This window comes from Streptomyces thermospinosisporus (genome assembly GCF_039526425.1).
Lineage (GTDB): Bacteria > Actinomycetota > Actinomycetes > Streptomycetales > Streptomycetaceae > Streptomyces > Streptomyces thermocarboxydovorans.
Genome location: NZ_BAAAIZ010000002.1, coordinates 18,931 through 75,986 on the forward strand (window position 1 = coordinate 18,931; position 57,056 = coordinate 75,986).

Genomic DNA, 57,056 nt, shown 5'->3' on the forward strand with positions numbered 1-57,056 from the left:
CCTGCGTCGTATCGCTCAGGCGGCCGAGGTCACGCCTTGGTGAGGTCCTCGACCTCCTCCTCGGGCTCGCGGCCCGGGGTGGGGAGGTTGAACTTGGCGATGGCGAAGCGGAAGACCGTGTAGTAGATCGCCGCGAAGACCAGGCCGATCGGGATGATCAGCCAGGGCTTGGTCGCCAGGTTCCAGTTGAGGGCGTAGTCGATGAAGCCCGCCGAGAAGGTGAAGCCGGCGTGCACCCCGAGCGCCCAGGTGACCGCCATGGACAGCGCGGTCAGCACCGCGTGGATCACGTACAGCATCGGCGCGATGAACATGAACGCGAACTCGATCGGCTCGGTCACACCGGTGACGAACGACGTCAGGGCCAGGGAGATCATCATGCCCATCACGGCCTTGCGGCGCTCGGGACGGGCGGCGTGCGCGATGGCGACGGCGGCGGCCGGAAGACCGAACATCATGATCGGGAAGAAGCCCGACATGAACATTCCGGCGCTCGGGTCACCCGCGAAGAAGCGGTTCAGGTCACCGTGGACGACCTCACCGGCGGCGTCCTCGAAGTCGCCGATCTGGAACCAGGAGACCGTGTTGACGAACTGGTGCATGCCGACCGGGATCAGCGCGCGGTTGACCAGACCGAACAGACCCGCACCGAACGCACCGAGGCCGGTGATCCACTCGCCGGCGGCGGAGATGCCCTCACCGATCGGCTCCCAGACCAGGCCGAAGAAGACACCCGTCGCGGTGCCGACGAAGGCCATGATGATCGGCACCAGCCGGCGGCCGTTGAAGAAGCCCAGCCAGTCCACCAGCTTCTTGCGGTGGTAGCGCTGCCACAGCACGGCCGAGAGCAGGCCCATGATGATGCCGCCGAGGACACCGGGGTTGTTGTAGGTCGCGGCTATGTCCTCGCCGGCCTTGATCTGGGCCTCGGTGACGGGGAACGCCTTCAGCACGTTGCTGTAGACCAGGAAGCCGACCAGGGCGGCCAGCGCCGTGGAGCCGTCGGCCTTCTTGGCGAAGCCGATGGCGACGCCGATGCAGAAGAGCATCGGCAGATTGTCGAAGATGGCGCCACCCGCGGTGGCGAACACGGCCGCGACCTTGTCCCAGCCGAGGCCGTCAGGTCCGAAGACGTCGTCCTGGCCGAGCCGCAGCAGGATGCCCGCCGCCGGCAGGACGGCAATGGGGAGCTGAAGGCTGCGGCCGACCTTCTGCAGACCCTGGAACAGGCCGGATCCCCGCTTCTTCGCGGGGGCCGCCGATGCGGTGGCGGTGCTCATGGTTCCTCCATCGTGGTGGTCTACACCACTCAGTGGTGTAGACCTGTTGTAGCACGATGAAGGGCGCGTAAGGAACCCGTGATTCCTGCAACGTCCGCACTACGCTCAGTGGCCGCCCGAAGGCCCGCCCGACATCCCGAAAGGCCTGCTCAGGCCTTGGTGGTGTCCTCGACCTCCGCCTCCGGCTCCCGGCCCGGGGTCTTCAGGTCGAACCTGGTGATGGCGAAACGGAAGATCACGTAATAGAGGACGGCGAAGCACAGGCCGATCGGGATGATGGCCCAGGGCCTGGTCGCCAGACCCCAGTTGATCACATAGTCGATCAGACCCGCGGAGAAGCTGAAGCCGTCGTGGACACCGAGGGCCCAGGTCACCGCCATCGACACGCCCGTCAGCACCGCGTGCACCGCGTACAGGAGCGGGGCGACGAACAGGAACGAGTACTCGATCGGCTCGGTGATGCCGGTGACGAAGGAGGTCAGCGCCACCGACAGCATCAGACCGCCGATCTCCTTGCGGCGGGCCGGGCGGGCACAGTGGGTGATCGCCAGGGCCGCCGCCGGCAGCGCGAACATCATGATGGGGAAGAAGCCCGAGGTGAACTGCCCCGCATCCGGATCACCGGCCAGGAACATGTTGATGTCGCCGTGCACCACCCTCCCGTCCGGCGCGGTGTAGGTGCCGAACTGGAACCAGATGGGCACGTTCAGGAACTGGTGCAGACCCACCACCAGCAGGGCCCGGTTCGCCACCCCGAACACACCCGCACCCCAGGCGCCGAGACCCGTCATCCAGTCGCTGAAGCTCTCCAGGGCCTCGCCGATCGGCGGCCAGATCCACAGACACACCGCCGCGAACGCGATCGCCACGAACGCCATGATGATCGGCACCAGCCGGCGGCCGTTGAAGAAGCCCAGCCAGTCCACCAGCCGCGTCCGGTGGAAACGCTGCCAGAAGAACGCCGCCAGCAGACCGATGACGATGCCGCCGAAGACCCCCGGATTCTGGTAGTCGTACGCCGTCACCGTGCCGTCCGCCAGCTGGCAGCCCAGGTTCGGCACCGCCTTCGAACCCTCCGGGCAGTCCTTGGGGAACTGCCGCAGCACATTGAAGTAGACGAGGAAACCGGCCACCGCCGCCAGCGCCGTCGAACCATCCGCCTTCTTCGCCATGCCGATCGCCACACCGACGCAGAACAGCAGCGGCAGCCCCAGCGAACCGTCCAGCAGCGCACCGCCCGCGCCGCTCATCACCTTGGAGACACTGGTCCAGCCGAGCCCGTCGTCGCCGAAGACGTCCGGCTGCCCCAGCCGGTTGAGGATGCCCGCCGCCGGCAGCACCGCAATCGGCAGCTGAAGGCTGCGGCCCATCTTCTGCAGGCCCTGGAACAGCCGGTTCCAGCGCTCTCGGACAGGGCTGACGGTCTCCTCGGCTCCGGCGGGGCGGTCGGTGCTCATCCGGTCCCCCTCACTGCGGGTTTGGCGACCGTCCGCCCGGTGGTGTAGACCAGTCGCACGGACGGTTCCGCTGTCGTGACGACATCATTCGGTACGCACGACATGACCGCTCGCGAAGATGGGCCAACTGTGGGTTACTGCGACAAAGCGGTTCGGATCAGGGAGAACGAACATGGCCACCAAGGCTGAGAAGATCGTTGCCGGGCTGGGCGGCATCGACAACATCGAAGAGGTCGAGGGCTGCATCACCCGCCTCCGCACCGAGGTCGTGGACCCCGCCAAGGTCGACGAGGCCGCCCTGAAGGCCGCCGGCGCCCACGGCGTGGTGAAGATGGGCAGCGCCATCCAGGTCGTCATCGGCACCGACGCCGACCCCATCGCGGCGGAGATCGAAGACATGATGTGAGGCGCCCGCCTCCGACGCAGGCAGCGTCCTCCACGAGGCAGCGCCCTCCACGGCGGCCATTCACGGCAATCCACCGCCACCCAAGGGTTCCCGAGGGGCCCGTCCCACCGCGGGACGGGCCCCTCGCGCCGGTACGGCTAGGCTCGAGGCCATGTCTCGAATCGACGGCCGCACCCCCGAACAGCTCCGCCCGATCACCATCGAACGCGGCTGGAGCAAGCACGCCGAAGGCTCCGTCCTCGTCGCCTTCGGCGACACCAAGGTCCTGTGCACCGCCTCCCTCACCGAGGGCGTCCCGCGGTGGCGCAAGGGCAGCGGCGAAGGCTGGGTCACCGCCGAATACGCGATGCTCCCGCGCGCCACCAACACCCGCGGAGACCGCGAGTCCGTCAAGGGCCGCATCGGTGGCCGCACCCACGAGATCAGCCGTCTGATCGGCCGGTCCCTGCGCGCCGTCATCGACTACAAGGCCCTCGGCGAGAACACCATCGTCCTGGACTGCGACGTCCTCCAGGCCGACGGCGGCACCCGCACCGCCGCGATCACCGGCTCCTACGTGGCCCTCGCCGACGCCGTCGGCTGGGCCCTGGACAAGAAGCTGATCCGCCCCGGCCGCCAGCCCCTCACCGGCACCGTCAGCGCCGTCTCCGTCGGCATCGTCGGCGGCGTCCCCATGCTGGACCTCTGCTACGAGGAGGACGTCAAGGCGGACACCGACATGAACGTCGTCTGCACCGGCGACGGCCGCTTCGTCGAGGTGCAGGGCACCGCCGAGGCCGAGCCCTTCGCCCGCGAGGAGCTCAACGCCCTGCTCGACCTGGCCGTGGCCGGCTGCACCGAACTCGCCGCCGCACAGCGCGCCGCGCTCGAGACCACCCTGGAGCGGTAAGAACCCAGGGCGAGACGGCAAGACAGGCAGACAGGCAGACAGGCAAGGAAGCCAAGGTAAAAGACACACCAAAACAGGTGGCCGCCGCGGGCAACCGCGCCGGTCACCGCCGCGTCTGAACAGGTACGGGCGCACCGGACCGAACCGATGCGCCCGGCCAGCCGCTAGGGCCGGCCCGGAGACCGGCCGGCGAGGGAGGGACCGTTCCATGGCCGCGAGCCGCCGACGCCGCACCGCAGCCGCCGCCGCCACCCTGGCGGCGGTCGCGCTGACCGCCGGACTGACCACCGGCTGCGACGCCGTCGACAAGGCGCTGGACTGCGTCCAGACCGCCGATGCCATCGCCGACAGCGTCACCGAGCTCCAGCAGGCGGTGGAGAACGCCTCCGACGACCCCACCCAGCTCGAGGAGTCGCTGGACTCCATCGACAAGAACCTCGGCGAGATCGGCGACAAGACCGACAACGCCGACGTCAACAAGGCCGTCAAGGACCTCGACAAGGCCGTCGACAATGTGCGCACGGCCGTCGAGAACGGCGACAACACCCCCGACATCAGCCCGGTCACCGACGCGGCCGGCGAGCTGACCAAGGTCTGCACACCGTAAGGACGCCCGGGCGACGAGGGCGGGCGCCCCCGGCCCACCCGGCGCGAAGGGAACGGGCGGGGGACCGGAATACTGGTCCCCATGACCCGCCTGATCCTCGCCACCCGCAACGCCGGAAAGATCACCGAACTCCGGGCGATCCTCGCCGAGGCCGGCCTGACCCACGAACTGGTCGGCGCCGACGCCTACCCGGAGATCCCCGACGTCAAGGAAACCGGCGTCACCTTCGCCGAGAACGCCCTGCTCAAGGCCCGCGCGCTGGCCCGGGCCACGGGCCTTCCGGCCGTCGCCGACGACTCCGGCCTGTGCGTGGATGTACTGGGCGGCGCCCCCGGTATCTTCTCGGCCCGCTGGGCCGGCCGCCACGGCGATGACAAGGCCAACCTGGACCTGCTGCTGGCCCAGCTCGCCGACGTCCCCGACGAGCACCGGGGCGCCCACTTCGCCTGCGCGGCCGCCCTGGTCCTGCCCGACGGCACGGAGCGGGTGGTCGAGGGTCAGCTGCGCGGCACCCTGCGCCGCGAGCCCGCCGGCAGCAACGGCTTCGGCTACGACCCGATCCTCCAGCCCGAGGGCGAGACCCGCACCTGCGCGGAGCTGACCCCCGAGGAGAAGAACGCGATCAGCCACCGCGGCAAGGCGTTCCGCGCACTGGCGCCGGTGGTACGGGAGCTGCTGGGATAAGAGACGCCAGGGGGGCCACCTGCCGGGTGGCCCCCTGCATGTGCGGCCGGTGGGATTCGAACCCACACGGGCTCCCGCCCACGGCGTTCTAAGCGCCGCATGTCTACCGTTCCATCACGGCCGCATGCCCGGCCATGCTACCGGTCAGCCTGTCCGCCCGAGGCGCCGTCCGCCTCCTCGGCACCAGGTGCTGGTGATCGCATGACAGTTGGGGCAGAGCAGCCGCAGATTCTCGCGCCGGTCGTCACTCCAGTCCCCGTTGATGCGGTCACGCACGGAAAGCGGAACGGCTCGCACCGGCAGGGTGCCGGTGCGAGCCGTTCAGGGTCGCGGCAGGGTGGGTCGGATCAGATGCCGAGATCCTTGATGATCTTGGCTACGTGGCCGGTGGCGCGGACGTTGTACAGGGCGCGCTCGACCTTGCCCTCCTCGTCCACGATGACCGTGGAGCGGATGACGCCCAGGTATGTGCGGCCGTAGTTCTTCTTCTCGCCCCAGGCGCCGTAGGCCTCGAGGACCTGCTTGTCCGGGTCGGAGAGCAGGGTGACCTTCAGGGACTCCGCCTCGCGGAACTTCGCCAGCTTCTCCGGCTTGTCGGGGCTGATGCCGATGACGTCGTAGCCGGCGCCGGCGAGGAGCTCCAGGTTGTCGGTGAAGTCGCAGGCCTGCTTGGTGCAGCCGGGAGTGAGGGCGGCCGGGTAGAAGTAGACGATGACCTTGCGGCCCTTGTGGTCGGACAGGGACACCTGATTGCCGTCGGCGTCGGGGAGGGTGAAGTCGGGGGCCACGTCCCCGGGCTGGAGTCGCTCGCTCATCGGACTAGCGTAACCGGGGGTCCTGGCATGGCGGCGGCGTGCGGAGCTGACAGACTGTCCGCACAGGTATCAGCGGATTTCGGAGGCGACACGGTGGCGGACACGGCGGACACCAGAACCCCGGCGCAGATCGAGGCGGACATCGAGCGCCGCCGCGCGGTCCTGGCCGAGACCCTGGACGAGATCGGTGTGCGCGTGCACCCGAGGACGATCATGGGTGATGCGAAGGCGAAGGTCGCCGCCAACGTGGACCACACGCTCGGGCGGGCCTACGTGGGCATCAACCGTGTGGTGAGTGATGTGAAGGCGAAGTTCGTGGACGCGGACGGCTCCCCCCGGCTGGAGCGGGTCGTGCCGGTGGCGGTCCTGGTCGTGGGTGTCGTGGGGCTGCTGGCCCTGGGCACCCGGCGGCGCCGGGGCTGACCCGCCCGCGTCAGGTCGCGGCGAAGGCAGGTAGGTTTCACAGCGTGAGCGCCAACAAGAACGAGCACAGTCCTCATCACGACAAGCTGCCCATCCGGATGCTGCACGACCGCGTACTCGTGCGGCAGGAAACCAACGAGGGCGAGCGGCGTTCGGGGGGCGGCATCCTGATCCCCGCCACGGCGGCGGTGGGCCGGCGTCTGGCCTGGGCGGAGGTCGTCGCGGTGGGGCAGAACGTACGGACCGTGGAGCCGGGAGACCGGGTGCTGTTCGACCCGGAGGACCGCGCCGAGGTCGAGGTGCGGGGGGTCCCCTATGTGCTGATGCGTGAGCGCGATCTGCACGCCGTGGCCGCGGACCGGTTCGAGGGGTCCGAGGATTCGACCGGCTTGTACCTGTAAGCACCTGCGATTCTGTGGCACGAGGGGCCGGTGACCGTGGCCACCGGCCCCTCTCGTCGTCCCCTGGCTAGGATTGAAAGGCCCGGTGAGGTACCACCGGGACCCGACGAGACGCGCCGTACCGGGTGAAGGCAAAGACGACGCACCCCCGTTTCCTTGCCTGTCCCGGAGGTGTCCGTCATGGCCTGGGTGCTGCTCGTCGTCGCCGGTCTGCTCGAGGTCGGCTGGTCGGTCGGCATGAAGTACACCGACGGCTTCACCCGGCTCTGGCCGAGCGTGTTCACCGGCGCCGGCATCGTCGCCAGCATGCTGCTGCTGTCGTACGCCGCCCGGACCCTGCCCATCGGCACCGCCTACGGGGTGTGGGTCGGCATCGGCGCGGCCGGGGCGGCGGTGCTCGGCATCCTGGTGCTGGGGGAGCCGGCGACCGCCGCCCGGATCTTCTTCATCTGTCTGCTGCTGGTGGCCGTGGTGGGCCTGAAGGCCACCTCGGGTCACTGACGCCCCCCACGGGTGAGGGCCGGACCGGGTGCCTCAGGGCCGGCGGGTCGGGACGATGCCGCCCGGGCCGCCCTGGCCCGCGCCGCCCGTGTCCCCGGTGCCTCCGTCGTCACCGCCGGTCGTGCCGCCGTCGGTGCCGCCCGTGGTGCCGCCGGTGGCGCCGCCGTCGGTGGTCTGGCCCCCGGTGTCGCCGCCGGTGGGCTCACCGGTGCCGCCCTGCTGGTCGCCGCCCTCGTTCCGGCCCTGGTCCTCCTCCTCGTCCTCGCTCGGCGTCTGCGCGGGCGACTCCTCGCCCTCCGGCGTCTCCTCCTCGCCCTCGTCGGCCCCGTCGGAGGGCTCACCGCTGGGGCTGCCGGAGCGGGACGGGTCCACCCGGTCGGCGCCGGGCATGAGCCGCAGGTCGAAGTCGCGCACCGGCTCGCCCCCGAGGGCGTCGCGGGTGAACTGGGCCCAGATCTCGGCCGGGGCGCCGCCGCCGTTGATGCGGGGCAGGCCCAGGGCGCCGTAGAGCTTCTTCTGCGCGCCGGTCACCGGGTCCTGGGCCATCACGGCGACCACCGTGGCCAGTTCGGGCGTGTAGCCGGCGAACCAGGCGGCCCGGTCCTCCTCGGCCGTGCCGGTCTTGCCCGCCGCCGGGCGGCCCGCGCCCAGGGCGGCGGTGGCGGTGCCCTGGCGGACGACGCTGCGCAGCACCGAGGTGGTGGTGTCGGCGGCCTCACGGCTGACCGCCTGCTCGGTCCGGCTCTTCGGCAGCTCGACGTTCTCCCCGTTGTGGGTGACCTTCTCGACGAGCGTGTACGGGCGGTGCTCGCCGTGGTTGGCGAGGGTGGCGTAGGCGGAGGCCATGTCCAGCGGGCTGGCGGTGGCGACCCCGAGGGCGATGGAGGGGGAGGGGGTCAGCTCCGGAGTGGAGGAGGGCAGGCCGAGGTCGATGGCGGTCTGCATGACCTTGTCCGAGCCGACGTCCACCGCCATCTGCGCGTACACCGCGTTCACCGACTTGTCGGTGGCCTCGCTGACGGTGATGTCGCCGTAGGACCGCTGGTCCTCGTTCTCGGGGTCGTAGCGGCCGCCGCTCCAGCCCTGCACCGGGCGCTTGTTGGTGCCGTCGTAGATCGTGTTCGGGGTGATCAGGCGGCCGTCCTGGGTGCTGGACTTGTTGTCGACGGCGGAGGTGAACACGAACGGCTTGAAGGTGGAGCCGACCTGGTAGTCCCGGCGGGTCGCGTTGGGGGTGTACTGCTTGACGTAGTCGATGCCGTTGTACATCGCGACGACCTTGCCGGTCTCCGGCTCCACGGCGGCGCCGCCCGCGCGGACGTAGGCGTCGGCCTTGCGGTTCTTCTTGTCGAGCCGGTCGATCAGCTTGTCGTTGACGGCGTCGACGAAGGCGTCCTGCTTGTCCTTGTGCAGCGTGGTGGTGATCCGGAAGCCGCCCGCGTCCAGCTCCTCCTCGGTGACGATCTTGTTCTCGATCAGGTGGTTCTTGACCACGTTCACGATGTAGCCGCGCTGACCGGACAGGCCCGTGGAGACGGTGGTCGGCTTCGGCACCGGGAACTTCATGCCGGCCCGTTCGGACTCGCTGAGCCAGCCCTTGGCGACCATGCCGTCCAGGACGTACTTCCAGCGGGCCTCGGCCGCGTCGCGGTTCTCCGGGTGGGCGATCACGTCGTACTGGCTGGGCGCGTTGACGAGCGCGGCCAGGTAGGCGGCGCGGGCGGGATCGAGTTCGGCGGCGTCGATGCCGTAGTAGGCGTGGGCGGCGGCCTGGATGCCGTAGGCGTTGCGGCCGAAGTAGCTGGTGTTGAGGTAGCCCTCGAGGATCTTGTCCTTGGACTGCTCGCGGTCCAGCTTGATGGCGATGAAGAACTCCTTCACCTTGCGGGTGACGGTCTGCTCCTGCCGCAGGTAGTAGTTCTTCACGTACTGCTGGGTGATCGTGGAGCCGGACTGCTTGCCCTTGCCGGTGGCGGTGTTCCAGGCGGCGCGGACCATGGCGCCGGGGTCCACGGCGGACTCGGTGTAGAAGTCGCGGTCCTCGGCGGCCAGGACGGCGTGCTGGGCGTCCTTGGAGACCTGGGCGAGGGGGACGTTCTCCCGGTTGACCTCACCGTCACGGGCGATGACCGAGCCGTCCGCGTAGAGGTAGACGTTGGCCTGCTGGGTGGCGAGCGCGTTGGCGGGCGGGATCTTCACCAGGGTGTAGCCGAGGACGAAGCCGCCGACGAGCAGCAGGGCGCCGACGAGGAAGGTGCCGAGCACCATCCGCAAGGTGGGGATCAGCCGCCGCCACCCGGTGCGCCTGCGCTTGCCCTGCGGGGCGCTGGCCGCCTGCGGCTCTCTCGGTGCCCAGCCCGGCTGGGGCTGCTGCTGCGGCTCGTCGCTCATGTCGTGCACGGACTCCTGTTTCGCCTCGTTCGCTCCAGTACGCCTGGTGCGCTCCCACTCATGGAAGACTGTCGCATCCGGCGAACAGTTCCCCGCCACGGCGCGCGTCGTGCAGACTTGCGGCTTCTCACACGCATGGCTGCCCCGGAACGGGTGACCGGCGGTTCCCCGGCTGCCGGTGCCCGGAAAAAGGCGTGGCAAGCGCCCTCGCGCCCCACTAGCTAGGCTCCTGCGCTTCGTGCCGGTGTGCGCCGGTGTGCGGCGTTGAGGAGGGCGGGGTCTCGGTGGGCTCGGGACGCTTGTACGCAGCAGTCCTGACGGGCGGCTTCCGGCGCTATGCGACCTACCGGTCGGCCACGCTGGCCGGGGTGTTCACCAATACCGTCTTCGGGCTGGTCCTGGCGTACACCTATGTCGCCCTGTGGGACCAGCGGCCCGGCCTCGGCGGCTACGACCAGGCGCAGGCGCTGACGTATGTGTGGCTGGGGCAGGCGTTCCTGTCGACGCTGGCGCTCGGGGGGCGGCGGCTTCGAGAGCGAGCTGATGGAACGCATCCGTACGGGTGATGTGGCGATCGACCTGTACCGGCCCGCCGACCTGCAGCTGTGGTGGCTGTCGGCGGATCTGGGCCGGGCGGTGTTCCAGCTGCTGGGCCGCGGCCTGGTGCCGTTCGCGTTCGGGGGGCTGGTCTTCCACCTCGCGGTGCCCGCCGATCCGGTGACCTGGGCGGCGTTCCTGGTCGCGGTGGCGCTGGCGATGGTGGTCAGCTTCGCCCTGCGCTATCTGGTGGCGCTGTCGGCGTTCTGGCTGCTCGACGGCACGGGGGTGTCGCAGATGATGATGCTCACCGGCTCGTTCTGCTCGGGGATGCTGCTGCCGCTGAACGTCTTCCCCGGCGCGCTCGGCGAGGTGGTGCGGGCGCTGCCGTGGGCGTCGATGCTCCAGGCGCCGGCGGATGTGCTGCTCGGCGAGGCGGACCCGGCCGGCACGTATGTGTTCCAGGCGGGCTGGGCGGTGGTGCTGCTGGCGGCCGGGCGGCTGCTGCAGTCGGTGGCGGTGCGGCGGGTGGTGGTGCAGGGTGGCTGATCCTGCGACCGACCCCGTGGCCGACCCCGTGAGGGACCCCGTGACGGGCCCTGTGACGGGCCCGGTGGCCGGCTTCGGCGCCGCCGATGAGCGGCCGGCCTCCCGGCTGCGCGACGGGCTGCGCGTGTACGCGGCGATTGTGCGCATGTGGTCCGCTCCACCGCCGCCTACCGCACCTCCTTCGTGCTGACCACGCTGGGGAACTTCGCGATGACCGCCCTGGACTTCGTGGCCATCCTGCTGATGTTCTCCCGCGTCGACGCCCTCGGCGGCTACAGCCTGCCCGAGATCGCCTTCCTCTACGGCCTGACCAGCGTCTGCCACCCACGACCTGCAGGACATCGAGCAGCTGTGCAACCGGGTGATGGTCATCGACCACGGGCGGCTGATGTACGACGGCCCGCTCGCCGGGCTGCACGAGGTCGGGGAGAGCGAACGGACCCTGGTGGTGGACCTGGAGCGGGAGCTGCCGCCGCTGGAGGTGCCCGCCCCGGCCCGGGTGGTCCGGATGGACGGGCCCCGGCAGTGGCTGGCGTTCCCGGCCTCGCAGTCGGCGGCGCCGCTGGTGGCGCGGATCGCGGCCCAGTACCCGCTGGTGGACCTGTCGGTACGGGAGCCGGACATCGAGGCGGTGATCGCCAAGATGTACGCGGAGAAGGCGGAGCAGAGGACGGACGGGAGGGCCGGGCAGAAGGCGGAGCAGAGGCCGGACGAGAGGGCCGGCGAGAAGGCGGAGGAGAGCACCGGAGAGGGTGCCGGGGAGGGCACCGGAGAGGGTGCCGGGGAGGGTGCCGGAGAGGGTGCCGGAGAGGGTGCCGGGGAGGGCGCCGGAGAGGGTGCCGGAGAGGGCGCCGGAGAGGGTGCCGGGGAGAACGCCCGGGAGACGTTGTCGTAGCCGTCGGTCGGGGGCAGATCGTAGGCTGCTGGGTATGACCGACGACGCTGTCCCGGACCTCCGCGCCTCCGACGCCGACCGCGAACGGGTCGCCGACATCCTGCGGGAGGCCCTCGCCGAGGGCCGCCTGGACATGGAGGAGTTCGGGGAACGCCTGGACGCGACGTACAAGGCGCGCACCTACGGCGAGCTGGAGCCGATCACCCGTGATCTGCCGAACGCGGGTGCGGCCGCGCCGGTGGTGTCGCTGAACAAGGAGCCCGCTCCGAGCGGCACTTGGGCCGACCGGATCGTCCACCGCGGGGACGACGGCGGTGCGCAGTGGGCCGTGGCGGTGATGTCGGGCTTCCAGCGCAAGGGCCGCTGGACGGTGCCGCGCCGCCTGAACTGTGTGGCGTTCTGGGGCGGCGGCGAGCTCGATCTGCGCGAGGCGGACTTCGCCGACCGGGAGGTCGTGATCAATGCGGTCGCGATCATGGGCGGGGTGGACATCACCGTCCCGCCGGGCGTCGAGGTCGTGGTGCGCGGCATGGGCGTCATGGGCGGCTTCGACCACCGGGAGGCGGGCGTGCCGGGCGACCCCGGCGCCCCCCGCGTGATCGTCACCGGCTTCGCCTTCTGGGGCGGCGTCGGTGTCCAGCGCAAGCTCCCGCGCGCCGAGAAGCAGCGGCTGCGTGAGGAACGCCGGCAGCAGAGGCTGGAGCGCGACCGCTCCCGCAAGGAACTGGACTGACCATCCCGGCCGTGCGGCCTACAGCGCCGCCGATCCTCCGCCCTTGAGCAGCTCCAGGTCGAAGGACTGAGCCATCCGCGCGTAGCCCCGGTCGCTGAGGTGCAGATGGTCGCCGCAGTCGTACTCGCGGCGCAGCTTGCGCGGGTCGTAGGGGTCGCGCACGGCCCGGTCGAAGTCGGCGACGGCGTCGAAGACGCGGCCCGAGCGGATCTCGGCGTTGATCTGCCGGCGCACCTGCTCGCGGGCGTCGGTGTAGCCGTGGTGGCCGCCGAACGGCATCAGCGTGGCGCCGACGACCTTCAGGCCCCGCGCGTGGGCGCGGTCCACCAGCGACCGCAGCCCGGCCACCACGCTCGCCGGGTCCGCGGTGCCCGGGGTGCGCAGGATGTCGTTGATGCCGAGGACCACCACGACGACCTTCACGCCGGGCCGGTCCAGCACGTCGCGGCCGAACCGGTTCAGCCCGCTGGGGTTCTCCGGCGGGCGGCCGAGGCCGTCGCCGAGGACGCGGTTGCCGCTGATCCCCTCGTTGACGACGCTGTAGCGGGGCACGTCCTGGCCGGCGGCGACGGCCGCGTGCAGCCGGTCGGACAGCACGTCCGGCCAGCGGGTGTTGCGGCCCATGGCGGCGCTGATGCCGTCGGTGAGGGAGTCGCCGAGGACGACGACCGTGCCGTGGGACTCCTTGCTCAGCACGTCAAGCGCGGTCACGTACCGCCAGGAGGTGAACCGCTCGGTGTACGGGGTGCCCGTGGTGTCGCGGGTGTGCTCGCCGACGGCGGTGTAGGAGACCTGCCGGGCGTACGGGTGCTGGGTGACCGGGCCGGAGGCGGTGGGGGAGTAGGTGGTGATCAGCACGTCCCCGTCGTACGGGACGGTCAGCCGCACCGCGTCGCTGACCACCTGGCTGCCCGCGGGGATCACGACCGACGGCCGCCCGGTGAAGGTCAGCTGCCGCATCGTTCCGGCGAGCGCCGCCGCCGTACCCGGGCCCGCGGCCACGGCTATCGAGGCGTGGCTGATGGTCAGCGGGGACTGCCCGTAGAGGTTCGACAGGGTGACGCGGGCACTCGAGCCGCCCACGCTGGTGTGGACGACGTTGCGCACCGAGCGCCCGGCCAGCCCGCGCATCTCCGTGCCGGGCTCGCCCCGGACCGGCGAGGTGGCCCAGGAGCCGACCCATGTGCCGGTGGAGGCGGGTGCGGCGGGGTTGTTCTGGCCGCCGCGGCCCGCGAGGCCGTCCCGGCCCTCGGTGCCCTCGTCCGAGGACGCGCCGACGAAGATCGCGGCGGACACGGCCACGATCGCTGCGACGACCGCGGCGAGCAGGGCTCGGTACTTGGCGGGAGGCGTCATGGCGCCCCCGTCACGAGACCGGGTCATGCTGTGCTGTTCTCCTCGGGAGGTGGGAGCCCGAGGCTCCGATCCGATGAGCCCATGATGCGTCATGGGCGGGGCGCGGCTGACAGGACCCCCTTGCCGTCCCCCTTCAGACAGACGCCGGGAACTCCTGTTCCGTTCCGGGAGTCGGTCAGGAAGGGACAATGTGTGAGGGATCGCCGAACAGGTGGAGCGGGATGGAACGCACACAAGCGCCAGACACCGGGCAAACCGGTCAGCGGGCTGTCCGGGAGCAGGATGACACAGGGCAGCAGGCCCGCTCCGCCCCGGCCGTCAACCGCACGATGACGACGTTCAGCGCGGCGGACGAGGAGAAGCAGCGCGGCGTGCGCCGGATGAAACTCACCGCCACGGGTCTGCTGCTGTTCGTCGCCCTGGTCTACGTCCTCGCCAAACTGGCCTCCCACCAGGGCGCCGGACCCTGGGCGGGCTATGTCGCCGCGGCCGCCGAGGCCGGCATGGTCGGCGCGCTCGCCGACTGGTTCGCGGTCACCGCCCTCTTCCGCCGCCCCCTCGGCCTGCCCATCCCGCACACCGCGATCATCCCCACCAAGAAGGACCAGCTCGGCGTCTCCCTCGGCGACTTCGTCGGCGAGAACTTCCTCTCCGAGGACGTGGTGCGCCAGCGGCTGCGCTCCGTCGGCATCGGCAGCCGCCTCGGCGCCTGGCTCTCCGTCCCCGACCACGCCGACCGCGTCACCGCCGAGCTGTCCGCCGCGCTGCGCGGCGCGCTCACCGTGCTGCGGGACTCCGACGTCCAGGCGGTCGTCGGCGAGGCCATCACCCGCCGCGCCCACGCCCAGGAGATCGCCCCCGGCATCGGCAAGACCCTGGAGAAGATCGTCGCCGACGGCGGCCACAAACGCGCCGTCGACCTCGTCGTCTCCCGCGCCCACGACTGGCTGGTCCTGCACAGCGACTCCGTGATGGACGCCGTGCAGGGCGGCGCCCCCGGCTGGACCCCCAGGTTCGTGGACCGCAAGGTCGCCGAGCGCGTCTACAAGGAACTGCTGCGGTTCTGCGCCGAGATGCGCGACATGCCGAGACACCCGGCCCGCGCCGCCCTCGACCGCTTCCTCACCGACTTCGCCTCCGATCTGCAGGCCGACTCCGACACCCGGGAGCGGGTGGAGCGCCTGAAGACCGACATCCTGGGCCGCGACGAGGTCCAGGACCTCATCGCCTCCGTCTGGACGGCCGTACGCTCCATGATCGTCTCCGCGGCGGAGGACGAGCGCAGCGAACTCCGGCTGCGGGTGCGGGCCTCGCTGCTCTCCCTGGGCGCCCGGATGGCCGCCGACCCGAAGGTGCAGGGCAAGGTCGACGGCTGGCTGGAGAGCGCGGCGGTCTACGTGGTCACCACCTACCGCAAGGAGATCACCTCCCTGATCACCGACACCGTGGCGAGCTGGGACGCCGAGCACACCACCAAGAAGATCGAGGCGAACATCGGCCGCGATCTGCAGTTCATCCGCATCAACGGCACGGTGGTGGGCTCGCTGGCGGGCCTGCTGATCTTCACGGTGTCGCGGGCGCTGGGGGCGTAGGACTGCGGGGGCGGGGGCGGGGGCGGGGGCGGGAGTGGGAGCGGGACCGGTGCGGAAGCGGGAGGGGGGAGCGGGAGCGTGGTGGTGCTGGAGGCGCCGGGCGCCAGGGCCCGCCCGCGACCGGAGGCGCGGGGACAGGCGCCGCCACGCTGACGGTCTGCTGGTGCACGGTCCTGGCGCCCAGGTCAGGGCCGCGGGCGCGGAGATCGTACGAGGGCTGCGGGACGAGGAGTGGGGCGTACGCCGCTTCTTCGTCAGGGACCCCACCGGCCGCGTGGTGAACGTCCAAGGCGTAAGACGCCCCGCTTCTCTGCTCTGCTCTGTTCAGCCGCGGCGGTCGGCGACCGCCCAGGAGGCCAGCGCCACGGCTCCGGCGACACCGAAGACCGCCGGCCAGGCGCCCACCTTCTTGGCCAGCGGATGCGACCCGGCGAACGCGGCGACATACGCGGCCGTCAGCGCGCTCGCGGCCACCCCGCCGGCCTGCTGCCGCCACTGCCGCGCGGCCGTCGCACCGGCGGCGGCGAGGACCACCCCGCCCAGCTGCCGCTTCCGCGTCCAGCGGGCGACGCCGTAGCCGCCGACCAGCCCACTCGCGGCCACCACCGAGCTGGGAACCTTCGCCATGCCTTGCCTCCTGCTGCCGTGCCCCTTGCCGGGGCGCGTGTCTCACCTGCCCAGAGGCTAACTCCCGCGGGCGCCGCCGGCGGCTCAGGGGCCGAGGTGCCGGTCGGGCAGACCGCCCGCCTCAGGGGCCGAGGTGCCGGTCGGGCAGACCGCCCGGCTCAGGGGGCGAGGTGCCGGTCGGGCAGGTCCCTCCGAACTCGTGGCTGCTCCCGGAAAACCCGTCGACGCCGCCCCTCCCGCCACGCCATCCTGCGAGACCGACCCGCCGCGCCCCTGGAGCCCCTCGTGAACCCCACGATCCGCCACATCACCTTCGACTGCACCGGCGACCCCTACGAACTCGCCACCTTCTGGAGCGAGGTGCTGGGACGCCCCCTCTCCGACGACGACAAGCCAGGCGACCCGGAGGCCCTGATCGAGGACCCGGCCGGCACCGGCCCCGGCCTGCTCTTCGTCCGCGTACCCGAGGCCAAGGCGACCAAGAACCGGCTCCACTTCGACCTCAAACCCACCGGCCGCACCCGCGCGGAGGAAGTGGCCCGCGCCCTCTCCCTCGGCGCCCGCCAACTGGCCGACCACACCCGCCCCGACGGCAAGGGCTGGGTAACCCTGGCCGACCCCGAGGGCAACGAGTTCTGCATCGAACGGGGCGACCTGGACTGACGCTCTGGGCCGCCGGCCCGGCCCGGTGGCGCCCCCTCCTCTCCCGCCCTACCCGGCGTCGACGTCGAGTGCCGTTCCATACAGTCGGTCCACCTTCAGCCGGATGACCACCCGCCGCTCGGCGACCAGCTCCTCCAACAACGCCGCCTCGTCCTCCGGCCGCTCCCCCTCCGGGATCATCCCGAGCAGCTCCCGCCCGACCGCGTCGCCCGGAACGGACGTGATCTCCGAGACCTCGGCCAGCCCCTCGGCGACGGCGAACGACCACACGCTGCCGTCCGGCACATGCAGTGCCGCCCGTGGATCGCGCTTCAGATGCCGCACCTTGAGCCGGTCGGCCGTGGAGGAGAACCGCAGCAGCCGTGCGCCGGGATCCCAGGCATAGGCCATGGTCGTCAGATGGGGATGTCCGTCCCGCTTGACGGTCGCCAGCGTGCCGAACCGCTGCCGCCCGAGCACCGCGGAAAGCTCTTCTTCGGACAACACCCTGGGCCCTGGTCGTCGAGTCATGAGTTCCTCAACAGGCCCGTGCCACCGTTCATTTCGCTACCGGGGCGGCGTGCTGAGCCCATGGCCTGCTCCCGGAGCCCCTTGCTCGGCGGAGAACACCCACCGTCACGACCGTATGCCTGATTCGAAAACGGGTGGGTCGACGGCAGCGGTAGCCCTAGGATCGGCCGAATGGCTACGCGACTCGTGCAGATCAACATGAAGGCGCAGGACGACGCGGCGCTCGGCCGGTTCTGGGCCGAGGTGCTCGGGTGGGGGATCGACAGCGAGGCGCCCGGCGTCACCAATCTCGAACCCGTGGGCTTCTCCTACCCCGACCCTTCAGCGGTCTGCATCGACCTCATCGCCGACCCGGAGCCCAAGACGGTCAAGAACCGGGTGCACATCGACCTGGCCACCACCTCGGCCGCCCACCAGGCGGAGACGGTCGAGCGCCTGCAGAAACTCGGCGCGACGCTCGCCGACGTGGGCCAGGGCGACGTCCCCTGGACGGTCATGGCCGACCCGGAGGGCAACGAGTTCTGCGTTCTGGAACCCCGTCCGGTCTACCAGGACACGGGGCCGATCGCCGCGGTGGTCGTCGACTGCGCCGACCCGCGTCAGATGGCCCGCTTCTGGGGCGAGGCGACGGACTGGACGGTGCACGAGGTCGCCGACGATCACGCGAGCATGCGCTCCAGCGCCGGCGTCGGCCCCTACCTGGAGTTCGTCCGCACGCCCGACCCCAAGCGCGTATGGAACCGCGTCCACCTCGACATCAGGCCCTACCCCGGCGACGACATGGCGACGGAGGAGGCCCGCCTGCGCGCCCTGGGCGCCGGAGACCCCGGCATCGATCAGTCCGACATCCACTGGACGATCCTGACCGACCCGGAGGGCAACGAGTTCTGTTTGCTCACGCCTCGATGACGGGTCTTTGCAGGGGCCCGGGGCGGCTGGAGACTCGGGGGGTACTCGGCCGCTCAGCGGTTCTCCGACCAGCCTTGCCGCACCGCACGCGTGAAGGTGTGCCATGCCTCGGGGCTGACGGAAGCGACTACGTCAGCGCCGACTTTCGAGTCGCGTAGCCATATTCGGTCGCCCCCGGCTCCGCACTCGAGGCATTCGCCTCCCGCCCCGTTGCTGTAGGACGACGTGACCCATGCGGGCGGGGGCTGAGTGTTGTTACCGGGCGAGGGTTTCACTGTGTGCCTTCCTTCACCATGTCCTTGATCAGTTGGATGGACCGCCGCGGGCTCAGGGCGGCGGCCCTCAGCTCGTCGAAGGCGCGGTTGTACTCGCGGACATGGGGCTCGCCCTCCAAGTACATCGCGTCCGTAATGCCATCCCGGTACACGATGTCCGGGTCTTCAGGATCAGGGAACCCCAGCAAGGTGAACGACCCGGTGGTGGGACAAGTGCCCGCGTCGAACGGCAACACCTGCAAGGTCACACTCGGCCGATCTACTGCCCCCAACAGGTGCTCCAGTTGCGCCTGCATCAACTCGTGGTCGCCGATAACCCTGCGTACCGCCCCCTCGCTCACCACGAACCAGCAGTCGGGGGCGTCGGGAGCGTCGAGCATCGACTGACGTTCGAGGCGCACGCGGACGGCGCGCTCGATGTCCTCAGGAGGCAGGTACGAGCCGCAGGTGTGCAGTTCGCGGGCATACGGCTCTGTCTGGAGGAGACCGGGCAGTACCTCGCACTGATACTGGCGCAAGGTGGAAGCGTCCTGTTCAAGGCCGATGTAGATGGAAAACCATTGGGGCACGCCCGAGCCGTGTACCTGCCACCAGCTACGCGTCTTGGCCTGACGGGCCAGTGACTTCAGGAACTCGCGGAGCTCGTCCGTGGTGCCGTAGAAGCGGCACAACGCGTCCACGTCGGACGGCTGGACCCGCCCGCTGCCGGTCTCCATGCGATTGACCTTGGAACCGCTCCAGTCCAACGCCTCGCCGACCTGAGCGCAGGTGAGCGCACTCTGCTCGCGGAGCTTCTTCAGCTCGATCGACAGGCGACGCCGGCGGGCGGTGGGTGATCCGGCCATATCAACCCCGTTTCGGATAGCGGACGTTCAGTCTTGCGCCAAGGCTTGTGCCTGCCAATCACTCGGTCGTGGGAATCCCGCCGTGCACATTGCACGACGGGATACGCGAGCTCCACTCTGGTGGCGAAGCAACGCACCGTGATGCCCCATGACTGGCAGTCGTCCATGGGGTCACGTCGCGCGGAGAGGGGTTCTCGTGGGCCAGGAAGCATGCATGAGACAAACGTCATGGGATCTGGCCTTCACGGCCGAACCCAAGGAGGTGGCGGGGCTGCGCCGAGTCATGCGGTCGCACTTAGCCCTCTGGGAACTGCACGAGGTCATCGACCAAGCTCAGCTCTGTGTCAGCGAGTTGGTGGCCAACGTCATCACGCACGTCGGCCCCGGGACGCCGGCCACGCTCGGCGTCTCGATGAACGGAATGCGGCTGCGCATCGAGGTCCGTGACCCGGACACTCGCGCCCTGCCCACCCTGCTCGACGCGAACATGGAGTCGGAGGGCGGCCGAGGCATGGCTCTGATCGACGCACTCGCCGAACGGTGGGGCGTTGAGCTCGGCCCCGACCGCAAGGTCACCTGGTGCGAGCTGGCGACCGGACTCACCTCCCCGAGCACCCCTGTGGAGACCTCCGGAGGCAGGCGGACCGAGGCGCGGGGGACGTACACAGATACGACCCAGCACTGTCTGTCGGGCGTGGGCAGGGCTGGGCGAGTTATGGCTGAGGAGTCGGTGATCACCGTCATCACGGACTACCTGCACTGGCTGCGTGCACACGGTTGTGATGTGGAGTCAGCACTGGACCGTGTGCAGACGCGGTACGAGGCGGAGCTGGGGAGGTGACGCGCACAAAGCAGTCGGTGGTCGTCGGCCACCTCCCCGTGGTCGGGCATGAGACGGATGCTGGATCTACGTCAGTCGTGCCGTGCTCTCGCGAAGAAGCCCACGTCGGGTTCTTCCGGAGTGCCTATGAGCAGTGCCCGGTCGAGCAGGATGTTGTTGTGCTCGCAGCTCGTCTCCGGGAGCATCACGCAAGCGTGACAGGCGGCGAGGTTCGTCCCGGCGGTGCCCGATGCCTCCGCCTCCATGCACAGCGGGTCGGAGGAGCACCATGCGGCGCGGCGGAGGGCCGAACGCACCGTGCGGTCGAGCAGCTCGGGTTCGCCCTGTGCGACGAGACCGCCCAGACTGCCGGCCGAGTCGCTCGTCGCGGTGTAGACGAGCAGCCCGGCCATGTCGTCGGCCGCGTACAGACGTTCGCGCAGGGACGCGGAGGGATAGCCCGCCTCCAGGCTCCATTCGTTGATCAACACGTGCGCCAGCGTGTGCAGCAGAACCATGCGAGGTGTGGCCGGGGACGGCACGGCGCGGCTCGGGTCGGGGGCACGCTGCTCCAGAAGACGTTGGTGGGCGGCGCGCATGCGCTCGACCCGGGCCGCCACCGCCGTCGCCTTCTCCCAGGTGCCCAGTCGGTCCTCGTCCAGGCGGAGGAAGACTCCCTCGCCGCGGACCTCCATGGCCGGCAGCCAGCGCAGCGGCTTCTCGGAGAGCGGCATCTCCTTGATGTCCGTGGTCGACTCGGCGTCGACGAGGCGGGTGAACGCCTTCAGGGCGCGCACCTCTCGGAGCTTCTTCACCAGCATCGGTCCGGTGACCCCGAGAGGCTCGAGCACGCTCTGATCGCCCAGCGGGGGCTCGCAGACGAACTGCTCGTCGCGAGAGTGGTCGCTCTCCTCGTTGCCGGCGCGGAGCCGTTCGTACTCCTTGTTGCGCAGGGCGCGATAGCGGTGGTCGAAGGAGGCCTCCGTCTGGCCGTCAGGATCCTCCTCGCGTTCCGCAGCGAGCAGCTCCATCACCTCGTCCAGCGTGACGGGCCACTCACCCTCGTCGAACACGGCGTCCAGATAGATCTGGATGGCCGCCTTGTCGTCGTACTTCCTGAGCTTCTCCCAGTGACCGGCGAGCGGATCGGCTCGGCCACTGCTCCACGGCGGGATGGAGAGAGCCGACTTGAGCACCGGCTGCCAAACCGAGGAGGAACCGCGCTGCAAGGTGCGCAGGGGGAGCGCGCACTCCTGATTCGGGGCCGTGGAGCCCAGCCAAGGGCGAGTGCCTCTGCAGGTGAGTCCCAGGTCCTTGAGGGCGCTTTTGCGGAAGGAGCCCTCCATCGAGACCTCCGGAGCCCCTCCGCAGGTGCAGGAGACGAGGATGGAGCGGAGCGAGGAGGTCCGTCCGGACGTGCGGAGCATGAGTCTGCCACCGCACTTGCCGGCCGCCGTGGAAGATCGGTCCTCGGAGCGATGTACCCAGTGCCAGTACGGGAACTCGCCCAGGTGGCCGGCCTCGCAGGCGACGACGAAACGAGAGGGCACGAGCTCCGTCTCGCAGGTTCCGCAGACGCTGCGGCCGGCGGGCGGGTTGAAGTCGTGGTGGGGTTGCAGTTCGTTGCACCCGGGGCACGAGTGCATCTGCGGGAAGCGGCGGACCCGCAGGCCGTCCTTGCTGGTGTCGCCGGATGCAGGCGGCAGTCGGAAGTGGTCGACACCGAGCAGCCGTTCCAGCCGCCGCTCGTGGATCCTCGGCGACTCGTCGGCACTCCAGCTCCGGTCGGCCTCGTCCAGCCCCGAGACGATGAAGGACTCGTGGTCGACGGCGATGAGCGACCCCACGCCGTACGTGGTGATGGCCTGGCTTCGGCGGACCGTACCGCGACGCAGAAAGGTGTGGACGGGGACGTTCGCGTTCGTGCCGGTCCGGCGGCGACGGGCGGGCGGTGGGGTCATCGGGTTCCCTCCATGAACAGGGCGGTCTCGGCGTCGACGTCGCGCAGGCTCCAGAGCGTGGACCACGCGTACCTGTCCTTCGACTCGTCGTCGTAGGCCTTCAGGAGCGACGGGGTCCTCTTGCCCGGCTTCGGTTCGAAGAGCAGCCCACCGTGGGCGTCGGCCTGCTTGAGCCACCACTCGACGAACTCGTCGAACCCTTGGGAGACGGCCTCGGCCTCCTCGGGGGCGACCGCGCTCGCGCGGTCCATCAGCAGTGTCTTGATTCGGTCGCGGAGGATGTCCTCGTAGGACTCGACCTTGCCCGCGCCTTCGTTGGGGCGGGCCTCCGGGATCAGGATGCGGGCGAGAGCGACGATCACCGCATGCAGACCCCGTTCGCGTGCGCGGGCGGAGAAGGGGGTCACGGAGGTGGACTCGACCTCGCGGTAGAGGGCGGAGTGGAAGTGTTGGAAGTTCTCGTAGTGGGAGCGGTCACGGGCGCGCGCCGCGTTGAGCATGACCGCGACCAGGCCGGGACGGGCCCGGCCGACCCGGCTGGTCGCCTGGATGTACTCGGCGGTCGTCTGCGGCTGCCCCATCACTGCCATCAGCCCGAGTCGATCCACGTCCACCCCCACCGCGATCATGTTCGTGGCGAGCAGGACGTCCACGGTGTCGGGGTCGGGCAGCCTCTTCTCGATGCCCTTCAGACGCGCGGGGATCTCACTGGCGTCGATACGGCTGGTCAACTCCGAGTAGTTGGGGATCGAGCGTACGGCCACGCCCTCGCGCTCCGCGAGCAGCTCCAGGTAGGCCGGCACGTCGTCATGGACCTGGAGCTCGGCCGCGGAGAGCAGGCGCAGGCTGTTGAAGTAGCCGACGAGGCTCCAGTAGGCGTCACGCACGTCGTCCGTGGTGTTTGCGTGCCGTGCCCTGTGCAGGAGCGTGGCGTACGTCCGGATGAGCAGCGTGGACTGACTGGTGCCCGGGGCCAGCAGCCCGACGTAGCGGCGGCTCGCCTTTGCCTCGCGCGGTGACTCCACCGCGAACCACGAGTCGCGGGCGTCCAGGCCGGCGGGCGGGAACTGCCGCACCTCACGAGCGAAGAGGTGGCGTCCCTGGTCGGCCGCCCGACGGATGGTCGCCGTGGAGGCGATCACCTTGGGGCGGTCGGCCAGCGCGTCCACGGCCGTCTCGTACAGGCCGGTCAACGTGCCCAACGGTCCTGAGATCAGGTGCAGTTCGTCCTGGACGATCAACTCCGGAGGAGGCGTGGGGTCGTTCGGGTCGTCGAGGTTGAACAGGGCGGAGGTCTTCGGACGCCACGGCATGGAGGCGAACTTGTCGACGGTGGCGATCACCAAGGTCGGGCGTGCGTCGTAGACCGCCTCGTCGACCAGATGAACGGGCAGGCCGTCCCTGAAGTCGCAGCCGGCGTCGGGGCAGCGGACGTACATCCGCCTGGCGTCCTCGTCGACCTCGTAGTTCCTGGCATCCAGACCCGTGCCGCACCAGGGGCAGGCGTGCAGCTGGACGGGGTTCTCGGTGGCGAGCCGTTTGGAGAGGTTGGCCCGCAGCTCGTCGAGCCGTGCGGCGGCCACGGACAGTTCGTTCGGCGTGGCCGAGCGCCCGACCCACATGCCGACGGAGAACTCCTCATGACCCAACTCGGGCGTCCGGCGCCGCAGGTTCTCCATGGCGCAGAGCAGGATCGCCGCGCGTTCGAACTGCTGCAGCGTGAGCAGCCGCAGGGTGTAGCGCATGATCACGGTGACACCGCCGCCGTCCGGGCCTTTGCGGATGCGCCGCAGGAAGGACGTGAGGGCGATCAGCCCGAGATAGGCCTCCGTCTTGCCACCACCGGTGGGGAACCAGAGCAGGTCGGAGATCCTTCGATCGTCGTGCTTCGGGTCGTCGATGCCCGCCAGGCAGAGCAGCATGAAGGCGATCTGGAAGGGACGCCACCGGCCGGCAGCCGGGTCGGGCGCACCGGTGCGTCCGCCCTTGACCCAGGCGCTCCGCGCCCGCTGGTCCGCCATGGCCCGGTTGGCGAGCCGGAACGCCCTCATGAGATCCGGCTTGGTGCGCAGCAGGTCGATACCCGCACGGATACGACCGAGCGCCTCACGGCATGCCCTCACCTGCTCCCGCGCGGGCCCTTCGTGCGGGCCGCCCGCCAGCGCGTCCGCCTCCACCGCCTTGCGGTCGATCCAGTCCTCGTACCCCTGGGCCAGAGCTTCCAGGGCGGCCAGAACCTCTGCGTCGGGGTTCTCGGCGAGGCCGAGCATGGACAGCGAGGAACTGTCGATCTCCGGGTTGGAGTCGGTGAGCAATACCTCCACGCTGGGCACGAACTCGGTGCGCACCTCCGGGACTGCGGCGGTGCGGGCGTCGTCCACGCCTATCGGCGAAGGATCCCAGTCCCAGGCGGCGGCGCAACCGTGCCCGACCGCGAAGGTCGGGGCGTGACGGTGCAGCAGTCGGCTGGTGGCGATCTCCGGATCGTGGGCGGAGTCCGGAGCCGGACGCTCGACGAACGCGCTGGAGCCGTTGGCGGCTCGGATCTTGAGACGGCACTGGAAGAGGGCGAAGGCGTCCTGGAGGTCCCGTTCCCCGACCTTCTGCGTGTTGACCAGCGTCACCGTCACGGTGACCGTGTTCGTGGTCGGGTCGGCGCGGCGGACGATGATGCGCAGCTGGGCTCGTTCGTCCAGGTCCACGCGCTTGTCGCCGACCGGGGTGGTGACGTCGACCGTCTCGGGAGGCAGCGAGAGTTCCCTGCGGTGCCACCGTTCCCGCTGTTCGGCCGTGGTGCGAGCCTCGGCCCGGCGGGCCGGGATCGGCTTTCCTTCGGCGTCGCGGGGTTCGTAGACGGCCGCATACGTGGAGATCGTGATCGTGCCGCACTCGGCCGGATCGACCGCGAAGGTCAGCCCCATGGAGGAGGGACGTTTGTCCCCGGAGACACCGATGTCGTCGGTATCGGCGGCCTCCTCCGCGTCCCCACGCGTGGAGACGGGCGCGGTGTCCAGACCGTCCTGCTCGGCGGCGTTCTCGCGCCTCCTCTCCCTGGAGGCACGCGGATACAGCACCCCGGTCAGATACCGGTCGATCGGCGCGTCCTGGTCGAGGACCTCCGCCCTCTCTTCGGGGTCGGCCTCCTCATCGGGGCCGAAGAGTTCACGGCGGAGCCCCGCGAGCAGTTCTTCGTCGCGCACCCGGTAGTGCTCGGCATGCGGGTCTGTCGTCTGCGTCATGCGCGCTGCTCCTCGTCTCTGTCGGCGCTGCGGTACCACCCGATCCCGGTGATGCGCGGGGCGATCCACACGCCCCGATCCCCGAGTCCGGCGTTGGCGCCGGCGGCGATGCTGCCGGTCACGGTCTCCAAGGTGTCGATCCGCAGGCCGTGGATCTCGTCGGGCCACCAGGGCTCCCACGTCCGGCTGACCTTCTGCACCTGGAACATCCCTTGGCGGAACCGTTCGGACATCTCCCCGATCTCCCGTCCCCGGTGCAGCAGGGCGTAGGGCGGGCTCTGGTACTCACCCGTCGGCATGTCGTGGCGCCTGCGCAGCACCACCTCGTCCCCTGGGTGCACCTGTTCCAGGAGGTAGGTCTGGGTCTCTGCGCCTCCGGTGTCATAGGCGGGTGGGTTGTCGCGGCACACGTCGCCCGCCTCGGCGACGATCCCGAATCTCTCCCAGGACTTCCAGCCGCCGACGTACCGGCGGCCGTTGCTTCTGGCCCCGGCTCTTCGGAACTTCGGCAGCTCGGGGGAGCCCACGTGGTAGAGGTCGTGACGGGCCCGGGTCATCGCCACGTACAGGGCGCGGGCCTCGGCGGGGAGGTCCAGCTCCTCCTTGTGCTGCTTGCGGAGCTCGGCGACGGTCGGTGGCGTCAGGACGATCACCTGGTCGAACTCCAGGCCCTTGGCCCGGTGCACGGTGGAGACGACGAGCCGGGTGGTCTCCGGGTCGGCGGCCTCGTCCGGGAACCGACCGTCGGCCACCGCCCGGCGCAGCCGATCCAGATCGAGCACATTGCGCCCCGCGCCGCGCGCGACCCGGCGCAACACCGTCCAGAGAGCGTCCGCGTTCGGCTCGTACGGCAGAGGTATCTCACCGAGGAGGGCGCGGAACCGGTCCTCGGTGAGACCGGTCGCCTCGGTGCGACGCAGCAGTTCGGCCACCCAGTACGGCACCGGCCGCTCCTCCAGGGGGCGACGCAGCCGGTGCTCGACGCCGTGTTTGTGGAGTATGTCGGAGACCACCAGGGCCTGCCGGTTGTCGCGGGTGAGGATCGCACAGGTGTCGGAGAGGTTTCGCAGTTTGTTCAGGGTGAGGGGATCGGTGAGGTCCGCCAGAGCATTGGCCGGATCGAGGAGCAGGTCGCGCAGTTCCTCGTAGAGCCGCCCCGCCTCCTCCGCGTCGGTGACCTGCTGCAGTCCGGGGCCGTGGGCCAACGCGACCCTGGCCTCGGGGGTCACCGCACGGAAGTTCCGGGTGAGCTGCAGCTCCACCAGGTCGTCGGGGAACGAGCAGCGCAGCCAGTCGAAGAACCGGCCCGTCTCGTCGGCGCGCTCGGACGGGTCCTTGATCTGGAATCCGTAGACCGACTGGGCGGCGTCCCCGACCATCGTGAAGCCGCAGCTGTCCTGGTACCGGTCGAGCACCGCCTCCACCAGTTCCCGGCGGACCCCCAGGAGGTCCTGTACCTCGTCGATCATGACGTGGGCGGGAGGCACCGAGTCCCCGATCTCCAACGCGCCCTTCTCTATGGCGTCGGTCGCCGCGATGATCCGGTCGTCGAACCCCACCGAGCCCCACTCGCCGTCCGGGCAGGCCTGGGCCAGCACCCCGTAGGCCCAGGCGTCGAAGGTCTGAGCGCGCACCCGGCGGGCCCGATCACCGTGTCGGGCGATGCGCTCCCGCAGCTCCCGGGCGGCCGCCCGGGAGAAGGTGAGCACCAGGATCTCGGCCGCCTGTAGCGCCTCTTCGGGGTCCCCGTGGCCGCACAGCGCGTCGAGCCGACGCACCAGTGTGTGCGTCTTGCCGGCCCCGGCCTGTGCGGTGACGAGGACCCTGGCGTCCCAGGGCTGCTCGACCACGGCCCGCTGCTCGGCGGTGAGCGCGGGACTGTCGAGGTACGCGTCGGTCACTTCCGGCTCCAGAGGTGCTCGAACTGGGTGAAGGCGAGCTGGGTGTCGAAGTTGGCGATGTTGTCGCTGACGTTGAGGATCAGGCACGTGTCCTTGCCGCCGTTCCTGGGTCCGCGCAGGCCTCGGCCGATCATCTGCTGGTAGACGTTGGTGCTGTAGACCGGACGGGCCACCACCACCGCCCGGGTGGCGGGTGCGTCGAACCCCTGAGTGAGCACGCCGTAGTTGGTGAGCACCCGGATGCGTCCTTCGCGGAAGCTCTCGATGCGGGCGCGGCGATCCTGCGGGCTGGTCGTCGAGTCCACAGCGGCGGACGGGACACCCCGGTCGTTGAGCATGGCCGCCAGGTACTTGGCGTGATCGACCGACGTGGCGAACAGCAACGTGGGCCAGTCGTCGGGGAGTTCGGCCACCGAGTCAACGATGCGCCGGCTGCGCGCATGGTCGTCGGCGAGTCGCTGCTCGGCCGAGCGGGAGAGCACCGCCATGCGCTCCGCGTGAGCTTTCTCGTCCCGGTCCAGGACGATCCGGCCACCCTCCAGGGTACGGTGCTCGACCTGCGCGAGCATGCCCCACTCCTGCAGGTCGCGGTACGGATCGCCGGAGGGGAAGACTCCCTCGTCGAGGCGCCGGTTGCCGAAACGCCGGACGAGCAGGCGCGTCTGCTCCTCGTTGCGATTGCGGAACGGGGTGGCGGTCAGTCCGAGGAGATGGCGGGAGGTCTCGTACTGGGTGAGCCCCAGCAGGCCGAGTACGTGGGTGTACCGCTTGGAGATGGCGGTGTGCGCCTCGTCCACGATCACCAGAACGGGTTCGCGAAGCCAGGCGTAGCGGTCGGTGTCCAGGCACCGCTCCAGCTTGGCGTCGGTGGCGACCACCAGGTGCGGGTGTTCGACGACGTTCCCGACCTCGTTGCTGCCCCACAGGCGACTGATGGTGAGCGGTCGCTCCGCGCCGACCTTGCTCCACACGAACTTCCAGCTCTGCACCGCCTGTTCGCACAGCTCCTCGGTCTGCGCGATCCACAGCAGCGGCCCCTTGAGGTCACCGACCCGCTTGACCCAGCGGATCACGGCCTCCGCCGTCACCCGGGTCTTGCCGGCGCCCGTGGGCAGGGACAGCATGCCGCGCTGGGGGACCAGCCGGTCGAGCATGTCCGAGACGTTGCGGACCAGGTCCTCCTGGTAGTCGTGCAGGGAGGGGAAATTCCGCGGGCCCTCCACGGTTTCGAACGGGGGCGGCGGCGGGGTCCTCGAGCCGGCGAACGCGACCGGCAGACCGAGCCCCGAGACGAAGGCGATGGCGGCCGACGAACCCGTGTATCCCACGGGCGCGTCGGGGAACCTGGCCTGGATGTCCCTGGCGTGCTGCTGGAGCACGCCGTCGCCGTGAGCGTTGAACGCCATCTGCGCGATTCGGCGCCCCGAGGGCTCCGCGCCGCCGGTGGCCTGCCGCTCGGCCTCCATCAGTCCCTCGGGAAGGCCGGCACGGAGGGCGTCGGCGCCGATCAGCAGCTCGATCTTGTCCACGACGTCCTCGGCCGCGCGCACCGCATCCCGTGCCGCCTTCAGCTCTCTGTCCCGGGCCATGCGCTCCTGGTGCTCCAGGACGGCCCGGCATCCGGCCGGACCCAGTCCCAGTCCCAGTTCCCGGTCGACGAGCATCAGCATCTGTTCGGGAGCCACCGGAACGCGCACCTTGACCACGCCGTTCTGACTGACTGCCTCCAGCGGCTCGGCGCGCATGCCGTCGGGCGTGCGGGTGATCTCCTCCAGTTCGGTGCAGCGCTGCACCATGGTGTTCCGGTTCCCGCTGCTCAGCCGCTGCCGCAGAGCCGGGAACAGCTCGATCAACGGAACGGGTCCGCCCTCGGGGACCTCGCGGGCCTCCCGGCTGATCACGTCGGAGTAGCGGAGCATGCCCCACTTCTCGACCATCAGCTCGGCGTCCTCGGCGGTCGGTACGAGCAGCGCCGGCAGCTGCTCCGCGCGGAGCGCCCGGTACTCGGCGGAGCCGACCGCGACGGTGATCTCGTCGTCGGGTCGGGTGCCCCAGGCGTCACCGATCCGGCAACGGGTCAGGGAGTCCTCGGGGAAGTCGGCGCCGATGCGCGTCAGCATGACGTAGGTGTTACCGACGAACGCGTCGTCCTCGCTGCGGGACACCTCGTCGAGGAGCGCGTCCCAACGGTCGGCGGGTACCTCGTCGACCGTGCTGGGGAGCCGGAGCCTGCGGGCCTTCTCGTGCGAGATGTCGGCGACCGGCAGGACGTCGCGGTAGGCGGCGAGCTGCGGACCGACCGCCTCGTGCAGCGGCCTGACGCCCTGGGAGGTGGCGACCGTGCCGTACTTCCGCAGCATCCATCGGATCGGCGAGGACACCGCTTGCCTGGTGCTGCTCTGCGCGCCGATCTGACGGGTCCAGTTGTCCACCACGGCGTCGTCGGGCAGCGCCTTCAGGAACCGCGCACGCGACTCCTCGGACAGGGCGCGGAAGAGGTGCAGAGGACCACCGATCGGGGCGCCCTCCACCTTCAACCTGGTCAGCGAGGGGCGCGGGGCACGGGCGTCCAGGCCGCGCAGACAGGCGGCGTGCACGGCTTCGCGGTACTCCTGGAACCAGTCCTCGTCGGCCCTGGGCTGCACTCCGCTCGTCGGCCGGTCCCGCAGCCCGACCTGGGTGAAGAACGGCGTGTCGTCGGAGTGGAACTTCATGTCGACAGCGACGCTCGGATCCCGCTCCGGGTCGACCACGACGCCGGGCAGCATGCAGTCCTCGATCGGCCGGAACCGTCGGTCGGCGGTGCGCACGCGGAGCGTCGACCGGGGCGAGGGGACGCGCTCCATGACCTTGTGGGTCAGACGTCGTACCCCTGCCTGACGGAACAGCTCCCAGAATCGCTCCCAGTCCGACTCGCGGTAGTGGTCGAAGCCCTGGTCCAGGACGCTCACGAACCGGCCCTCCGCATCGGCCTCACGGACGCCCAGCACGTCCAGGGCGTGTGCAGACGACGGGTCCTGGGCGATCTCGTCGACCACATACACGAGGGACTCGCGCAACCCGCCCTGGTCGGCGCGGCGGAACACCTTGCCGGGCACGGGGGCGACCAGACCGTGCTCCTCGGTGAGCACGATGCGAGCCTGGCGCGCCTCCGCGGCGTGCGGGTTGCCGGTCTCGATCATGTCCGCGAGGATCCGCACCGCCACCGCGGAGGCCTCTGCGGTGCCGCTCTCGACCAATGCCTCCAGCCAGGTACGAACGTCACTGCGTTCGTGGCCGGCGGCCCCGAGGACGTGCTCCACCTTGCCGGATCGCAGTGAGTCCGCCTCGACGCTCGGGTGCAGCCAGTTCGACGGGCGTCCGGGGCACTCGTGCCACATGCGCAGCCAACGGGACAGTCGCTTCGGGTCCTTGTCGAGCCGCGGGTGGATCCGCAGTTCCTTGGGAACGCGCAGAACTCCGTCCTGGTCGGGCAGCGACGGACGGTCCGCGGTGCGTGCCCAGATCTCCCGGGTCAGGAACTCGTCGGCCCAGCTGATCGCCTCCTTGACACGGCCGGGCAGCAGCGGGAGATAGGCGGCCGGGTCCTCGGCGGGTGCCAGTTCGGGCAGGGAGTCGACGACCAGCCTCGCGGAGACGCGGATCATCTCCTGGTTGAAGGGGGACGAGTCGAGCAGGTTCTGCCGGTCCTCGTTGGTCTTCCAGGCCCCGTTGAGAATGCCGCTCAGAGACATTTCGTACTTGGTCGGGAAGAAGGACCAGAACCTCCCGCGGCCGCGCGAACGGGGGCTGACGTACAGGCCGCTGTCCGGGTCCTTCTCCAGAGCCGGTACGCCCCAGGCGAGTTCGAGCGCGATCCGGTCGTGCAGCTCTCCCGCGTCGGCGCGGGCGGCCGGGCCGGGCTCATGGGTGGTGGTGAACACGCGCCAGTGCTCAGTGGCCGGCGTCTTCCCGGTCCGCTCCTCGACGACGGTGCGTAGCGTGCCCGACTGACAGACCGTCAGGATGCGGTGCGCCGGGGGCTGGGGCCGCCTGTCCTCCAGTACGACCTTGCCGACGTGGGGCGAGAAGAACTGGAAGCCGACGGGGAACTCCTCGCGCTGCTCGCCCTGATGCTCGGCTCTGCCCCCGTGCATGTCCTGCCCCAGGCGCTCGTCGGCCTTCGGGAGCAGGGGCAGGCGCACGACGGTGGTCGCCCAGGTCAGGAGCTCGTCCAGGACGGGATCGGTGGCGCGTTCGGCCTGCGCGTCGAGCGGGCGGGCCATCCGCAGAACCGGTGCGTCGAACTCCGATCCGTAGCGATCCGTGACACCGGGGACGGACTTGATCCGTTCGTACGACCAGTCGCGGTCGAACCCGAAACTCCCGGTGCGGCTGAAGAATTGAGGAGCGTCGGTCACCACGAGGACGGATTTGACACCGACGCCGAAGCGTCCGATCTGACCTCCGCGCTTCCTCGACATGCTCATCCGGAGAATCGTCTCGGCGCCCTCCGGGGTCACCGGATTCCCCTCGTTGGCACAGTACAGATGCGTCGAGGTGAGAACGACGTGGATGCGTCCACCGGGATCGTCGGCCATTTCGTCGGCCGCGTTCTGGACGAGTTCGAAAAGCTGGCGGTCACCGTATCCGCCTTGCGTGATACGACGTTCACCGTTCGCGTGCTCGGCCACGAGACCGGGGTCGACGGCGTAGGTCTGCAGGACGCGAGAGGATTGCTGCAGGACGGTTTCGATGACCGGAGAGTAAGAGGACGGCACGGTTGATGCACCCCTGGGCAGGTCGAGGCACGGGCGAATGTCTGAGAACGGGCCGGCCGGGCAGGAACAGGTGGGCCCGTGGGATCGAACGGCGTCTCGGAGCCGGACGTGCCGTACGTCAGGGTGATGCGGAGTGTATGGTTGCCGCCCCGACCATGCCGGGTGCTGGACTACTGCTCAGCTCGAAAGCGACCCACTTCCGGAACGATCTCGGGAAGTCGCTTGAGTTCTTCTCCTCCATGGAGTGAATCCCCCCTGATGCATGGCGTCTGTCGCACAGGGGTTTATTCGTGCCCCCACGCCCCCCGTGGAACAGATGCTTCTTCGTGGCCGATCACGATAGCGGTGAAGTCGTCGTGTCGCAGGCGTTCTGCGGAAGTTCTTCTGCCTGTCGCCGACGCTGTTCGAGCACACGTGTTCCCGGCCGCTCGATCCCCTCAATCGGGGTCTCGTGGGCGGGACGGCTTTTCCATCGTGATAGAAGTTTTAACGACCGCTACTCAATGGCGCAACCCCTGAACTTCCGTTCGTTCTCGGAAAACTGACCCCCTTTCCTGGTAGGGACAGTGGGGCCAAATCGGGCAAGTTGGTCATCGTTGCGATCGACTCGGACGACCGAGCTTCGGTCAACTGTCAGTTGACACGGTCTCTCTTGTCAAATTAGCCTCCCGGTACGCCTCGAGGGAAGACAGGTGACGCGTGGAGACTGGTGAGGAGTTCGGGCCCTGGCTGGCCCGTCAGCTCAAGCTCGCGGGGAAGACGCAGGCCGAACTGGCCGAGGAACTCGGACTGACCAGGGCCGCCGTCTCCGCGTGGATCACCGGGAGATCGACGCCACGCCCCACTGTCATGGCGGACATCGCGAAGGCCCTCGGCACGGATCTGAGCACGGTGCACACCCGCACCACCGACACTCAGTCCGGCCTGCCGCTCACCTGGTACCACCGGCCTGGATACCCCGACGGCGGTCGCGATCTGGGCAATGCCGCCGCCTTCGCCTTCGACGCCGACGTGCAGGTCCTCGCCCGTGAGACCTGCCAGAACAGCCTCGACGAGCGCCTCACCGACAACGGACGCCCGGTCCGCGTCCGTTACACCCTGCACGAGCTGACCGGTGAGGCCCTTGACGCCTTCCGCGACGCGATTCTCTGGAACGAGCTCTTCCCGCACTACTCGGCCGTCTCCGAGATCGCCGGACATCAGAAGGTCGGTCGGGTCGTCGACGCCGGCGTACGCGACATGTACGAGAAGGGTCGTCTGGTCCTGCTGCGGGTCGACGACTACAACGCCTCGGGCCTCACCGGGGACGACTACGCGGACGGCAAGTTCGCGGCCGTGGTCCGGCGGCAACTGGAGAGCCTCAAGTCCGGTACCGCCGCCGGTGGCTCCTACGGTCTGGGCAAGGCCACCTTGTGGGCCACCAGCGCCCTGGGACTCGTGCTCATCAACTCGACCCTCTCCGAGCCCCATGAGGGGCGGACCGAGCGGCGGGTCATCGGCCGGCTCGAACTGCCCTGGCGTGAGGTCGACGGCAAACCGTACGCGGGCCCCGCCTGGTTCGGCCGTCCCGATCCCGACTCGCCGGGCGCCGAAGTGGTCCGTTCCTGGTGGGCGGACGAGGAGACCGTGGCCCGGCTGCACCTGACCCGGGACAGCGACGAGCCCGGTACCTCCTTCCTCATCGTGGGCGCGCACGACGTAGCCAGCCTCGAGGGCGGTGTGTCCGAGGGCGACGACGAGATCACGGAGGAGGAGGGCAGCGAGGACACGCGGGACATCCGGCGGATGCATCGGCGTCTCGTCGAGGCACTGGGGCGTGACTTCTGGGCCGCTATGACCGGTGGGGGAGGCAGGCTGCCGCTCCTGGAGGTCTCCGTCCGCGCCCTGCGCAACGGCGAAGAGGTCGTGCCCGAACAGCAGGTGGACCCTTCCGTGGAGCAGCCCTCCCGCACCAGGGCCCTGCGGGCGTACTACGAGGGCGCCACCGTGGACCGACTCACCGAGGCCGGGCAGGTGGCGGCCAGGACCGTGCCGCTGAAGCTGCCGCTCCAGGGAGGAGCACGCGGGACCCTCGGGACGCATCAAGCGGTCCTGTTGGTCACCGAGGCCGAGGACAGGGACGGCACGAAGAACCAGGTGCACTCCCTGCGCGGCAACCGCATGACCGTCAGGAAGGCCGGCGTCCCCAGGCTGCCCGTCGGGACCAACCCCTTCCAGGCCGTGCTCCTGGTGGGTGAGGCGGCGGGCGAGTCCGCGCCCTTCGCTCAGGAGGCCGAGGAGTTTTTGCGGGCGGCGGAACCGCCCGAGCACGATCGTTGGGGGCAGACGGAGGAGTTGACGCTTCGCTGGTCGCCCTCGGCCTACCGGCGGATCAGCATGCTCACCAGCGAGGTCAACAATGCCGTCAGGGACCTCGTCGCACGGCCCAGGCGCGGCAACCAGGAAGGCGGTGAGGCGCTGCGCAAGGCGCTGACCGTGCGGAAGCGCCCGAAGGCGAAGGCCCCCTCCGGACCGGTGATACCGGTGCTCGAAGGGCTCGAGGCGACGATCGGCGACGGGGGAGAGTGGCAGATCACCGCGGAGGTGAGCATCCCCAAGGGCGACGAGGTCGTCCCGATGGTGCCGATCGCCCAGCTGGACGTGCGTTCCGGCGGCCGCCCGAGACTGGACTGGGCCGAACTCGTGGCCGTCGAGGGCTGCGAGGTGCAGGACGGAACCCTGCGGTTCACACCCGGAATCCGCCGCGCGACGTTCCGAGGGGCCACCGACATCACCAGCCACCCGGTCAGGACCTCGCTCACCCGCCTCGTCCTCGAACTGCGTGCCGGGAAGGGTGAGTAACGCGGTGAAGATCTACCCGTACAAGCGGCTCAACCGGCCGATCACGCTCCGGGTGACCTCGGTCTCCCTCAGGCTCCCCGACGGCACCCGCGACCGACTGGAGACCAGCGCGTACTCCACCCAGCAGCAGGCCGTCGCACTGGGCATCGCCGGGCACGACGACTGGTCGAGCGCCACGATCGGTCTCTCGGCCACGCTGCCGCCCGGGGCGGACGCGCCCGACGCCGCCTGGTCCGATCTGCGTGTGCTCGCCGTCCTCACGGACGGGGAGACCAACGTCCGTACCTCGACGGAACTCACGCGTGACACAGAGAACGGTCGGGACTGGTCGGGCTCTGTGGAGGTGCTCCGCGACGATCACCTGGGGCGGGCCTCCCTGGCCGTGTACGCCGTCGGAACGGTGGACGGAGTGCGTGGCCGGTCGATCGCCGAGACCGATCGGAGTTGGGTCGTCGACACGGTCTCCGACGAACCGGTCCGGGGGCTTCGACTCGAGGTGCAGAAGGCCTCGTTCAGCAGGAGCTCCCGCGACTGGCTGCGGGCCTATGCCGACGCCCCGTGGATCGTCGACACCTCGGCCAGGGTGCCCACCGTCTTCGTGAACACCGATGTCGAGGGTGTCATGGGGCTGTTGGACAGCAAGGGCTCCGGGGTCGACAGCAAGGTGAGGGACCTTCTGGTCGCCCAGATGGCCACGGATGTCTGGACCGCGGTGTTCCACAGCGCCATCGGCGACCTGGAGGTGGAACCGGGAAGCGGCCCGGTCTTCCCGACCGACTGGCAGGGCGAGGTGCTGCGGGAGATGCTGCCCGACGTCGTACCCGGCGTGCACGTCGAGGAAGCCCTGCGGCAGGTCCACCGCCGGCGCACGGGAGAGTCGGGTTGGGCGGAACTCCAGACCCGCATCCACTACGCGGCGGTCCGCCGCGCCGAGGCATCCAGGGCGCTCAGCTATGTCGTCCGCGCCCTGGAACAGATGAACCGGGAGAGCGAGACGTGATCACCCAGCCCGACCACGTACCGGAGCGTCTGGCGCTGCTGCCCGCCTCGGCCGTCGACACGTTCCTCACCGAGGAACTCCTCAGAGGTGAACGGGTCCACGGTGGCATCGACCTCGCCAAGGTCGTCGAGGAGCTGCCCGAGGACGACGCCAGGTGGTGGGTCGAACCGATCCGCAGCCTGGTGGAGGACGCCATGTTCGAGTTCCGGGAGGACCGGACTCGCGCCGACGCCTGGCTGGCCCCACGGCTCCACGCCACGCTGCGTCTGACCCGGCGAGAGGCGGCGGACAAGCGGCTGTGGAACCACCTGGCCCTCGCAGTGGCCCCCGACTACGTGGCCTGGCGGCACCTGAGGGAGCCGACGGCCAGGAACCCGGAGCCGCGGATCGCCGCCGAGCGCTTTCGCGGCCCGGCGGACCGGCAGTGCTTCTCCAGACTGTGGTGGGCGGCCGAACTCTTCCGCAACGGACCCGACTACGGGCCGGTCGAGATCGCCTGCGGGAACCAGGACCTCATCCACACGGTTCTCCGCCTCGACCTGATCGACCACCGACCCACGGCTCAGGCACTGGTCCGTCTGCTCGAGCGGGGCACGGTCACCACCGGTCGAGAGATCAACGGCCTCAGCGCCGCGATCAACGCGGCCGGAGCGACCCTGATCTACGACGTGCTCGCACCGGACGAGCCCAGGAACCCGGCTCGGCTGCGGGAGTGGATCGACGAGGCCGCCTCGGCACCGCCGGTCGGGCGGCACGAACTGCCCGAAGGGCCGGACGAGGACCCCGTGCCCGAGGAGTCCGTCGACGCGCTCACCGCCTACTTCACCGAGCTGTTCGAGACCGCACCGATCAGGGGCAGGAAGAACGGTGACTGAACCCCACCAGGTGGCTACCGCGTCGCCTGTTCGTCGGGGCGCGGGCAGCGGGGGGTGCAGTGGTCGGCGGCCCCGCATCCCTCGCTGCGCAGCTTGGCGCGCTGCTCCTCCGTCGCCCGCTGCCACGGTTTCCTCAAAGCCTGCGGATCGGGTGCGGGAAGCCCCAGCGCGGCACTGAGCAGGTGCGCACCGAACAGCGGGGGGACGGCATTGCCCACCTGCTGGGCCTGTGCCGTACCGGACCACGGATAGTCGGGCGGGAAGCTCTGCAGCATCCCCGCCTCGTTCATGCTGAACCTCGCGCCCTCCCGGACGATCTTCTCGTTCAGGTGCTCGAACACCACGAAGCGGGAGATGCGGCCGGTGACGGTGGCGGCGGGCTGTCGGTCGGTCCGTACTCCGCGCCGACCGGGGTTGCCCGAGCTGCCGTAGTTCGAGCGAACCAGGAACGGCACCCTGCGGCCCGGGTGCCCGCCCACCGGCTCCGCGAGAGCCTGCCCCATCGAGGTCCAGGGCAGCAGATCGTCGTCGGGGTCCGGGGTGTCCCTCTCGTAGAGCGTGGGCTGATGGGCGTGGGTAGAGGACCTGGCGGCCGTCCTGTTCCACGCCTTCGCCTCGTAGGCGCGGTGGGTCGGCGCGGGCAGGGAGGGCGCGCCCAGCTCGGCGCGCCGCGCGATCAGCACTGCTCGCGAGCGTGTCTGCGGCACCCCGTAGGTCTCCGTGTCCAGCACATCGACGACGACCTTGTACCGGGTCCCGTCGGGGAGGCCGGTCCCCTCCAGCGCCTTCGCGTACTGCTCCCAGAGCGCCTCGACCGCCGGGACCTGCTCCAGAACGATGACGTCGTACGGGCGGTGATCCCGGCTCGGGCTCCTGGTCGCGCGGATCGCGTACCGGAGGGGTTCGAGGACCATCGCGGTGCGGGGATCGCTGAGGTTCTTCAGATCCTTGTCGATCTCCGCGTCGTCCTCGCCCGCCATCAGACGATCGATGTATCGCTTGACCTCGTCCAGAGCTCTGCGGCCCGCACCCTTTCCGGCCACCGAGTACGTCTGACATGGCGGACCGCCGGCCAGCACATTGATATCCGGCGGCAGCGATTCGAAGGAGTCTCTGCGCACCGCGCTCACATCGGCGTGCAAGGTCTCGAGACCCGCCGCGTAGCGCGTCAGACAGGCGCTCCGGTCCCATTCGATCCCGAGGCTGCGGACGCCCAGCACGTGTCCGGCCACGTCCAGCCCACCGGGCCCGGCGAAGAGATCCAGGACATAGGGCTTGTCGAGGATGGACTGGTGTGGTGCCGTGCTGGTCATGTGGCGGAAGTCTAGCCGGCCGGGAAGTGTGCCGAGTCGCTGTCCAGGGCTTCCGCGATCGCCCGGCCCAGCGCCTCTCCGACGGGCGGCGGTGTCGCGTGCCCGATCTGGCGGTAGCGGGCGGTCTTGCGCCCGGCGATCCGCCACGACTCCGGGAATCCCTGCAGCAGTGCCGCCTGGTCGGTCGTGAGCTTCACCATGTTGTCCCTGCCGAGTTCCGGGGCCCAGACGAAGTCCGGGCCGGGGACCGTGTCGGCCACCGTGTGCGCGTCCACGCCGAGGGTCGCCCACTTGCGCTTGGCGCCGGTCGGCCCCAGGTCGGCGCCGCCGCGGTTCTTCGAGCCTCCGACCAGAGTCGGAGCCGGTTCGTCGGCCTGAGCGGCCCAGCGGGCGGCGTCCCGCCATCCGCGTGCGGCCATGGACGGCCCGAGGACGGCACCGACCGTCCTCGGCTCTCGTACCGTGGGAGCGGGTGGCCGGAAGGCGTGGGCTCGGCTCCGCTCGACGGCCAACAGGACGCCCTGCTTGCGGTTCTGCGGCACGCCGAAGTCGACGGCGTTCACCACGAACCAGCTGAACGCGTATCCCAGATGGACGAGCTCCGCTCGGGCGTAATCCCGGAACGGCCGGTACTCCTCGGCGTGAGCGAGCTCGGGGACGTTCTCGATGAGCACCGCCCGCGGTTTGATCGCGTGCACCAGGAGGATCGTGGCTCTCAACAGGCGCAGTTCGGTCTGCGAGTCCGCCCGTCCCACGGTGGCGCTGGACCGCACCCGTGGCAGACCCGCCGAGAGAAGGTCCACGTCATAGCTCTCGGGGTGCTCGACCGGGTCGAAGTCCACGAGATCGGCGTGGAGCACGTTCCAGCGCGGCCGATTGAGGCGCAGCGTCTCCACCGTGAGTTCGTCGTCGTCCAACAACAGACGTGGCTCGAAGCCGGCCCGCTCCAGCCCCAGGGCGAGGCCACCCGCACCGGAGCACACGTCCACGAAGGTCAGTCCGCCCACTTCCGGTGCCCCCGCCCCTTCTCCGCCAGACGCCGTGCCACGGCGGTCCGCACCTGTACGGCCACCTCCTCAGGAGCCTCGTGCTCCCAGAACCGCAACACCGTCCACCCCTGCGCGGTCAGATGCTCGGTGGTCTCACGATCGCGCGCCATGTTCCGATCCAACTTGGCTCGCCACCACTCGGCGTTCTGTTTCGGCCACGTAGCGTGCAGGGGACACCCGTGCCAGAAACACCCGTCGATCAGCACCGCCACCTTCGCCCGCGTGAAGGCGATGTCGATACGACGCCGCGCCATGCCCGGCACCGGGTACTCCACGCGATAGCGCAGGCCCGCCGCATGCAGCAGGCGTCGTACGGCCAGTTCGGCACTGGTGTCCTTGCTGGCCTGGCGGGACATGCGCGCGGAGACGTCGGGGGACGAGGGCCTCACGGTGTTCAATGGTGTCAAGCCTCAGGGGCGTACGTCGGCTCGGTCGATGACCACCGCATCCTGCCGGCTCTTGTCGATCGTCCGGAACCGGACCAGCGGGCGCCCGGTACCCACCGATGACCGCGGGGCCACGTAGGAGAAGGCCATCACGACGTCACCGGGAGCGATCGTCCCGTCGGGACCGAGACGCGGCTCGGACTCGACCACCGGGTACAGCAGGAGCGCGCCACGGCCCGAGCGGACGTACCCCTCGACGGCCGCGTTCCCGGCCGTCTCCAGAGCCCCCGCCACGCGCAGCGCGACGTCACGGTGCTTGGGCTCGCTGAGCGCGCCGAACAGCGGACCCCGTCGCCGGTTCCGCCTCGCCGGGGTGAAGGGACCGTGCCCCAGGATGCGCGCCTCCACGCGCCGGGCGGACGTCTGCAGCGGGGTGATCACGAGCCAGTCGTCGATCTTCGTGGCTCCTTGCGCGGCGCCCAGCAGGAATTCCAGGTGGGGCGAGAACTGGCTCGGCGCCGACCAGCGCAGTGCGCAGAGCACCGTGGTCAGCGTCTCGTGCGAGATCGTTCCCACCCGAGCCTCGTACGCCGGGCCGTCTCCGACCGCGAGGGTCACCGGATCACGTCCCAGTGCGGCGAGCACCGGCTCCCAGGACGCCGTGTTGTGGGCCAACTCCTCGGAGGTCTCCGGGTGGGCGGTCGGCTCGACCCAGGTCCCGGGCGACCGCACCTCCACCAGCTCCGCGTTGAACATCTTGTTCCGGGCCGACGGTCTCACCCACGGCAGGTGCTGGGCCACCAGCGGCGGAATCTGGGCCGGGGTGACCTGCGGGCGGCCGTCCACCATGGGGGCGTAGCGGGCGAGTTCGGCGCGGAAGAGCTCCTCGTCGCGGCAGATGGCCTCGAAGGCCTCGTAGAGATCGACCGTCTTGGCGTTGCGGCCCCGGCCGAGTTGTTCCTCGCGGCCGATGTAGAGGCGTACCAGATCGCGGTAGCCGGGGCGGAAGCCGAACCAGCGGCCCATCTGCATCAGGGTGTCGGCCTGCTGTGTCGTCCGGCGGTAGTAGGAGACCGTCAGGCCCTCGACCGTGAAGCCGCGCGACAGCTTCGTGCCGCCGACCAGGATCTTCCAGACGTTCGGGGTGCGGTCGAAGTCCAGGTCGGGCTGGGCGTAGTCGCGTTCGCTGTCGCCGTTGACGACGATGACCGGGCTGCCGCCCCGGCTGATGAGCTGGTGAGCTCGCGCGACATGCGGCTTGAGTTCGGCGTACGTGGTCGGTGTGGGCAGGGAGCTGTCCGCGAACGACCGGAAGTCCTTGTCGAAGAGGGCCGACAGGCGCGCGTGGCCGTCCGGGCCGGTGTAGGCGGCGTTGTGCCACATGTTGCTGATGCGCAGAGCGAGCGCGGCGTGCTCGGCCATGCGCACCGATTCGTGCACGAGCATAGTGTGGTGGCGGAACGGCCCCTCGGGGACACCGTGGGTGGCGCGGTACAGCTTCAGCGCGCCCGTGAGGACGAAGGCGTCCAGGGCCTCCTGGAGGCGGTCACCGGTCGATTCGTAGATGCCCCGGACGTGCCGCTTCTCGGCCTCGCCCTCGCCGTCGGCGCTGTCCAGGTCGTGGAAGTCCTGGACGCCCATGTAGCCGTCGGGACGGGGGAGGGAGATGAGGAAGTCGCGCGGGAAGAGGTCTTCCTCGTCGCCCGGGTCGATGAAGACGTTGGCGAAGGGGGTTGCCGTGTAGCCCACGTACTGGGCACGGGGCAGGAGCTTCAGCAGCTTGCTTATCTGGCCGTTGATGGCGGTGCGGGTGACCGTGCCGGCCTCCCACTTCTTCGGGTCGGTGGTGTTCACCGAGGCCTGGTCGGACTCGTCGTCGATGATCAGAGTCGGGATCTCAGCGAGGATCGGACCGATCTTCTTGAGGTCCTTGACCAGCTTCTCCAGCACGCTCTTGTTCTTTTTCACGACCATGATGCGGGCCCGTGCCGCGTGCAGATTCGCCGGGTCGTGGAGCGGGCGGGTGCGGTCCGGCTTCTCGAACTCCAGGGCGCTGATGCCGCGTTCGAGGGCCATGTAGTCACGGTCGCGCGAGGTCAGACGCTCGATGTCGAAGGCGCCCAGCAGGGAGGGGCGGGCACCGAACGAGACGAACTTCTCGGGCCAGTCCTCGTCGTCCTGGTAGTCGATGCCGACCAGTGCGTCGGGGTCGTTCGGGTCGGCGGCGCCCAGGATGTTCTCCTGGCCGATCAGTTCCATGTCGAGACGCCGCTGGGTCTGGCCGCGGAGCAGGTTCAGGGTGCCGCCGAGGACGATCACCAGGCGGTAGCCCGCGTCGATGGCCTTCGCGATGACGCCGGTGAAGTTGGCGGTCTTGCCGGACTGGACGTAGCCGACCACCAGACCGCGTGCGCCGTAGGGCTCCTCGCGGGTGGGGTCGGCGAGCCGCTCCACCACGGCGTGCGCGGCCTCGTCCAGGCCGGTGACCGCCGCGTCGCTCCAGCCTTTGCGGCGCAGCAGGCGCTCGTACGAGGTCCAGTAGAAGGAGCGGTTCGCCGCCACTTCCCGGCTGTACCAGGGCTCGAACTCGCGGCTGATGGTGACGGGGCCGGGTTCGGTATGGACCGGGACGGCGGCGTCCAGCGCCTTGCGCAGGTCGGGGCCGAACGCGAGCTTGTCGTAGACCTCCGAGCGGCGATCGCGGGTGCGCGGAGCGGTGGACGACCAGGCCGGGGACTCCTCGAAGTCCCAGGCCGTGAGCCGACGGCGCCACAGGACGAGCAGCTCGTCGCCGGGAGCGGCGGCCAGGAGACGGTCGCGGAAGACGGACAGGTCCGTGTCCGCCGGCTCGTCGGAGTCGGAGAGGGCGAAGGCGAGCTTGGCGAAGTGTCTCGGGCCTCTCCGGCTCATCGAGTCGAGGATCTCACCGTGGAGGTCGGCGAGGTGGTCGGCCGCGGGGCGGGTCTCGGCGGTCACAGCGGTGTGCGCCTCTCTGGAAGTACCGGACGTTGCCTGGGGGAGAGGGGCTGTCAGCCCTCTGTACGGGCCAGTTCGGCCCGCACCGCGGAGACGAGCACGCTGTTCCACAGCGCGATCTTGTCGGTCTGGTTTGCCCAGACCCGCTCCTTCTGGAAGATCTCATTGAGCATCAGGTAGAGCATGCTCTTGAGGACCGGAGCGTCGTTGGAACCTCCACGGCGCCCGCCGTTGAACGCATGCCGGTAGTCCTTGTTCAGGATGACCGTGCGTTCCTTGTGATCGATGGTGAACAGCAGGTCCGCGGAGTCGACACCGGACGGCACGTCGAGCCTGGCCCAGGTGAAGGTGATGGGGTCGGCGCCTTCCAGCTGCGGCAGCTCGTCCCGCAGCGTCCGCTTCAGCTTCGGGTCGATGCCCTTGCCGGGCGGGATGGCCGATGGGCGTTTGACCTCTGTTCGCCGCTTTGCTGCCTCGCGATAGGTAGCCCCGGCCTCGTGCAGGTACTCGGCGAAGGTGTGCCCGGTGCCGGGGACGGTGGCCTTCTCCAGCCCGCGTGCGAACGCCGGCGTGACCTGGACACCGTCCTTCTTCACCGTCAGGGCGAACACGTCGTTGGGCTCGGGTGGCAGGTCGACGGCGATCCGGGCCAGGGCGAGGTGGCCCTCCGCGCTGCGGGTGTCGTTCCAGCCGCCGGCCTGGACGAGCCGGTCGTTGCGGTAGAGGTAGAAGCCCTGGCGCTCGGCGAGCGGGCCGATGCCCCGGAAGGCGACCAGCGGCGACTTGGGCGGCCATATGTGTGCGGTGAGGGTGATGTCGCCGACGCCCTCGACCGGTGCGACGTACTCGCGCGGGTAGCCGGGGCGGCCCGTGACCCGGTAGCCGAAGGGGTCGATGGGCTCCACGCCCCGGTGGTCCAGCTCCTCACGGGTGTGGACGTCCTCCACCACGATGTCCACGTGGAAGCCGTCGCGGGCGAGGAAACGGTGGAGGTAGAGCCCGAGGTGGGTCTCGAGCCGTTCGATCGCGTCGTTGAGGTAGCGGTCGGTCTGTCCGGCGGTGATGGTCTCGAACGCGCGGACCTGGTCCCAGCGCACGATCGTGCCGTGCCAGCCGATGATCCCGTCGTAGCGGTCGACCAGGCTCTGGCAGTATCCCGAGTCGACGATGTCGCAGGTGAAGTCGGCCTGTGCGCGGGCTGTGAGCCAGCGCCGGCCCGCCGAGGGGCTGCGCTTGGTCCGGCTGATGAGGGTGAGCGAGTCCGCGTGTGAGAGCGAGGCGGCCTTGAGACCGGCGCCGAAGCGCCCCAGCGCCCCGGCCGAGTACGTCTCCTGACCCCCGACCGTCATCGCGGTGTCGAGGCCCGCCTCGTCCATGCCCTGACCGTCGTCGATGACCAGCAGGCTGACGAGGCGGTCGCGTCCGCCGTGCTCACCGGTGTCCCGGAGGAAACTCACCACGACGTTGTGGGCCCCGGCGTCGATCGAGTTGTCGATCAGGTCGGCGATGGCGGCCTCGAAGCCGTACCCCTGGTGCGTGAGGGACTCGAAGGACCTTGCCGCCGGAGGGAGCCGCTTGCTGCCGGTCGTGGGTACTTCGAACTGCCATTCCGAAGACGGCTGGTGCAGCGGCATCCAGATGTTCCTCGCTCCCCGGGACATGCCACGAGACGCACGGCATGCCAGTCCAACTGAACGGATGTGACGATATCGTGCGGTAGGTGTGGGGAGTCAGGGGGATTGCGAGAAGTGAAATCTGCCGTTCCGGATCCGTGGATCCCCGGCACGGAGGCTCGCGCCGGCCTTTCCAGGGGCTGACGACGGCTGTCACCTGGTCATGAGTGACGCCCGTCCACGTCGTACCGGTGAACGGGCGTCGTCCAGTCCCGGTTCCGAGGGTGACTACTCGGCCACCTCCGTCCGTTCCCACCACTCGTAGACCGTTGCATCTCCCTCCTCGGTCTGGGCGTGGCGGGTCGTGACCTTGTAGTGCTCGTAGCCGCCCAGGTGGGGGATCTTGAGTTCTTGGCCGGGGGGAGTGATCGGGACGACCTTGCCTGCGAGGTCGTCCGGGCCACCCTTCAGGAGTGCTTTGGTCGTCATATGTTCAGTTTTGTCATTTGGGGCGGCTGTGCATCTCGGGGAGCGCCCGACCCGAGCAGGCCCCGGTCAGGCCGGCGTGCCGTGGCAGGTCTCGTACGGGGCTGAGGAGCCGCACCAGCAGGGGGCGCCCGGGTCCGGGGGCCAGGCGACCGCGCGGCCCCGGGCGGCCAGGGTCGTCGCGTACTGGGGGAGGAGCGTCGCGTCCGCCGGGGACGCGCCCTCCGCGGCGGCGAACGCCTCGTAGGAGGGGACCGTGCCGGTGACGATGCCCAGGTTGCCGGTGCCCGAGGCGGCCAGTTCCCGCAGGGCGGACTCTATGGTCGCCAGGTGCTCCTCGTGGGAGGGGTACTCCTCGGCGAGGGACGGATACGCCTCGAGGAGTTCCGCCAGTTCCGGCGCCGGCCAGTGCAGGACGGCCACCGGGAAGGGGCGGGACAGGGCCTCGCGGTAGGCGCCGAGTTCCGCGCGCAGGCGGATGAGCTCCGCCTCCAGCTCCGCCGGGTTCTCCGAGCCGAGGGACCACACGCGCTTGGGGTCGTGGAGCTCGTCCAGGCTGATCGGCAGGGAGTGGACGGAGTCCGCGAGGGCGTCCCACTCGTCGTGGTCGGCGCCCAGCATCCGGCGGACCCGGTGCCGCCCGAAGAGGAGGGGGTGCGTGGGCCTCGGCGGAGTCGCCGGGGCGTCGGCCAGCAGGAGGCGTACCGCCTCGGTGAACGTCTCGTGGGCCTGCTCCAGCTCGTCGTGGGCCTCCAGGGCCTCCGCGACGATCACCCAGGGCGCCGGGTCGCGCGGGGCGGCCGTGCGGATGCCCTCGATGATGGCGCGCGCCTCCGCCTCGTGCCCGTACTCCCACAGGTTGGAGGCCTTCAGGGCGCGGACCAGGTGCGGGTTGTCCAGCGGGGTGCCGGAGGCCAGCAGGCGGTCGTAGAGGGCCGTGGCGGCGGGGCGGTCGCCGGAGAGCTCGCGGTGGGCGGCGGCCCGCAGCAGCAAGGACTCGGCGTCCTCGGGGTAGAGATCGGCGGTCCGCTCCAGGCGTGCCGCCTCGGCGGTGTGGTCGACGTTCTCGGCAGGCATGTCGGGGCGCATGGGGGACACCGTACTGCCGACGGGGTGGTGACGTGAGAGGGCGGCTGGCCAGGGGGCGAACGGTGGCCGGCGGACCTGGAGCCTGGCGGAGCGGGCCGTGCTGTACCGCTGAACCGCTGAGCGGGTCTCCGCGGGTGCGGTCCAGTACGTGAACGGGGTCTTGCGGAGTGGACAGGGCTCTTGGAGGATCCCACCAGTCCTCCGATGGCTGCGGCTCGCCGCACCGATCGCAAGCGTCGGGCGGGCGCCCGCGATCGAGGGAGACGTCTGGATGAAGCTGCTGCGAGTCGGTACGGCGGGACAGGAACGCCCCGCCCTGCTCGATGCCGAGGGAGTCCTGCGGGACCTGTCGGGTCTCGTCGCGGACATCGATGGGGCGCTGCTCGCCGACGAGGAGGCGCTCGGCCGGATCCGGGCCGCCGCCGGCAACGGTGAGCTGCCCGCGCTGGACGGGACGGGGCTCAGGATCGGCCCGCCGGTGGCGCGGATCGGCAAGATCGTGTGCATCGGGCTGAACTACTTCGACCACGCGAAGGAGACGGGGGCCGAGCCGCCCGCCGAGCCGGTGATCTTCCTCAAGGCGCCGGACACGGTCGTCGGACCGCAGGACACGGTGCTGGTGCCGCGCGGGTCGGTGAAGACCGACTGGGAGGTCGAGCTGGCGGTCGTGATCGGGCGCACGGCGCGCTATCTGGAGTCGGCGGAGCAGGGGCTCGCACATGTCGCCGGGTACGCCGTCTCGCACGACGTGTCCGAGCGGGAGTTCCAGATCGAGCGGGGCGGGACCTGGGACAAGGGGAAGAACTGCGAGACGTTCAACCCCCTGGGGCCCTGGCTGGTGACGGCGGACGAGGTGCCCGACCCGCAGAACCTGAGGCTGCGGCTGTGGGTCAACGGGGAGCTGAAGCAGGACGGGTCGACGGCCGAGCAGATCTTCCCGGTGGGTGAAGTGGTGCGGTACGTCAGCCAGTTCATGACCCTGTACCCCGGGGACGTCATCAACACGGGGACGCCGGCGGGGGTGGCGATGGGCCGCCCGGAGCCGAAGCCGTACCTCCGGGCCGGCGATGTGGTCGAGCTGGAGGTCGAGGGGCTGGGGCGGCAGCGGCAGGAGCTGAAGGCCGCCTGACGCACCGGACCGGGCCGGACCGGACCGGGCCGGGCCGGACCGGACCGGGCGGCGGGAAGCGGGGAGCGGGGAGCCGCCTGCCGGGCCCGGTGCGAGCAGCGGGGTAGCGGATCCCGGATCCAACGCAGGACAAGGGTGGGCCGCTGGTTGCGCGCGTTTCCGAAACGCGGCGGCCGTCAGCGTAAGTGCGTGTGGTGCCGGTCTTCTTGACGCCCCAGTCCCAGTCCTTGGCCGTGCGCTCGTTCACACCGACCTGCCGGGCTGCCACCCGGCGTGCGACACCGGCTGCGCGAAGCCGCTCGTACTCGTCGCGCCCGGGGTGCCGGCGCGGCAGGCGCACCGAGTTCCGTCCGGCCTTCCGGGCCCAGCCGAAGGCGGTGTTCCGGTTCACCCCCAGCTCACGCGCCACCACGGTCACGTTCCCCACGGCATCCAGCCGCGCAAGGAAACGCTCCCTCAACTCCGCAAGATCATCGCGTCCAACGGCCACGGTCCTCGCAACTCCCACAGATCGCGGGTGTTGCGAGGACCGTCAGAACCCAAGTCCACGGCGAGGGGCCCTTCCACGTGCCCGGACGTACGGGAGTTCAGCGCCCGGCCAGGAAGTGCTCCAGCGCCTCCACCACGAGGCGGTGGTCCTGGAGCTGGGGCAGGCCCGAGACCGTGACCGCGCCGATGACGCCCACGCCCTCGACGTTGATCGGGAAGGAGCCGCCGTGCGCCGCGTAGGTGTCGGGGTCGAGCCGGGAGGACTCCTCGAACGTGGTGCCCTTGGCCCGGTGACGGGCGCCGACCAGGTAGGACGAGGAGCCGTAGCGCTCCACCACGCGGCGCTTGCGCGCGATCCAGGCGTCGTTGTCGGGCGTGGAGCCCGGCAGCGCGGCGTGGAAGAGCTGCTGGCCCGCGCGGTGGATGTCGATGGCGACCGGTGCCTGCCGCTCGCGGGCCATCTCCACCAGCAGGGAGCCCAGCTCCCAGGCGTCGTCGTGGGTGAACTGCTGGAACACCAGGCGCCGTTCCTGCGCCTCGAGCTCCTCCACGCTCGGGGTCAGCTCCGGGTGGAACTTCGGGGTGAGCTCCGGGTTGTGCGTCACAGCGTCACCGTCACCTTCTCGAGTGCCGAACGGCGGGCCGCCTCCAGCACGTCGAGCGCGGCCGCCGCCTCCAGCGCGGTCACCGGGTTGGGGCCGCCTGCCGTGAGGGCCTTCGTCACGGCCGCATAGTAGGCGGGGTAGTCGCCGGGCAGGCTCGGTTCGGGGCGGCCGCCGCCGGTCACCGGGGACTCGCCGGCGCCGACCCTGCCCCACAGCTCCTCCGGCTCCACGCCCCACGGGGCGTCCGTGCCCGGGCGCAGCCCGTCGCGCAGGGCGGCCTCCTGCGGGTCCAGGCCGTACTTGACGTAGCCGGCCTTCGAGCCCAGGACGCGGAAGCGCGGGCCGAGTTGAGCCGTGGTCGCGGAGACGTACAGGTGGGAGCGGACGCCGTTCTCGTGGGTCAGCGCGAGGAAGGTGTCGTCGTCGGTGGCCGCGCCCTCGCGGCGGATGTCGGTCTCGGCGTACACGGTGGTCACCGGGCCGAAAAGGACCAGCGCCTGGTCGACGACATGGCTGCCGAGGTCGTAGAGCAGGCCGCCGGCCTCCGCCGGGTCGCCGGACTCCCGCCAGCCGCCCTTGAGCTGCGGGCGCCACCGCTCGAAGCGGGACTCGAAGCGGTAGATGTCGCCCAGCTCGCCCTCGCCGATCAGCTTGCGCAGGGTGAGGAAGTCGTTGTCCCAGCGGCGGTTCTGGAAGACCGACAGGAGCAGGCCGCGCTCCTCGGCGAGCCTCGCCAGTTCCCGGGCCTCGGCTGCCGTGGCGGCCAGCGGCTTGTCGACCACGACCGGCAGGCCGGCCTTCAGGGCGGCGGTGGCCAGCGGGACGTGGGTCTTGTTGGGGGAGGCGACGACCAGCAGGTCCAGCTCGTCGGCGCGTGCGAACAGCTCGTCCGGGGTGGCGGCGATACGGACGTCCGGGTACTCGGCGCGGGCCTGCCGCTGCCGCTCCGGGTTCGAGGTGACCACCGTGTCGAGCGCGAGGCCCTCGGTGGCGGCGATCAGCGGGGCGTGGAAGACGGAGCCCGCGAGGCCGTAGCCGATGAGGCCGACGCGGAGGGGAGTGCCAGTGCCAGTGGTGGGACCAGTCATGGCACCACTTTCGCAACGCTGTTGCCAAAGTGCAAGCGCGGGGGAGAATGGGGGCGTGAACAGGGCGATCGACGGAGACGCGGGCGTGGGCCGAGCTGCTGGAGCCGACGGGACTCCGAGGCGCGGTACGGGCGCCGGCCCGGCGGGTTCGGCGGTACCGGCAGGGTCGGCGGGCTCGGCGGTACCGGCAGGGTCGGCGGGCTCGGCGGTACCGGCAGGGTCGGCGGGCTCGGCGGGACCGGCAGGGTCGGCGGGCTCGGCGGTACCGGGTGGTCCCGGTGGTCCGGGCGGGGCCGGAGTCAATCTGCTCGGCCTGCGCAGCCACAACAGCGCCCTCGTGCTCGACCTGCTGCGCACCGCCGGCGCCCCGGGCATCAGCCGCCTGGAACTCGCCGAGCGGACCGGGCTCACCCCGCAGGCGGTCAGCAAGATCACCGCCCGGCTGCGGCAGGAGGGCCTCGCCGTCGAGGCCGGGCGCCGCGCCTCCACGGGCGGCAAGCCGCGCACCGTGCTGCGCCTGGTGCCCGAGGCGGCACACGCGCTCGGCGTCCACCTGGACCGGGACGAACTGCGCGCCGTGCTGGTCGACTTCAGGGGCACGGTGGTGGGGGAGCACCGCTCCCCGCTGGACCTGGGAGCGGGCGCGGAGCCCGTGCTGAACGGCGTGGCACGGGCCGCGACCGCGCTGGTCACGGACGTGCTGCGGCCGGCGGACGGCACCCTGGCCGGCGTGCCCTCGCTGCTCGGCGCCGGTGTCGCGCTCCCCGGCCCCCTCGACCACGCCCGGGGCATACTGCACCGCGTCACCGGCTTCCCCGAATGGGACGGCTTCCCGCTGCGGGACGCGCTGGCGCGCCGCCTCGGCATACCGGTCGTCCTCGACAAGGACACCAACGCGGCAGCCCTCGGGCTCGCCCTCAACACCCCTGCGGAAGCCCCGGAGGACGATGGCGGCAGCCCCCGGTCCTTCGCCTACCTCCACCTCGGCACCGGGCTCGGCGCCGGCCTCGTGATCGGCGGCCGGGTGCACCGCGGGGCGCGCACCGGTGCCGGGGAGTTCGGGCATCAGGTCATCCAGCTGGGCGGACCGCCCTGCGGCTGCGGCGACCGCGGGTGCATCGAGGCGCTGTGCCTGAACGCCGTGGCGGCCGGTGATCTCGACGAGGCGGCCCGGGTGCTCGGCGCGGGAGCCGCCAACCTGGTGGGGCTGCTCGACATCGACCTGGTGCTCCTCGGCGGCCGTACGGTCACCGCGGCCCCCGAGGCGTTCGTGCGCGGGGTCGGCGCCGTCCTCGACGCCCGCGCCCGGCGCGAAGGCGGGCGTGCGGGTGGCGTACCGGTGCGGATCGCTCCCGGCGGGGAGCGCCAGGTCGCGGAGGGCGCGGCCGAGTTGGTCCTCGCGCCGGTCTTCGGGCGGGGCGCCGGAGAGACGGGCCCCGCGTAGCCGGGGAGACGGGCCCCCGCGTAGCTGGAGAGACGGGCCCTACGCGCCCTTCGTAGCCGGGGCGCAGCCCGGTCGTCGGCCCAGGAGCCTGGACCGGTCGTGGCCCAAAGCCTTGAAGTGGTCGTAGCCCAGGGGCTTGAACTGCTCGTAGCACAGGACCCCGGACCGGTCGCCGGCCCGCCCTGACCGGCTGGCCCACCCGCCTGTCCACCCGGAGGGCCCGGTGTGTGCTCCGAGCGGGCGGAGTTGTGCGGGCGTTCGGGGTGGGTGCACCGGATGGCGGTGTGCGGGGAGCCGTCCGGGCGGCATGGTCATGTGTTCATGCGACCGCCCACGGCCCTGCCCTCCCGCCCGGCGGCGACCGCCGCCCTCCTCGTCACCCTCGTGACCGCCGCCCCGGCCCTCTCCGCCCCGGCGCAGGCGGGACCGCTCGCCCCGCTGCCCCCATGTGCCCGCGCCGACCAGCGCAGCTTCCCGCTGACCACGCGCCTGCACGGCGGGCCCCGCAGCTACACCGCCGGAGGCGGCCACGGGACCTGGCGGCTGAGGCTCACCAACACCACCGACCGCACCTGCACGCACATCCACCCGGTGATCGTCCTCGTCGACGAGGCGCGCGCCCTGGAACCCGCGCAGACCGTGCTGGAGTTCTACGACGGCAAGGGCCGCCCCCACCCCGTGCGCCTCGTGCGGACGGAGGAGGACGAGCTGATCGGTGCCCTCGCCGACGACCGCGGCGGCTTCCGCGGGTTCACCGTGCGCCCCGACCGGACGGTCGACGTGCGGCTGCGCCTCGCGATCACCTCCGACGCCGTGGCCAACGAGGTCACCGCCAACGCGGCCGTGGTGCAGCGCAGGGGACGGGACGGGGAGTGGGTCGGCCAGTCGAACGACTACCGCTTCCGTATCGCCGGAAGGGAGCCGGCCACTCCGCAGCCGCCGCCCGGGGAGAGCAGGGACTCCGGCGAGTCGGAGGGGCTGCACGCCTCCGAGGGGCCCAACGCATCCGGTACACCCCGCGAGCCCGCCGGACCCGGCGAGCCCAACGAACCCGGTGAGACCGGCGGACCCGGTGAGACCGGCGGACTCGGCGACACCGGACGACCCACCGACACCCAAGCCCCCGCCGCGGCCGCCCCCGCCGCCACCTCCACCCCCACGCCCCCGCCCCCCTTCGACCGGATCCCCTTCGACCGGATCCCCTTCGCCGACGAACTCGCCCGTACCGGACTCGGCAGGGCCACCATCGCCCTGGCGGGCGCCGCGCTCCTCGTCCTCGCCGGCACCGGAGCCATGCTGCTCGCCCGCCGGCTCCCCGGCCGCCGCTGACCCGGAGAGAGGCATGGCCTCCACCGGCCCGGGACCCCGGAGGCAATGACCGGCGGCCGCCGTTGACCTGGTGGCAAGCAGAAGTACGCAGAAGTACAGGGAGTCGTCATACGACAAACGGCAACTTGTACGGGGAGATCGACGGGGTCGGTAAGACCCGGTCCTGACTACCCTGGGTGCGTCGGTACGCCGTGGTTCCGGCGCCCCGCCCATGTCCCCAACGCCGCCAGGGAGTACGAAGCACATGGCAGATCGCAAGCCCATCGAGTCGTGGCTCACCGACATGGACGGCGTCCTCATCCACGAGGGCGTGCCCATCCCGGGCGCCGACGCTTTCCTGAAGAAGCTCCGGGAGTCCGGAAAGCCCTTCCTGGTGCTCACCAACAACTCGATCTACACCCCGCGCGACCTGCACGCCCGGCTGCGGCGCATGGGCCTCGAGGTGCCGCTGGAGAACATCTGGACCTCCGCCCTCGCCACCGCCCAGTTCCTCGACGACCAGCGGCCCAACGGCTCCGCGTATGTGATCGGCGAGGCGGGTCTGACCACCGCGCTGCACGACATCGGGTACGTCCTCACCGACCACGAGCCGGACTACGTCGTCCTCGGCGAGACCCGCACCTACTCCTTCGAGGCCATGACCAAGGCCGTACGGCTCATCAGCGGCGGCGCCCGCTTCATCTGCACCAACCCCGACGAGACCGGCCCGTCCACCGAGGGCCCCCTTCCGGCGACCGGGGCGGTGGCCGCCCTGATCACCAAGGCCACCGGCAAGCAGCCGTACTTCGCGGGCAAGCCGAACCCGCTGATGATGCGCACCGGGCTGAACGTCATCGGGGCGCACTCGGAGAGCAGCGCGATGATCGGCGACCGCATGGACACCGACGTCCTGGCCGGCATGGAGGCCGGGATGCAGACCTTCCTGGTGCTCACCGGTCTGACCAGCCCCGACCAGGTGGAGAACTACCCCTACCGGCCGTCGAAGGTCGTCGATTCCATCGCGGACCTGGTGGATCTGGTCTGAGGCACCCGGAGGCCAAACGCCCCGGCCCGATCCCTCACCCGTACGGAGCAATCGGCCCGTACCGAGGATGCGTGGCCGGGGTGCGCGGGGGACGCTCCCCCTGACAGGAGGTTCACGATGCGTTCCCAGCGTCTCACTGTCTGTACCAGCGCCCTCCTCCTCGCCGCGCTCACGCTCGCCGCCTCCGACGCCCGCGAGGAAGGGCCCGGCACGGCCCAGGTCGTGCTCGGACTGGCCCTCATGGGGGTCGGCGCCGCGGCAGCGGCGGCGGTGCGCGGGCGGCACCCGCGCCGACGACGGGGGACGAGCTGACCATGTCCGGACGAGAACGCGGCGGCACCGGACGTCTGCTCTCCGGTGTCGCCTGGACGGTACTGCTGCTCGGGCTGTGGCTGTGGGGGCGTGAGGCCGGTGCCCTGCCGCCCGGCCTGTCCGGGGCGGCCACCGGTGACATGGCGGCGGCCGGACGCCCGCCCGAGACGGACCTGCCTCCCGCGCACCGGCCGCTCGGCGAGGCGGCCCCGCGCCGGCTGGACATCCCCGTCCTCGGCGTGGAGGCACCGGTCGTGGCCCGCGGGCTCGACGACCGGGGCACGCTCACCCCGTCCCCCGCCGCCGACCGGCCGGGCATGATCGCCTGGTACCGGGACGGGGTCACGCCGGGCGCCTCCGGCACGGCCCTGCTGCTGGGGCGGACCGAGGTGAGCACCCTCGAACGCGGCCAGAAGCTCCGCGTGGCCCGCGCGGACGGCAGGGTCGCCGAGTTCACCGTGGTGTCCGTGCGGGTCCTCAGCCGCGCACGGGCCGACGCCCTCCCGGTGTCGGGGCCGGGCGGAGGCCAGCGAGCCGGGCTGCACCTGGTCACCTGCGCCGGTCCCGCCGACGAGCCCGTCGACCGCTGCATCGCCCACGCCATCGCCTCGGCCTACCTGACCGGAGCCACCGGCTGACCGCCGCCGGAACCACGGCGCTCGGCCCACCCGGCCAACGGCGCCCGAGCCACGGCGCTCGGCCCACCGGGACAACGGCGCCCGGGCAACGGCGCCCGAGCCACGGCGATCGGCCCACGGGGCAACGGCGCCCGGGCCACGGCGCTCGGCCTACCGGGACAACGGCGCCCGGGCAACGGCGCCCGAGCCACGGCGATCGGCCCACGGGGCAACGGCGCCCGGGCAACGGCGCTCGGCCTACCGGCACAACGGCGCCCGAGCCACGGCGCTCGGCCTACCGGGACAACGGCGCCCGGGCAACGGCGCCCGAGCCACGGCGCTCGGCCTTCCGGGACAACGGCGCCCGGGCAACGGCGCCCGGGCCACGGCGCTCGGCCCACCCGGACAACGGCGCCGGAACCACCACGGCCAGCCACCCCGAACCCCCGACCCCCGACGCTCGGCCTCCCGGGGCACCACCCCGGTCAGGCCGAGCGTTCCCACTCCTCCTCCGTGACCGGGTGGGCGAACGGCCGGCCCGTGACGTAGCGCTCCAGTTCGTCCGCGGCGGCCGCCGCCAGCCGGTGCAGCTCGTTGCCGAGAGAGCCGGCGATGTGCGGGGTGAGCACCACATTGGGCAGGTCGTAGAGCGGGGAATCGGGCGGCAGCACCTCGGGCTCGGTGACGTCGAGGACGGCGGAGAGCCGGCCCGTGACCAGTTCCTCGGTGAGCGCCCGCTGGTCGATCAGCGAGCCGCGCGAGGTGTTGATCAGCGTGGCCCCGGTGCGCATCAGCGCCAGCCGCTCGCGGTTCAACAGATGGCGGGTGGACGGCAGTTCGGGTGCGTGCACGGTCACCACGTCGCTGCGGGCGCACAGTTCGTCCAGCTCCACGGCCGTCGCGCCCAGCCGCTCGGCCTCGCCGGGCGGCAGATACGGGTCGTGCAGCAGCAGGTCGAGGTCGTGCGGGCGGAGCAGCTCCAGGACGCGGCGGCCGATCCGCGAGGCGCCGACGATGCCCACGGTCCTGCGGTAGTTGCCGGCGCCGGAGCAGGCCGCCACCCAGTCGTGGGCGGCGCGCCGGGCGCGGTAGTCCTCGCGGACGCGCAGCACCTCCTTGCCGGAGAGGAGGACGAAGGCGACCGTGTACTCGGCGACCGGCAGGGCGTTGGCCCAGGCCGCGGAGGAGACCAGGATGCCGCGACGCCAGCAGGCCCCGGTGATGTGCTGCTTGACCGAACCGGCGGCGTGGACGACGGCCCGCAGCCGGGGCGCGCGGCCGAGCACGGCCGGCGTCAGCGGAGGGCAGCCCCAGCAGCTGACGATCACCTCGGTGTCGCGCAGCGCCCGCTCGGCCGCGGGCGTGGTGAAGTCGTCCACGACCAGATCCGGGTCGAGCTCGGCGAGCGTGGTCAGGCGGCGCAGCGCGGCCTCGTCGAAGAGCCGGGCCGCCAGATGGCCGTGCATGGCGAGCAGGGCGCGCGGGCGGCGGTGTTCGTCGGCGGGGGGTCGGGGCACGGCTGCTCCCTGGGTCGGTGACGGGCGGACGGGCGGTCGCGGGCGACGCCCCGGGCGAAGGCGTCACGGGCTGCTCCATTGACTCACACTCCGCAGGCCCCCGACCTGCCCTTCGCCGACTCTCCGGGCGGCCTGTAACGGCTGGTGGACAAGCACGGGCTCGGCCTCGTGGGCGTCACGAGCCGTATGTCAGGATTGAGGTTCATCGACTCGATACGAGTCCACCCGAGGGGGGTTGGATGTACGGCAACAGGGGGGTCGGGGCGTTCGCCGGGAGGCGGGCGTCCGCAGTGGTGCTGGGGGCGGCACTGCTGATGACGGGGTGTTCCTCGTCGGACGGCGACAGCGGCAAGGGTCCGGACGCGGCCGGCGCGGAGATCACGCAGCAGCCGAAGGACTCCAACCCGTTCTGGGTCAATCCGGACGGTCTCGCCGCCCGCAAGGTCGCCGAGCTGATCCACGACGGCAAGAAGAGCGAGGCCGAGCAGATACGCAAGATCGCCGAGCAGCCGGTCGCCGAGTGGATCAGCCCGGAGAACCCTCAGGAGCAGGCCCGCGGTTACACCGAGGCCGCCGACAAGGCGGGCCGCACCGCGCTGCTGGTCCTCTACAACATCCCGCACCGCGACTGCGGCCAGTACTCGCAGGGCGGCGCCGCCGACGGCAACGCCTACCGGGCCTTCGTCGACGCGGTGGCCAAGGGCATCGGCGACCGCCCGGCCACGGTGATCCTGGAGCCCGACGCCGTGCTGCACCTGGTGGACGGCTGCACCCCGCAGCAGTTCCACGAGGAGCGCTACGACCTGCTCAGCGGCGCCGTGGACAAGCTGACGGCGCTGAAGAACACCCGCGTCTATCTGGACGCCGGCAACGCCGGATGGGGCAACCCCGACCAGATCCACGAGGCGCTCAAGCGGGCCGGCATCGACAAGGCCGACGGCTTCGCGGTGAACGTGTCGAACTTCTACACCACCGAGGACTCCATCGACTACGGCAAGCAGCTGTCGTCGAAGGTCGGCAACAAGCCCTTCGTCATCGACACCAGCCGCAACGGCAACGGCCCCTACACGGAGGGCAAGGCGGACGAACGCTGGTGCAACCCGCCCGGCCGTGCCCTCGGCGAGACACCGACGGTGAAGACGGCCGACCCGCTCGTCGACGCCTACCTGTGGGTCAAGCGCCCCGGTGAGTCCGACGGCGAGTGCAAGGGCGGCCCCAAGGCGGGCCAGTGGTGGGCGGACTACGCCCTGGAGCTCGCCAAGGCCAGCGACTGAGCCGGAGAACACGAAGAAGCACGAAGAAGCACGAAGAAGCACGAAGAAGGGGGGCGCCCTCCGTGACGGAGGGCGCCCCCCTTCTCATCTCCTGTCCGCTGCCTGGCCGGCGGGCCGTCGCTACGGCACGTGCACCCACTGCGCCTTGCTCGGCGTTCCCTCGCCGTCGGTGACGAACAGCATGTACCAGCCGGACTGCACCAGGTTCTTGTTCTTCGGCACGGTCACGGTCAGCTTGTCGCCGTCGGCCTGGAAGTCCAGCGCGATCGACCGCTGGTCCACGTCGGTGACGTGGGTCGTGGCGCTCGGCCGGATCAACCGGACCTTCTTCACCTTCGCCGCGTCCTTGGAGGTGAAGGTGGCCGAGTCACCGCGCTCGACGGTCTTCGGCCCGCCCGAGAGCTCGGGCTGCTCCCGGTCCCCGTACAGGTACGGCGGGGTGTAGATCTCGATGCGCTGCTCGAACTTGCCCGGCTTGGTGTTCGCCTTGTCCGCGTAGAGCGAGTCGGAGCCGAAGAACATCACCCGGCCGTCGGGCAGCAGGATCGAACCGGAGTGGTAGTTCCGGCCCACC

General features: G+C 70.7%; 45 protein-coding genes, 1 tRNA gene, 6 pseudogenes and 1 riboswitch (1 of these 53 running past the window's edge). Of the genes and pseudogenes, 26 read left to right on the forward strand and 26 right to left on the reverse strand.

Features of this window, described 5'->3' with window-relative positions; all coding sequences use genetic code 11:
• Positions 1-29: 29 nt before the first annotated feature.
• Complete coding sequence (locus ABD207_RS00605) at positions 30-1,280, reverse strand: PTS transporter subunit EIIC (RefSeq protein ID WP_344009059.1); 1,251 nt, start codon at positions 1,278-1,280, stop codon at positions 30-32.
• A 149-nt stretch (positions 1,281-1,429) separates the two neighbouring features.
• Entirely contained in the window at positions 1,430-2,737 is a 1,308-nt protein-coding gene (locus ABD207_RS00610) for a PTS transporter subunit EIIC (protein WP_344009061.1), read from the reverse strand.
• A gap of 172 nt (positions 2,738-2,909) precedes the next feature.
• Here ABD207_RS00610 and ABD207_RS00615 point away from each other — a divergent pair, with 172 nt between their 5' ends.
• From ABD207_RS00615 to rdgB, 4 genes are all read left to right on the forward strand, one after another.
• Positions 2,910-3,143: a PTS sugar transporter subunit IIB gene (locus ABD207_RS00615; RefSeq protein ID WP_030868674.1), complete on the forward strand. Its 234-nt coding sequence runs from the start codon at positions 2,910-2,912 to the stop codon at positions 3,141-3,143.
• Between the two features lie 151 nt (positions 3,144-3,294).
• Positions 3,295-4,032, forward strand: a complete 738-nt coding sequence (gene rph / locus ABD207_RS00620; RefSeq protein ID WP_344001569.1) for a ribonuclease PH — start codon at positions 3,295-3,297, stop codon at positions 4,030-4,032.
• Positions 4,033-4,240: 208 nt separating this feature from the next.
• On the forward strand, positions 4,241-4,639 hold the full coding sequence (locus tag ABD207_RS00625; protein ID WP_344009063.1) for a hypothetical protein: 399 nt from the start codon (positions 4,241-4,243) through the stop codon (positions 4,637-4,639).
• Between the two features lie 81 nt (positions 4,640-4,720).
• Entirely contained in the window at positions 4,721-5,323 is a 603-nt protein-coding gene (gene rdgB, locus ABD207_RS00630) for an RdgB/HAM1 family non-canonical purine NTP pyrophosphatase (RefSeq protein WP_344001565.1), read from the forward strand.
• Positions 5,324-5,364: 41 nt separating this feature from the next.
• On the opposite strand, the gene ABD207_RS00635 is transcribed toward rdgB, so the two are convergent.
• From ABD207_RS00635 to bcp, 3 genes and pseudogenes are all read right to left on the reverse strand, one after another.
• Positions 5,365-5,447 (reverse strand) — tRNA-Leu (locus tag ABD207_RS00635).
• Between the two features lie 20 nt (positions 5,448-5,467).
• Positions 5,468-5,593: pseudogene (locus tag ABD207_RS32045) on the reverse strand (HNH endonuclease); the annotation flags it as partial.
• Positions 5,594-5,670: 77 nt separating this feature from the next.
• Complete coding sequence (gene bcp, locus ABD207_RS00640; RefSeq protein WP_344009065.1) at positions 5,671-6,138, reverse strand: thioredoxin-dependent thiol peroxidase; 468 nt, start codon at positions 6,136-6,138, stop codon at positions 5,671-5,673.
• Positions 6,139-6,231: 93 nt separating this feature from the next.
• Here bcp and ABD207_RS00645 point away from each other — a divergent pair, with 93 nt between their 5' ends.
• From ABD207_RS00645 to ABD207_RS00655, 3 genes are all read left to right on the forward strand, one after another.
• A complete protein-coding gene (locus ABD207_RS00645) occupies positions 6,232-6,561 on the forward strand; it encodes a DUF3618 domain-containing protein (protein ID WP_344009067.1) in 330 nt (109 codons plus the stop codon).
• A gap of 44 nt (positions 6,562-6,605) precedes the next feature.
• Entirely contained in the window at positions 6,606-6,962 is a 357-nt protein-coding gene (locus ABD207_RS00650) for a GroES family chaperonin (protein WP_344009069.1), read from the forward strand.
• Positions 6,963-7,039: 77 nt separating this feature from the next.
• Positions 7,040-7,109: riboswitch (guanidine-III (ykkC-III) riboswitch) on the forward strand.
• Between the two features lie 33 nt (positions 7,110-7,142).
• Positions 7,143-7,463 carry a DMT family transporter gene (locus ABD207_RS00655; protein ID WP_167993912.1) on the forward strand — a complete coding sequence of 107 codons (321 nt, stop codon included), beginning with the start codon at positions 7,143-7,145 and terminating at the stop codon, positions 7,461-7,463.
• A 33-nt stretch (positions 7,464-7,496) separates the two neighbouring features.
• Here ABD207_RS00655 and ABD207_RS00660 read toward each other — a convergent pair whose 3' ends face one another.
• Positions 7,497-9,854, reverse strand: coding sequence for a transglycosylase domain-containing protein (locus ABD207_RS00660; protein WP_344009072.1), 2,358 nt, complete (start codon positions 9,852-9,854; stop codon positions 7,497-7,499).
• A gap of 284 nt (positions 9,855-10,138) precedes the next feature.
• Here ABD207_RS00660 and ABD207_RS00665 point away from each other — a divergent pair.
• The 4 pseudogenes from ABD207_RS00665 to ABD207_RS00680 all read left to right on the forward strand — a co-directional run.
• Positions 10,139-10,940, forward strand: a pseudogene (locus ABD207_RS00665) (ABC transporter permease).
• Between the two features lie 106 nt (positions 10,941-11,046).
• A pseudogene (locus ABD207_RS00670) lies at positions 11,047-11,258 on the forward strand (ABC-2 family transporter protein); the annotation flags it as partial.
• Positions 11,259-11,262: 4 nt separating this feature from the next.
• Positions 11,263-11,607, forward strand: a pseudogene (locus ABD207_RS32050) (methionine ABC transporter ATP-binding protein); the annotation flags it as partial.
• Positions 11,608-11,869: 262 nt separating this feature from the next.
• Positions 11,870-12,562 (forward strand): annotated as a pseudogene (locus tag ABD207_RS00680) (DUF1707 SHOCT-like domain-containing protein); the annotation flags it as partial.
• A 24-nt stretch (positions 12,563-12,586) separates the two neighbouring features.
• On the opposite strand, the gene ABD207_RS00685 reads toward ABD207_RS00680, so the two are convergent.
• Positions 12,587-13,951, reverse strand: coding sequence for an SGNH/GDSL hydrolase family protein (locus tag ABD207_RS00685; protein WP_344009076.1), 1,365 nt, complete (start codon positions 13,949-13,951; stop codon positions 12,587-12,589).
• Between the two features lie 194 nt (positions 13,952-14,145).
• Between ABD207_RS00685 and ABD207_RS00690 the strand changes: the two genes are divergently transcribed.
• Entirely contained in the window at positions 14,146-15,516 is a 1,371-nt protein-coding gene (locus ABD207_RS00690) for a DUF445 domain-containing protein (RefSeq protein ID WP_344009078.1), read from the forward strand.
• Positions 15,517-15,694: 178 nt separating this feature from the next.
• A pseudogene (locus ABD207_RS00695) lies at positions 15,695-15,802 on the forward strand (VOC family protein); the annotation flags it as partial.
• Positions 15,803-15,840: 38 nt separating this feature from the next.
• Here the strand turns inward: ABD207_RS00695 and ABD207_RS00700 are convergent.
• The gene (locus tag ABD207_RS00700) at positions 15,841-16,143 is read right to left on the reverse strand and encodes a hypothetical protein (RefSeq protein WP_167993919.1); all 303 of its coding nucleotides are present in this window, start codon (positions 16,141-16,143) and stop codon (positions 15,841-15,843) included.
• A gap of 285 nt (positions 16,144-16,428) precedes the next feature.
• On the opposite strand from ABD207_RS00700, the gene ABD207_RS00705 reads away from it, so the two are divergent.
• The gene (locus tag ABD207_RS00705) at positions 16,429-16,806 is read left to right on the forward strand and encodes a VOC family protein (RefSeq protein WP_344009080.1); all 378 of its coding nucleotides are present in this window, start codon (positions 16,429-16,431) and stop codon (positions 16,804-16,806) included.
• A 48-nt stretch (positions 16,807-16,854) separates the two neighbouring features.
• On the opposite strand, the gene ABD207_RS00710 is transcribed toward ABD207_RS00705, so the two are convergent.
• On the reverse strand, positions 16,855-17,316 hold the full coding sequence (locus ABD207_RS00710) for a pyridoxamine 5'-phosphate oxidase family protein (protein WP_167993923.1): 462 nt from the start codon (positions 17,314-17,316) through the stop codon (positions 16,855-16,857).
• A gap of 171 nt (positions 17,317-17,487) precedes the next feature.
• Here ABD207_RS00710 and ABD207_RS00715 point away from each other — a divergent pair, with 171 nt between their 5' ends.
• Positions 17,488-18,225: a VOC family protein gene (locus tag ABD207_RS00715; protein WP_167993925.1), complete on the forward strand. Its 738-nt coding sequence runs from the start codon at positions 17,488-17,490 to the stop codon at positions 18,223-18,225.
• A gap of 53 nt (positions 18,226-18,278) precedes the next feature.
• On the opposite strand, the gene ABD207_RS00720 is transcribed toward ABD207_RS00715, so the two are convergent.
• A complete protein-coding gene (locus ABD207_RS00720) occupies positions 18,279-18,500 on the reverse strand; it encodes a DUF397 domain-containing protein (protein WP_167993927.1) in 222 nt (73 codons plus the stop codon).
• A complete protein-coding gene (locus ABD207_RS00725; RefSeq protein WP_344009082.1) occupies positions 18,497-19,345 on the reverse strand; it encodes a helix-turn-helix domain-containing protein in 849 nt (282 codons plus the stop codon). The genes ABD207_RS00720 and ABD207_RS00725 overlap by 4 nt, the downstream gene beginning before the upstream one ends.
• A gap of 214 nt (positions 19,346-19,559) precedes the next feature.
• Here ABD207_RS00725 and ABD207_RS00730 point away from each other — a divergent pair, with 214 nt between their 5' ends.
• Positions 19,560-20,186 (forward strand): ATP-binding protein, encoded by a 627-nt coding sequence (locus ABD207_RS00730; RefSeq protein ID WP_344001534.1) that lies wholly within the window; start codon positions 19,560-19,562, stop codon positions 20,184-20,186.
• Between the two features lie 71 nt (positions 20,187-20,257).
• Here the strand turns inward: ABD207_RS00730 and drmB are convergent, their stop codons facing one another.
• The 4 genes from drmB to ABD207_RS00750 are packed head-to-tail and all read right to left on the reverse strand — an operon-like array spanning position 20,258 to position 32,026.
• Positions 20,258-22,126 carry a DrmB family protein gene (gene drmB / locus ABD207_RS00735; protein WP_344009084.1) on the reverse strand — a complete coding sequence of 623 codons (1,869 nt, stop codon included), beginning with the start codon at positions 22,124-22,126 and terminating at the stop codon, positions 20,258-20,260.
• Positions 22,123-25,365 (reverse strand): helicase-related protein, encoded by a 3,243-nt coding sequence (locus tag ABD207_RS00740; RefSeq protein ID WP_344009086.1) that lies wholly within the window; start codon positions 25,363-25,365, stop codon positions 22,123-22,125. Before ABD207_RS00740 ends, drmB begins: the two co-directional genes overlap by 4 nt.
• Positions 25,362-27,266, reverse strand: coding sequence for a UvrD-helicase domain-containing protein (locus ABD207_RS00745; protein ID WP_344009088.1), 1,905 nt, complete (start codon positions 27,264-27,266; stop codon positions 25,362-25,364). The genes ABD207_RS00740 and ABD207_RS00745 overlap by 4 nt, the downstream gene beginning before the upstream one ends.
• Entirely contained in the window at positions 27,263-32,026 is a 4,764-nt protein-coding gene (locus tag ABD207_RS00750; RefSeq protein ID WP_425580604.1) for a sacsin N-terminal ATP-binding-like domain-containing protein, read from the reverse strand. Before ABD207_RS00750 ends, ABD207_RS00745 begins: the two co-directional genes overlap by 4 nt.
• A gap of 699 nt (positions 32,027-32,725) precedes the next feature.
• Between ABD207_RS00750 and ABD207_RS00760 the strand changes: the two genes are divergently transcribed.
• From ABD207_RS00760 to ABD207_RS00770, 3 genes are read left to right on the forward strand one after another with little or no spacing between them, the layout of a single operon-like run.
• The gene (locus ABD207_RS00760) at positions 32,726-34,867 is read left to right on the forward strand and encodes a helix-turn-helix domain-containing protein (RefSeq protein ID WP_344009092.1); all 2,142 of its coding nucleotides are present in this window, start codon (positions 32,726-32,728) and stop codon (positions 34,865-34,867) included.
• Positions 34,868-34,871: 4 nt separating this feature from the next.
• Positions 34,872-35,867: a hypothetical protein gene (locus ABD207_RS00765; protein ID WP_344009094.1), complete on the forward strand. Its 996-nt coding sequence runs from the start codon at positions 34,872-34,874 to the stop codon at positions 35,865-35,867.
• On the forward strand, positions 35,864-36,742 hold the full coding sequence (locus ABD207_RS00770; protein WP_344009096.1) for a DUF6339 family protein: 879 nt from the start codon (positions 35,864-35,866) through the stop codon (positions 36,740-36,742). Before ABD207_RS00765 ends, ABD207_RS00770 begins: the two co-directional genes overlap by 4 nt.
• Positions 36,743-36,756: 14 nt before the next feature.
• On the opposite strand, the gene ABD207_RS00775 is transcribed toward ABD207_RS00770, so the two are convergent.
• From ABD207_RS00775 to ABD207_RS00805, 7 genes are all read right to left on the reverse strand, one after another.
• Positions 36,757-38,055: a DNA cytosine methyltransferase gene (locus tag ABD207_RS00775; protein ID WP_344009098.1), complete on the reverse strand. Its 1,299-nt coding sequence runs from the start codon at positions 38,053-38,055 to the stop codon at positions 36,757-36,759.
• 11 nt (positions 38,056-38,066) lie between these two features.
• Positions 38,067-39,062, reverse strand: coding sequence for a DNA cytosine methyltransferase (locus tag ABD207_RS00780; protein ID WP_344009100.1), 996 nt, complete (start codon positions 39,060-39,062; stop codon positions 38,067-38,069).
• The gene (locus ABD207_RS00785) at positions 39,050-39,460 is read right to left on the reverse strand and encodes a very short patch repair endonuclease (protein WP_167994131.1); all 411 of its coding nucleotides are present in this window, start codon (positions 39,458-39,460) and stop codon (positions 39,050-39,052) included. Before ABD207_RS00785 ends, ABD207_RS00780 begins: the two co-directional genes overlap by 13 nt.
• 54 nt (positions 39,461-39,514) lie before the next feature.
• Positions 39,515-42,400 carry a Z1 domain-containing protein gene (locus ABD207_RS00790; protein ID WP_344009216.1) on the reverse strand — a complete coding sequence of 962 codons (2,886 nt, stop codon included), beginning with the start codon at positions 42,398-42,400 and terminating at the stop codon, positions 39,515-39,517.
• A gap of 119 nt (positions 42,401-42,519) precedes the next feature.
• Complete coding sequence (locus ABD207_RS00795) at positions 42,520-44,100, reverse strand: ATP-binding protein (protein WP_344009102.1); 1,581 nt, start codon at positions 44,098-44,100, stop codon at positions 42,520-42,522.
• A gap of 267 nt (positions 44,101-44,367) precedes the next feature.
• Positions 44,368-44,568 (reverse strand): DUF5988 family protein, encoded by a 201-nt coding sequence (locus ABD207_RS00800; RefSeq protein ID WP_344009104.1) that lies wholly within the window; start codon positions 44,566-44,568, stop codon positions 44,368-44,370.
• Between the two features lie 66 nt (positions 44,569-44,634).
• On the reverse strand, positions 44,635-45,654 hold the full coding sequence (locus tag ABD207_RS00805) for an SEC-C metal-binding domain-containing protein (RefSeq protein ID WP_344009106.1): 1,020 nt from the start codon (positions 45,652-45,654) through the stop codon (positions 44,635-44,637).
• Between the two features lie 271 nt (positions 45,655-45,925).
• On the opposite strand from ABD207_RS00805, the gene ABD207_RS00810 reads away from it, so the two are divergent.
• Complete coding sequence (locus ABD207_RS00810) at positions 45,926-46,783, forward strand: fumarylacetoacetate hydrolase family protein (RefSeq protein WP_344009108.1); 858 nt, start codon at positions 45,926-45,928, stop codon at positions 46,781-46,783.
• A 587-nt stretch (positions 46,784-47,370) separates the two neighbouring features.
• Here ABD207_RS00810 and ABD207_RS00820 read toward each other — a convergent pair.
• Both ABD207_RS00820 and ABD207_RS00825 read right to left on the reverse strand, forming a co-directional pair.
• Positions 47,371-47,877, reverse strand: a complete 507-nt coding sequence (locus ABD207_RS00820; RefSeq protein WP_344009110.1) for a heme-degrading domain-containing protein — start codon at positions 47,875-47,877, stop codon at positions 47,371-47,373.
• The gene (locus ABD207_RS00825) at positions 47,874-48,965 is read right to left on the reverse strand and encodes a Gfo/Idh/MocA family protein (RefSeq protein ID WP_344009112.1); all 1,092 of its coding nucleotides are present in this window, start codon (positions 48,963-48,965) and stop codon (positions 47,874-47,876) included. The genes ABD207_RS00820 and ABD207_RS00825 overlap by 4 nt, the downstream gene beginning before the upstream one ends.
• A gap of 337 nt (positions 48,966-49,302) precedes the next feature.
• Between ABD207_RS00825 and ABD207_RS00830 the strand changes: the two genes are divergently transcribed.
• The 5 genes from ABD207_RS00830 to ABD207_RS00850 all read left to right on the forward strand — a co-directional run bounded on the left by ABD207_RS00830 (position 49,303) and on the right by ABD207_RS00850 (position 53,712).
• Entirely contained in the window at positions 49,303-50,409 is a 1,107-nt protein-coding gene (locus ABD207_RS00830; RefSeq protein WP_425580605.1) for an ROK family transcriptional regulator, read from the forward strand.
• Between the two features lie 321 nt (positions 50,410-50,730).
• The gene (locus tag ABD207_RS00835; protein WP_344009114.1) at positions 50,731-51,738 is read left to right on the forward strand and encodes a hypothetical protein; all 1,008 of its coding nucleotides are present in this window, start codon (positions 50,731-50,733) and stop codon (positions 51,736-51,738) included.
• Positions 51,739-51,982: 244 nt separating this feature from the next.
• Positions 51,983-52,762, forward strand: coding sequence for an HAD-IIA family hydrolase (locus tag ABD207_RS00840; RefSeq protein WP_344009116.1), 780 nt, complete (start codon positions 51,983-51,985; stop codon positions 52,760-52,762).
• Positions 52,763-52,879: 117 nt separating this feature from the next.
• Positions 52,880-53,074: a hypothetical protein gene (locus ABD207_RS00845; protein ID WP_344001506.1), complete on the forward strand. Its 195-nt coding sequence runs from the start codon at positions 52,880-52,882 to the stop codon at positions 53,072-53,074.
• A gap of 2 nt (positions 53,075-53,076) precedes the next feature.
• Entirely contained in the window at positions 53,077-53,712 is a 636-nt protein-coding gene (locus tag ABD207_RS00850) for a sortase domain-containing protein (protein ID WP_344009118.1), read from the forward strand.
• Between the two features lie 464 nt (positions 53,713-54,176).
• Here ABD207_RS00850 and ABD207_RS00855 read toward each other — a convergent pair whose 3' ends face one another.
• Positions 54,177-55,157, reverse strand: a complete 981-nt coding sequence (locus ABD207_RS00855) for a hydroxyacid dehydrogenase (protein ID WP_344009220.1) — start codon at positions 55,155-55,157, stop codon at positions 54,177-54,179.
• 290 nt (positions 55,158-55,447) lie between these two features.
• Here ABD207_RS00855 and ABD207_RS00860 point away from each other — a divergent pair, with 290 nt between their 5' ends.
• Positions 55,448-56,482 (forward strand): glycoside hydrolase family 6 protein, encoded by a 1,035-nt coding sequence (locus ABD207_RS00860; RefSeq protein ID WP_344009120.1) that lies wholly within the window; start codon positions 55,448-55,450, stop codon positions 56,480-56,482.
• A 120-nt stretch (positions 56,483-56,602) separates the two neighbouring features.
• On the opposite strand, the gene glxA is transcribed toward ABD207_RS00860, so the two are convergent.
• On the reverse strand, positions 56,603-57,056 hold the 3' end of the coding sequence (gene glxA, locus ABD207_RS00865; RefSeq protein WP_344009122.1) for a radical copper oxidase GlxA. The gene runs 1,487 nt beyond the window's last position; the window shows 454 of its 1,941 coding nt (coding positions 1,488-1,941); the start codon falls outside the window, past its right edge — the gene reads right to left on this strand; its stop codon occupies positions 56,603-56,605.

Coding starts and splice junctions, on each gene's coding strand:
- ABD207_RS00740 (WP_344009086.1), bottom strand. CDS start 25,365: ATGACGCAGACGACAGACCCGCATGCCGAGCACTACCGGGTGCGCGAC.
- bcp (WP_344009065.1), bottom strand. CDS start 6,138: ATGAGCGAGCGACTCCAGCCCGGGGACGTGGCCCCCGACTTCACCCTC.
- ABD207_RS00800 (WP_344009104.1), bottom strand. CDS start 44,568: ATGACGACCAAAGCACTCCTGAAGGGTGGCCCGGACGACCTCGCAGGC.
- ABD207_RS00785 (WP_167994131.1), bottom strand. CDS start 39,460: ATGTCCCGCCAGGCCAGCAAGGACACCAGTGCCGAACTGGCCGTACGA.
- ABD207_RS00730 (WP_344001534.1), top strand. CDS start 19,560: ATGAGACAAACGTCATGGGATCTGGCCTTCACGGCCGAACCCAAGGAG.
- ABD207_RS00790 (WP_344009216.1), bottom strand. CDS start 42,400: ATGAGCCGGAGAGGCCCGAGACACTTCGCCAAGCTCGCCTTCGCCCTC.
- ABD207_RS00850 (WP_344009118.1), top strand. CDS start 53,077: ATGTCCGGACGAGAACGCGGCGGCACCGGACGTCTGCTCTCCGGTGTC.
- ABD207_RS00710 (WP_167993923.1), bottom strand. CDS start 17,316: ATGACTCGACGACCAGGGCCCAGGGTGTTGTCCGAAGAAGAGCTTTCC.
- ABD207_RS00840 (WP_344009116.1), top strand. CDS start 51,983: ATGGCAGATCGCAAGCCCATCGAGTCGTGGCTCACCGACATGGACGGC.
- ABD207_RS00615 (WP_030868674.1), top strand. CDS start 2,910: ATGGCCACCAAGGCTGAGAAGATCGTTGCCGGGCTGGGCGGCATCGAC.
- ABD207_RS00700 (WP_167993919.1), bottom strand. CDS start 16,143: ATGGCGAAGGTTCCCAGCTCGGTGGTGGCCGCGAGTGGGCTGGTCGGC.
- ABD207_RS00835 (WP_344009114.1), top strand. CDS start 50,731: ATGCGACCGCCCACGGCCCTGCCCTCCCGCCCGGCGGCGACCGCCGCC.
- ABD207_RS00855 (WP_344009220.1), bottom strand. CDS start 55,157: ATGCACGGCCATCTGGCGGCCCGGCTCTTCGACGAGGCCGCGCTGCGC.
- ABD207_RS00845 (WP_344001506.1), top strand. CDS start 52,880: ATGCGTTCCCAGCGTCTCACTGTCTGTACCAGCGCCCTCCTCCTCGCC.
- ABD207_RS00625 (WP_344009063.1), top strand. CDS start 4,241: ATGGCCGCGAGCCGCCGACGCCGCACCGCAGCCGCCGCCGCCACCCTG.
- ABD207_RS00605 (WP_344009059.1), bottom strand. CDS start 1,280: ATGAGCACCGCCACCGCATCGGCGGCCCCCGCGAAGAAGCGGGGATCC.
- ABD207_RS00725 (WP_344009082.1), bottom strand. CDS start 19,345: ATGGCCGGATCACCCACCGCCCGCCGGCGTCGCCTGTCGATCGAGCTG.
- ABD207_RS00825 (WP_344009112.1), bottom strand. CDS start 48,965: ATGACTGGTCCCACCACTGGCACTGGCACTCCCCTCCGCGTCGGCCTC.
- rph (WP_344001569.1), top strand. CDS start 3,295: ATGTCTCGAATCGACGGCCGCACCCCCGAACAGCTCCGCCCGATCACC.
- ABD207_RS00690 (WP_344009078.1), top strand. CDS start 14,146: ATGGAACGCACACAAGCGCCAGACACCGGGCAAACCGGTCAGCGGGCT.
- drmB (WP_344009084.1), bottom strand. CDS start 22,126: ATGACCCCACCGCCCGCCCGTCGCCGCCGGACCGGCACGAACGCGAAC.
- rdgB (WP_344001565.1), top strand. CDS start 4,721: ATGACCCGCCTGATCCTCGCCACCCGCAACGCCGGAAAGATCACCGAA.
- ABD207_RS00660 (WP_344009072.1), bottom strand. CDS start 9,854: ATGAGCGACGAGCCGCAGCAGCAGCCCCAGCCGGGCTGGGCACCGAGA.
- ABD207_RS00810 (WP_344009108.1), top strand. CDS start 45,926: ATGAAGCTGCTGCGAGTCGGTACGGCGGGACAGGAACGCCCCGCCCTG.
- ABD207_RS00655 (WP_167993912.1), top strand. CDS start 7,143: ATGGCCTGGGTGCTGCTCGTCGTCGCCGGTCTGCTCGAGGTCGGCTGG.
- ABD207_RS00715 (WP_167993925.1), top strand. CDS start 17,488: ATGGCTACGCGACTCGTGCAGATCAACATGAAGGCGCAGGACGACGCG.
- ABD207_RS00610 (WP_344009061.1), bottom strand. CDS start 2,737: ATGAGCACCGACCGCCCCGCCGGAGCCGAGGAGACCGTCAGCCCTGTC.
- ABD207_RS00775 (WP_344009098.1), bottom strand. CDS start 38,055: ATGACCAGCACGGCACCACACCAGTCCATCCTCGACAAGCCCTATGTC.
- ABD207_RS00860 (WP_344009120.1), top strand. CDS start 55,448: ATGTACGGCAACAGGGGGGTCGGGGCGTTCGCCGGGAGGCGGGCGTCC.
- ABD207_RS00685 (WP_344009076.1), bottom strand. CDS start 13,951: ATGACCCGGTCTCGTGACGGGGGCGCCATGACGCCTCCCGCCAAGTAC.
- ABD207_RS00805 (WP_344009106.1), bottom strand. CDS start 45,654: ATGCGCCCCGACATGCCTGCCGAGAACGTCGACCACACCGCCGAGGCG.
- ABD207_RS00795 (WP_344009102.1), bottom strand. CDS start 44,100: ATGCCGCTGCACCAGCCGTCTTCGGAATGGCAGTTCGAAGTACCCACG.